The sequence below is a fragment of the Rahnella selenatireducens genome (assembly GCF_046449555.1).
Taxonomy (GTDB): domain Bacteria; phylum Pseudomonadota; class Gammaproteobacteria; order Enterobacterales; family Enterobacteriaceae; genus Rahnella; species Rahnella selenatireducens.
Map to the genome: position 1 here is coordinate 1 of NZ_JBKEZJ010000021.1, position 54,716 is coordinate 54,716.

The 54,716-nt window shown below is 53.2% G+C and carries 44 protein-coding genes and 4 tRNA genes; 41 read left to right on the top strand and 7 right to left on the bottom strand.

What is annotated here, in order from left to right:
- The 3 genes from ACLBVC_RS22490 to garD all read right to left on the bottom strand — a co-directional run.
- Nucleotides 1–491, bottom strand: a 491-nt coding sequence (locus ACLBVC_RS22490; RefSeq protein ID WP_410151480.1) for a DUF6531 domain-containing protein, incomplete at its 3' end; no start/stop codon positions are given.
- 19 nt (nucleotides 492–510) lie between these two features.
- Nucleotides 511–2,676, bottom strand: coding sequence for a type VI secretion system Vgr family protein (gene tssI, locus ACLBVC_RS22495; protein WP_410151481.1), 2,166 nt, complete (start codon nucleotides 2,674–2,676; stop codon nucleotides 511–513).
- 247 nt (nucleotides 2,677–2,923) lie between these two features.
- Complete coding sequence (gene garD, locus ACLBVC_RS22500) at nucleotides 2,924–4,495, bottom strand: galactarate dehydratase (protein WP_195816428.1); 1,572 nt, start codon at nucleotides 4,493–4,495, stop codon at nucleotides 2,924–2,926.
- 651 nt (nucleotides 4,496–5,146) lie between these two features.
- On the opposite strand from garD, the gene garL reads away from it, so the two are divergent.
- The 4 genes from garL to ACLBVC_RS22520 all read left to right on the top strand — a co-directional run bounded on the left by garL (nucleotide 5,147) and on the right by ACLBVC_RS22520 (nucleotide 9,524).
- Nucleotides 5,147–5,917, top strand: coding sequence for a 2-dehydro-3-deoxyglucarate aldolase (garL, locus tag ACLBVC_RS22505; protein ID WP_410151482.1), 771 nt, complete (start codon nucleotides 5,147–5,149; stop codon nucleotides 5,915–5,917).
- A 37-nt stretch (nucleotides 5,918–5,954) separates the two neighbouring features.
- Nucleotides 5,955–6,839, top strand: a complete 885-nt coding sequence (garR, locus tag ACLBVC_RS22510; protein ID WP_410151483.1) for a 2-hydroxy-3-oxopropionate reductase — start codon at nucleotides 5,955–5,957, stop codon at nucleotides 6,837–6,839.
- Nucleotides 6,840–6,959: 120 nt separating this feature from the next.
- Nucleotides 6,960–8,099 (top strand): glycerate kinase, encoded by a 1,140-nt coding sequence (locus ACLBVC_RS22515; protein WP_410151484.1) that lies wholly within the window; start codon nucleotides 6,960–6,962, stop codon nucleotides 8,097–8,099.
- Between the two features lie 117 nt (nucleotides 8,100–8,216).
- Nucleotides 8,217–9,524 carry an amino acid deaminase gene (locus ACLBVC_RS22520; protein WP_410151485.1) on the top strand — a complete coding sequence of 436 codons (1,308 nt, stop codon included), beginning with the start codon at nucleotides 8,217–8,219 and terminating at the stop codon, nucleotides 9,522–9,524.
- A 57-nt stretch (nucleotides 9,525–9,581) separates the two neighbouring features.
- Here ACLBVC_RS22520 and barA read toward each other — a convergent pair whose 3' ends face one another.
- Entirely contained in the window at nucleotides 9,582–12,332 is a 2,751-nt protein-coding gene (barA, locus tag ACLBVC_RS22525) for a two-component sensor histidine kinase BarA (RefSeq protein ID WP_410151486.1), read from the bottom strand.
- 63 nt (nucleotides 12,333–12,395) lie between these two features.
- Here barA and rlmD point away from each other — a divergent pair, with 63 nt between their 5' ends.
- The 6 genes from rlmD (at nucleotide 12,396) to queE (ending at nucleotide 21,100) form a co-directional block, all read left to right on the top strand.
- Nucleotides 12,396–13,766, top strand: coding sequence for a 23S rRNA (uracil(1939)-C(5))-methyltransferase RlmD (gene rlmD, locus ACLBVC_RS22530; protein ID WP_410151487.1), 1,371 nt, complete (start codon nucleotides 12,396–12,398; stop codon nucleotides 13,764–13,766).
- Nucleotides 13,767–13,775: 9 nt separating this feature from the next.
- Nucleotides 13,776–16,013 (top strand): GTP diphosphokinase, encoded by a 2,238-nt coding sequence (gene relA / locus ACLBVC_RS22535; protein ID WP_410151488.1) that lies wholly within the window; start codon nucleotides 13,776–13,778, stop codon nucleotides 16,011–16,013.
- Nucleotides 16,014–16,093: 80 nt separating this feature from the next.
- Nucleotides 16,094–16,897: a nucleoside triphosphate pyrophosphohydrolase gene (gene mazG / locus ACLBVC_RS22540; RefSeq protein ID WP_410151489.1), complete on the top strand. Its 804-nt coding sequence runs from the start codon at nucleotides 16,094–16,096 to the stop codon at nucleotides 16,895–16,897.
- A gap of 348 nt (nucleotides 16,898–17,245) precedes the next feature.
- On the top strand, nucleotides 17,246–18,883 hold the full coding sequence (gene pyrG, locus ACLBVC_RS22545; protein ID WP_152324024.1) for a glutamine hydrolyzing CTP synthase: 1,638 nt from the start codon (nucleotides 17,246–17,248) through the stop codon (nucleotides 18,881–18,883).
- Nucleotides 18,884–18,958: 75 nt separating this feature from the next.
- On the top strand, nucleotides 18,959–20,263 hold the full coding sequence (gene eno, locus ACLBVC_RS22550; protein WP_101078452.1) for a phosphopyruvate hydratase: 1,305 nt from the start codon (nucleotides 18,959–18,961) through the stop codon (nucleotides 20,261–20,263).
- A 165-nt stretch (nucleotides 20,264–20,428) separates the two neighbouring features.
- The gene (gene queE, locus ACLBVC_RS22555) at nucleotides 20,429–21,100 is read left to right on the top strand and encodes a 7-carboxy-7-deazaguanine synthase QueE (RefSeq protein WP_410151511.1); all 672 of its coding nucleotides are present in this window, start codon (nucleotides 20,429–20,431) and stop codon (nucleotides 21,098–21,100) included.
- 18 nt (nucleotides 21,101–21,118) lie between these two features.
- Here queE and queD read toward each other — a convergent pair whose 3' ends face one another.
- Nucleotides 21,119–21,478: a 6-carboxytetrahydropterin synthase QueD gene (queD, locus tag ACLBVC_RS22560; RefSeq protein WP_120134241.1), complete on the bottom strand. Its 360-nt coding sequence runs from the start codon at nucleotides 21,476–21,478 to the stop codon at nucleotides 21,119–21,121.
- A 168-nt stretch (nucleotides 21,479–21,646) separates the two neighbouring features.
- Here queD and ACLBVC_RS22565 point away from each other — a divergent pair, with 168 nt between their 5' ends.
- The 4 genes from ACLBVC_RS22565 to ACLBVC_RS22580 all read left to right on the top strand — a co-directional run bounded on the left by ACLBVC_RS22565 (nucleotide 21,647) and on the right by ACLBVC_RS22580 (nucleotide 27,443).
- Nucleotides 21,647–22,651 (top strand): hypothetical protein, encoded by a 1,005-nt coding sequence (locus ACLBVC_RS22565; RefSeq protein ID WP_410151490.1) that lies wholly within the window; start codon nucleotides 21,647–21,649, stop codon nucleotides 22,649–22,651.
- A gap of 345 nt (nucleotides 22,652–22,996) precedes the next feature.
- On the top strand, nucleotides 22,997–24,799 hold the full coding sequence (gene cysJ / locus ACLBVC_RS22570; RefSeq protein WP_410151512.1) for an NADPH-dependent assimilatory sulfite reductase flavoprotein subunit: 1,803 nt from the start codon (nucleotides 22,997–22,999) through the stop codon (nucleotides 24,797–24,799).
- Nucleotides 24,800–24,944: 145 nt separating this feature from the next.
- Nucleotides 24,945–26,681 carry an assimilatory sulfite reductase (NADPH) hemoprotein subunit gene (gene cysI, locus ACLBVC_RS22575; protein ID WP_410151491.1) on the top strand — a complete coding sequence of 579 codons (1,737 nt, stop codon included), beginning with the start codon at nucleotides 24,945–24,947 and terminating at the stop codon, nucleotides 26,679–26,681.
- A 24-nt stretch (nucleotides 26,682–26,705) separates the two neighbouring features.
- Nucleotides 26,706–27,443, top strand: coding sequence for a phosphoadenylyl-sulfate reductase (locus ACLBVC_RS22580; RefSeq protein ID WP_410151492.1), 738 nt, complete (start codon nucleotides 26,706–26,708; stop codon nucleotides 27,441–27,443).
- A 106-nt stretch (nucleotides 27,444–27,549) separates the two neighbouring features.
- On the opposite strand, the gene ACLBVC_RS22585 is transcribed toward ACLBVC_RS22580, so the two are convergent.
- Nucleotides 27,550–28,587 (bottom strand): aminopeptidase, encoded by a 1,038-nt coding sequence (locus ACLBVC_RS22585; RefSeq protein ID WP_410151493.1) that lies wholly within the window; start codon nucleotides 28,585–28,587, stop codon nucleotides 27,550–27,552.
- 329 nt (nucleotides 28,588–28,916) lie between these two features.
- Here ACLBVC_RS22585 and cysG point away from each other — a divergent pair, with 329 nt between their 5' ends.
- The 13 genes from cysG (at nucleotide 28,917) to rpoS (ending at nucleotide 40,211) form a co-directional block, all read left to right on the top strand.
- A complete protein-coding gene (gene cysG, locus ACLBVC_RS22590; protein WP_410151494.1) occupies nucleotides 28,917–30,341 on the top strand; it encodes a siroheme synthase CysG in 1,425 nt (474 codons plus the stop codon).
- Nucleotides 30,342–30,351: 10 nt separating this feature from the next.
- Nucleotides 30,352–31,260, top strand: coding sequence for a sulfate adenylyltransferase subunit CysD (gene cysD / locus ACLBVC_RS22595; RefSeq protein ID WP_410151495.1), 909 nt, complete (start codon nucleotides 30,352–30,354; stop codon nucleotides 31,258–31,260).
- Between the two features lie 13 nt (nucleotides 31,261–31,273).
- Entirely contained in the window at nucleotides 31,274–32,701 is a 1,428-nt protein-coding gene (gene cysN / locus ACLBVC_RS22600) for a sulfate adenylyltransferase subunit CysN (RefSeq protein ID WP_410151496.1), read from the top strand.
- Between the two features lies 1 nt (nucleotide 32,702).
- The gene (gene cysC, locus ACLBVC_RS22605) at nucleotides 32,703–33,326 is read left to right on the top strand and encodes an adenylyl-sulfate kinase (RefSeq protein WP_410151497.1); all 624 of its coding nucleotides are present in this window, start codon (nucleotides 32,703–32,705) and stop codon (nucleotides 33,324–33,326) included.
- A gap of 59 nt (nucleotides 33,327–33,385) precedes the next feature.
- Entirely contained in the window at nucleotides 33,386–33,751 is a 366-nt protein-coding gene (locus tag ACLBVC_RS22610; RefSeq protein ID WP_410151498.1) for a DUF3561 family protein, read from the top strand.
- Nucleotides 33,752–33,975: 224 nt separating this feature from the next.
- On the top strand, nucleotides 33,976–34,296 hold the full coding sequence (gene ftsB, locus ACLBVC_RS22615) for a cell division protein FtsB (RefSeq protein WP_410151499.1): 321 nt from the start codon (nucleotides 33,976–33,978) through the stop codon (nucleotides 34,294–34,296).
- A 2-nt stretch (nucleotides 34,297–34,298) separates the two neighbouring features.
- Nucleotides 34,299–35,018 carry a 2-C-methyl-D-erythritol 4-phosphate cytidylyltransferase gene (ispD, locus tag ACLBVC_RS22620; RefSeq protein ID WP_410151500.1) on the top strand — a complete coding sequence of 240 codons (720 nt, stop codon included), beginning with the start codon at nucleotides 34,299–34,301 and terminating at the stop codon, nucleotides 35,016–35,018.
- Nucleotides 35,018–35,491, top strand: coding sequence for a 2-C-methyl-D-erythritol 2,4-cyclodiphosphate synthase (gene ispF, locus ACLBVC_RS22625; protein WP_101078465.1), 474 nt, complete (start codon nucleotides 35,018–35,020; stop codon nucleotides 35,489–35,491). Before ispD ends, ispF begins: the two co-directional genes overlap by 1 nt.
- Before the next feature lie 22 nt (nucleotides 35,492–35,513).
- Nucleotides 35,514–36,560 carry a tRNA pseudouridine(13) synthase TruD gene (gene truD, locus ACLBVC_RS22630; protein WP_410151513.1) on the top strand — a complete coding sequence of 349 codons (1,047 nt, stop codon included), beginning with the start codon at nucleotides 35,514–35,516 and terminating at the stop codon, nucleotides 36,558–36,560.
- Nucleotides 36,541–37,305 (top strand): 5'/3'-nucleotidase SurE, encoded by a 765-nt coding sequence (gene surE, locus ACLBVC_RS22635; protein ID WP_410151501.1) that lies wholly within the window; start codon nucleotides 36,541–36,543, stop codon nucleotides 37,303–37,305. Before truD ends, surE begins: the two co-directional genes overlap by 20 nt.
- The gene (locus ACLBVC_RS22640; RefSeq protein WP_410151502.1) at nucleotides 37,295–37,921 is read left to right on the top strand and encodes a protein-L-isoaspartate(D-aspartate) O-methyltransferase; all 627 of its coding nucleotides are present in this window, start codon (nucleotides 37,295–37,297) and stop codon (nucleotides 37,919–37,921) included. Before surE ends, ACLBVC_RS22640 begins: the two co-directional genes overlap by 11 nt.
- Nucleotides 37,922–38,153: 232 nt before the next feature.
- Nucleotides 38,154–39,173 carry a murein hydrolase activator NlpD gene (nlpD, locus tag ACLBVC_RS22645; RefSeq protein ID WP_410151503.1) on the top strand — a complete coding sequence of 340 codons (1,020 nt, stop codon included), beginning with the start codon at nucleotides 38,154–38,156 and terminating at the stop codon, nucleotides 39,171–39,173.
- A 51-nt stretch (nucleotides 39,174–39,224) separates the two neighbouring features.
- Complete coding sequence (gene rpoS, locus ACLBVC_RS22650) at nucleotides 39,225–40,211, top strand: RNA polymerase sigma factor RpoS (protein ID WP_410151504.1); 987 nt, start codon at nucleotides 39,225–39,227, stop codon at nucleotides 40,209–40,211.
- Nucleotides 40,212–40,313: 102 nt separating this feature from the next.
- Here rpoS and mutS read toward each other — a convergent pair whose 3' ends face one another.
- On the bottom strand, nucleotides 40,314–42,860 hold the full coding sequence (mutS, locus tag ACLBVC_RS22655; protein ID WP_410151505.1) for a DNA mismatch repair protein MutS: 2,547 nt from the start codon (nucleotides 42,858–42,860) through the stop codon (nucleotides 40,314–40,316).
- 262 nt (nucleotides 42,861–43,122) lie between these two features.
- Here mutS and mltB point away from each other — a divergent pair, with 262 nt between their 5' ends.
- The 14 genes from mltB (at nucleotide 43,123) to luxS (ending at nucleotide 54,660) form a co-directional block, all read left to right on the top strand.
- Nucleotides 43,123–44,226, top strand: coding sequence for a lytic murein transglycosylase B (mltB, locus tag ACLBVC_RS22660; RefSeq protein ID WP_410151506.1), 1,104 nt, complete (start codon nucleotides 43,123–43,125; stop codon nucleotides 44,224–44,226).
- A 162-nt stretch (nucleotides 44,227–44,388) separates the two neighbouring features.
- Nucleotides 44,389–44,883, top strand: a complete 495-nt coding sequence (gene pncC / locus ACLBVC_RS22665) for a nicotinamide-nucleotide amidase (RefSeq protein WP_410151507.1) — start codon at nucleotides 44,389–44,391, stop codon at nucleotides 44,881–44,883.
- A gap of 107 nt (nucleotides 44,884–44,990) precedes the next feature.
- Nucleotides 44,991–46,055: a recombinase RecA gene (gene recA / locus ACLBVC_RS22670; RefSeq protein WP_152324006.1), complete on the top strand. Its 1,065-nt coding sequence runs from the start codon at nucleotides 44,991–44,993 to the stop codon at nucleotides 46,053–46,055.
- Nucleotides 46,056–46,258: 203 nt separating this feature from the next.
- A complete protein-coding gene (recX, locus tag ACLBVC_RS22675) occupies nucleotides 46,259–46,825 on the top strand; it encodes a recombination regulator RecX (RefSeq protein WP_410151514.1) in 567 nt (188 codons plus the stop codon).
- Between the two features lie 138 nt (nucleotides 46,826–46,963).
- Nucleotides 46,964–49,591 (top strand): alanine--tRNA ligase, encoded by a 2,628-nt coding sequence (alaS, locus tag ACLBVC_RS22680; protein WP_410151508.1) that lies wholly within the window; start codon nucleotides 46,964–46,966, stop codon nucleotides 49,589–49,591.
- 254 nt (nucleotides 49,592–49,845) lie between these two features.
- Nucleotides 49,846–50,031, top strand: a complete 186-nt coding sequence (csrA, locus tag ACLBVC_RS22685; protein WP_013574027.1) for a carbon storage regulator CsrA — start codon at nucleotides 49,846–49,848, stop codon at nucleotides 50,029–50,031.
- Nucleotides 50,032–50,357: 326 nt separating this feature from the next.
- Nucleotides 50,358–50,450, top strand: a tRNA-Ser gene (locus ACLBVC_RS22690).
- Nucleotides 50,451–50,458: 8 nt separating this feature from the next.
- Nucleotides 50,459–50,535, top strand: a tRNA-Arg gene (locus ACLBVC_RS22695).
- Between the two features lie 110 nt (nucleotides 50,536–50,645).
- A tRNA-Arg gene (locus tag ACLBVC_RS22700) sits at nucleotides 50,646–50,722 on the top strand.
- Nucleotides 50,723–50,902: 180 nt separating this feature from the next.
- Nucleotides 50,903–50,979 (top strand) — tRNA-Arg (locus ACLBVC_RS22705).
- Between the two features lie 356 nt (nucleotides 50,980–51,335).
- Entirely contained in the window at nucleotides 51,336–51,902 is a 567-nt protein-coding gene (yqaB, locus tag ACLBVC_RS22710) for a fructose-1-phosphate/6-phosphogluconate phosphatase (protein WP_152324002.1), read from the top strand.
- Nucleotides 51,899–52,327: a YqaA family protein gene (locus tag ACLBVC_RS22715; RefSeq protein ID WP_410151509.1), complete on the top strand. Its 429-nt coding sequence runs from the start codon at nucleotides 51,899–51,901 to the stop codon at nucleotides 52,325–52,327. The genes yqaB and ACLBVC_RS22715 overlap by 4 nt, the downstream gene beginning before the upstream one ends.
- A gap of 85 nt (nucleotides 52,328–52,412) precedes the next feature.
- A complete protein-coding gene (gene gshA / locus ACLBVC_RS22720; protein ID WP_410151510.1) occupies nucleotides 52,413–53,987 on the top strand; it encodes a glutamate--cysteine ligase in 1,575 nt (524 codons plus the stop codon).
- 157 nt (nucleotides 53,988–54,144) lie between these two features.
- Complete coding sequence (luxS, locus tag ACLBVC_RS22725; protein ID WP_152323999.1) at nucleotides 54,145–54,660, top strand: S-ribosylhomocysteine lyase; 516 nt, start codon at nucleotides 54,145–54,147, stop codon at nucleotides 54,658–54,660.
- The last annotated feature ends 56 nt before the right edge of the window (nucleotides 54,661–54,716 follow it).

Below are 54,716 nucleotides of genomic sequence, written 5' to 3' on the forward strand. Positions count from 1 at the left end.
TCCGGCAGCGCCTGCCAGAGCTTGCTGAGCGGATGAGCCTCGATTTGTTTATCGACGCCGCCGCGCGCCAGCCAGAGTTTTTCGCTGTGGCTGAAGGCAATCTGGCCGGGAGGCAGATGATGGAAATGAATGCTGCGCCCGGCGTTGTCGTTAAGGATAAGTTCGTCAGCACGGATTTGCAGGCGGATATCCGCCGCCGCCGACCAGCCGGGGCCAAACATCCCGACCGGCGCGGGCGTATCCGTTTTATAGCTGCTGTAAGAACGCGATAGCACAAAGGGCAGCGGCGCGGCAAGCGCGATATCGGTCTCGCCGGGCAGGACTTTGGCGCCGAGCGATGGGTTCACGGGGCTGCCTTCCACCACGCCGCCGGGGCAGACGGAACACGCCACGCCGGTGGGCGCACCAATCATTACGCCCAGCGAGCCCTGCACAATCGGGCCGCCAATGGCGGTGTTATCGAACTGCCGGGCAGCGGGAAATCCGGTCATGAGTAAGTCCTTTTAGGTGTTAAAAATCCATAGCTAATGGAGAAAGCGAGCCTTTTTGATTAGTGTCACTGTCGGTATCTGTGTCAGCCGGGGGTGTCGGCGCAGGTGCTGATGCACCGCAGTTGAGGTTTATCAGCAGAGAATCCGCGTTGACAAACTTTGTGCCCTGAAGATTAATTTCCAGACCGGAGATAAACACTTTTCCCTCTTTGGTCAGTACGATTTTTGCCCCCCCACAGCCCAGCTCAAGATGATCACCGGCGGAATAAAGCGAGACGCTGCCCACGCTTTCGGTTTTCCTTTTGCCTACATTCACTGTCATTTTCTTTCCAGCAGTAACGCTGTAATTCGAACCTACCAGCAATGTTTTAGCGACGCCGATTTGAGAGGTTTGCGTGACCCCTACAGTGGTGTTCATGGCGCCAGTCACGCTGACCTGATAGGCCATGCCAACCGTTAAGGCACTGATAAGCCCTACGTTTTCTGTTTTAAAAAATTTAATGGTTTCGGACTGGTTTTTATCAATCTTCACAATCTGATTAGCGGTGATGGTTTCAATCTGGTTTGCTCCGATACTTTGGATCTGGTTTTTCGTAATAGTCACCATCTGATTGCCGCCAACGTTTTCTGTATGGTTTGCCACCACTTCAGTTTTACGGTTGTTCAGCACTTTGGTTTTCATATCCTTCTGTGCGTGCATCGACAACAATTCGTTACCTGTGGCATCCTCAAACATCAGCTCATTGTAGCCACTGCCCTTGTAGGTCTGGGAGCGGATCGCCATCTGCGTTTTGGTGCCCGGTAAGCTACCCGGTGAACGGTTGCTGGCATGGTAGGTGCGGCCGGTAATGATGGGTTGATCCGGATCGCCGTTGAGGAAGTCGACAATGACCTCCTGCCCGATTCGGGGGATGGCGATATTGCCAAATCCGGTGCCTGCCCATGCCTGTGAAACACGTATCCAGCATGAGCTGCCATCATCAGCTTTGTTATAGCGATCCCAGGCAAATTTCACCCGTACGCGGCCATGTTCATCGCAAAAAATTTCTTCTCCCGGCGGACCGGTAACGATGGCGATTTGCGGACCATCGATGCGGGGTTTCGGGAGTGGGGCGGGTCGCCATGTTGTTGAGGCGGGGATCACTTCGAATTGATTACTCAGGGTCGTCCCCTGGCCCTCGCTGCCAATAAGCGCCTGCGGCTGGTGACCTTGCATTTCAGTGGTAACGACCTGCCATTTGGCGTTCAGATCTTCGCGGGGATGATCGGTCAGGGAGAAGCAAACGCCCGGTTGTAATTGCGGCGTGTTACTGTTGCCCACGACCACATCAGCATTGTTACGCCAGCCTTCAATCTGATAACGGGAAAAATCCTCGCCGTGCTGCTCATCTTTGAAGCGTCCCGGATAATCAAAAATTTCATACATGCCGCGCTGATATTTTAGCGTTGAAGGCTCTTCCTGATAACGTGCAGCCCAACTGGGGGCGGTGAACGTGTAATCCTGAGTGGTGACCTGCGAAGGCCTGATTTGCGCGCTACGGCGGAAATTGTTGATGCAATAGGTTTCAGCCTCGGAGGCCGCATTGGGGTTATAAGGTAATTTCCCCACACTACTCAGCACGCTGCAGCTATCTGAAAAGGTGAGTTTTTGAACGCCAGATTGAAGAGATTCTTCTTCGTAAAAAAATATCCCTTCCTCTGCGACCAGACGGGAAATGAAATCGAAATCACTCTCCATAAACTGAACGCAAAATTCGCGACGGCCATGGGCTGATCCAAAAAGAGTGTCGTGCTTATGGATACCCATTTCTTCAAGCAACGGCCTGATAATGGTCGCGATATCTTCATTCTGAAAACTCCGGCAGTTACGACGATGCGTGCTGCGCCAGAATTCGGGGCGAAGGATCATTCGATAAAGTGTCTGATGTTTGCCGGTATCGCCTTGTTCGCAGAACACAACAATTCCGCGTACCCGGCGTTTTATTTCCTCACCTTGCCAGATAGTGAGCGTCGCTTTCTCGTCCAGCACCTTTTCGAATCCGATAGCCGGATCGGTACTGGCCAGTGTGACACGCAAGGTAAAAAGCGCTGAGTAAGATTGAGAAAGCTCAAAGTTCACCACGGCGAAAGTATTCTCAGGCGTACTGCCCGCAGTGAAGGTAAAACGAGTGCCATTGACCGGCATGATGTTAGTCCTTTAACTGATGGAATCATTGATAGAATGATAGAGTTTTTAAATACTCATAATTGTAATAAATACAATTAAATCAATTGATTATTAAAATTCAGGCAAAGGTAAACTTATCTGGAAGAAGTAAGCGAGAGGGAGATCACAAAGGGATAAAGAGTTAAGAGGAATTGATGTTTTTAAAGATAATAAAATTTTACCCACCAGAAAACTGATGGGTAAAATCTTCCTGAAATCTTAGAACTCAGGTCACCGGTGCCGGGTTGAATACGGCGAGGGCATTGTGGATACCCCAGGTGTCTGACCAGGTTTTCTTACGGCCGCTGGCGATATCCAGAATAAAGCGGAACAACTCCCAGCCGACGTCTTCGATGGTGGCATCGCCGGTGGCAATCGTGCCTGCGTTGATGTCCATCAGGTCATGCCAGCGGTTTGCCAGCGTGGTGCGCGTTGCCATCTTAATGACCGGAACCGCCAGCAGGCCGTAGGGCGTACCGCGACCGGTGGTGAACACCTGCACGGTAATACCTGACGCCAGTTGCTGCGTACCGCAGACAAAATCGCTGGCAGGCGTGGCGGCGTAGATCAGGCCTTTTTTCGTCGGACGCTGTCCGGGGGACAGAACTTCCGAGATAGCGCTGGTGCCGGATTTGGCAATCGAGCCGAGCGCTTTTTCGACCACGTTCGCCAGACCGCCTTTTTTGTTGCCCGGCGACGGGTTGGCGCTGCGATCGGTCTGGCCCATCGACAGGTAATTATCGTACCAGGCCATTTCTTCCAGCAGGCGTTTCCCGACATCCACGTCAGCCGCGCGTGGTGTCAGCAGATGGATGGCGTCGCGCACTTCGGTGACTTCGGAGAACATCACGGTCGCGCCGCAGCGTACCAGCAGGTCAGATGCAAAGCCGACTGCCGGATTCGCCGTAACGCCGGAGAATGCGTCGCTGCCGCCACATTGTGTGCCGACGACCAAATCCGACGCCGGACAGGTTTCGCGCTGACGGCGGTTCAGGCGTTCCAGATGGAACTGCGCGACGGTAAGAATATCGTCCACCATCGACTGGAAGCCGACGTGCTGTTCATCCTGCAAGCGTACGATGTGGGTGTCATCGAGCGAAATCGCCTGCACGTCCGGCGTGCCTTCCAGCAGGCGTTCCGGCTGCAATTTCTCGCAACCCAGCCCGACGACCATCACTTCTCCGCCAAAATTCGGGTTCAGCGCCAGATTGTGGATAGTGCGGATCGGCACAATGGCCGCGGGCGCGTTGATTGCCACGCCGCAGCCGTAAAGGTGATTGAGCGCGACAACGCCGTCAACATTGGGGAATTTGGGCAATAAATCACGCTCGATGATTTTCACCACGTAATCCACCACGCCCGCCACGCAGTGAACGCTGGTGGTGATCCCCAGAAGGTTCTTTGTGCCAACGCTGCCGTCGGCATTGCGATAACCTTCAAAGGTGTAACCTTCCAGCGGCGGCAACGGTTGCGGGACGCGTGTCGCCAGTGGCAGGCTGTTGAGTTCCGGCGCAACCGGCAGCTCTACCAGGGATTCATCAATCCAGCCGCCCTGCGCAATATCCCGAACGGCGTAACCAATGACTTCACCATAACGAATTATATCGCCGCCTTTCGCAATAGGGGTTAAAGCCACCTTATGGCCTTGCGGGATATGCTCAATTAATTCCAGACCGTTAGAAAATCGGGTGCCGGCCTTTAAACCATTGTCATTAACAATAATAGCAACGTTATCGCTTTCGTGAACCTTTATAAAAAGCGCTTCGGTAGCATGTTCTTTATCTTTATTACGTGACATAACTGTCTCCGCTTTATTAAATATCCCGAAAGAAGGCTTCAGGTAATTCTCTGAACGTTACGCTGACACTCTGGCTGTCCGTACGGAAGAGGGAGTTCATTATAAAGGACTGATGGCGGAAGCTCATTGTGCAACTGACTAGCTTTTTGCCCGCAGAGCGTCATTCTGTGGGGCAGGTGACAGATTAAATGTGATGAATATCACCCTTTGTTTTGCGGGGATATCAGGTCTTCACAATCTGTGATTCTCCTCCCATGCGGATGTGTGGATGCAAAAGAATAGTCACAATTACATCGTTCATTCTTGTGCGATTGCACAGTGTTATTTTGAGCCCTGTTTTTTATACTGTATTGGCTCTCCGGAGGCGGTGTGGAATACCCTGTGAGTTAATTTAAGGGAAGGATAAATGCACAGAATATGGGTGATATATAAGTATTTTTCGCAGGGAATAATAGATGATATAAAAATAAAATGGTATTCCAAAACTGATTTTTTCCTGCGAAGAATTCTGCATAAATAGTGTGATGTACAACATGAGAGTTCAGCTCCGGCCCGATGCTGCTGAACCTAAACGTCTGAAACTCGAAAACAGTAAATTGCGATGGCGGGTTTTCCGGACACTCCGGCTCCCGCTCCATAACGAGGTTAGAGATGAGTAATCAAATGATTCCAAACCGGTTCCGCCAGGACTTATTACAAGGGAAAACCCTGATTGGCTGCTGGTCAGCGCTGTGCAACCCGATCTCCACAGAAGTGCTCGGTGTGGCGGGTTTTGACTGGCTGCTGCTTGATGGCGAACACGCGCCGAATGATGTGACGACGTTTGTTCCGCAGCTGATGGCGCTGAAAGGCAGCCGCAGTGCGCCGGTTGTGCGCCCGCAATTTAATGATCCGGTCGTCATCAAACGCCTGCTGGATATCGGTTTCTACAACTTCCTGATCCCGTTCGTTGAAACGCGGGAACAGGCTGAACGCGCCGTGGCTTCTACCCGTTATCCGCCAGCGGGGATCCGCGGCGTTTCGGTTTCTCACCGCAGCAATATGTTCGGCACCGTGCCGGATTATTTCACCAGTATTAACGACAACATCGCGGTGATGGTGCAGATCGAAAGTCAGCAAGGCGTCGACAACCTTGATGCGATTGCGGCCGTTGACGGCATCGACGGCATCTTTGTCGGCCCGAGCGATCTGGCCGCGGCCATGGGGCATCTCGGTAATGCCGGGCACCCGGAAGTTCAGGCGGCAATCCGTCACATTTTTGAACGTGCAAAAGCACACGGCAAGGCCAGCGGCATTCTGGCACCGGTTGAAGCGGACGCACGTCGCTATCTGGACTGGGGCGCAACCTTTGTTGCCGTTGGCAGTGATTTAGGCGTTTTCCGCGCTGGTACGCAGGCGCTGTGCGATCGCTTCACCAAGTGAACCGGTCTCATCACATTAATATAAAGAGGATACCCGAATGAAAATTGGCTTTATTGGTTTAGGCATCATGGGCAAACCTATGAGCAAAAACTTGCTGAAAGCAGGTTATGAGGTTGTCGTGATGGACCGTAATCAGGACGCGGTCGGCGAAGTGGTGAAACTGGGCGCAACGTCCGCGGAAACACCGAAAGCCGTTGCGGCGCTGTCTGACGTCATCATCACCATGCTGCCGAATTCACCGCAGGTTAAAGAAGTGGCGCTGGGTGAACATGGTCTGATTGAAGGCGCGCGTCCGGGCACGATTTTCATCGACATGAGTTCTATCGCACCGCTGGCGAGCCGTGAAATCAGCCAGGCGCTGGCCGCGAAAGAAATCGCGATGCTCGACGCGCCGGTTTCCGGCGGCGAACCGAAAGCCATCGATGGCACCATGTCTGTTATGGTCGGCGGCGACAAAGCGGTCTTCGAAAAATGTTATGAAATCATGAAATCCATGGCCGGTTCCGTGGTGCATACCGGTGATATCGGCGCGGGTAACGTCACCAAACTGGCTAATCAGGTCATTGTGGCGCTGAACATTGCGGCGATGTCCGAAGCGCTGGTTCTGGCGACCAAAGCAGGCGTAGATCCTGATTTAGTTTTCCAGGCGATTCGCGGGGGTCTGGCGGGAAGTACGGTTCTGGAAGCAAAAGCGCCGATGGTGATGGATCGCAACTTCAAACCGGGGTTCCGCATCGATCTGCATATCAAAGACTTAGCCAATGCGCTGGACACTTCTCATGGCGTCGGCGCGCAGCTGCCTCTGACCTCGCTGGTCATGGAAATGATGCAGGCACTGAAAGCGGATGGTCACGGGCAATCTGACCATAGCGCCATTGCACGCTATTATGAAACCTTAGCGAAGGTTGAAGTTACCCGTTAGTCTGCGGTGGCAACGTGGCCGAAAATCGTCAAACAGGCCGCGTTTCCCTTCAGGCAGGATGCAAAACTGACAGGACGCTTTTCCACATCGGCGCGTGCAGTTTATGAAGGTAATGACTTTATGAAAATAGTGATCGCACCGGATTCATACAAAGAAAGTTTGTCGGCTTTGGATGTGGCAAAAGCCATCGAGAGTGGCTTCCGTGAGATTTTCCCCGAAGCGGAGTACGTCAAGCTGCCGGTTGCTGACGGCGGCGAAGGCACCGTCGAAGCGATGGTGGCGGCGACCGGAGGCCGCGTGGTTAAGGTGACTGTCACCGGGCCGCTGGGCACGCCGCTTGAGGCTTTCTTCGGGCTATCCGGGGATGAAAAAATCGCTTTCATTGAAATGGCGGCTGCCAGCGGGCTGGAAAGTGTGCCTGCCGCGCAGCGCAATCCCCTGAAGACCACCTCTTTCGGCACGGGCGAGCTTATCCATTCTGCGCTCGACCATGGCGTGAAGCATTGCATTATTGGCATCGGCGGCAGCGCCACCAATGATGGCGGGGCAGGCATGATGCAGGCGCTGGGCGCAAAACTGCTGACCAAAGAAGGCAAGCAAATTGGTCAGGGTGGGGGCGAGCTGGAAAAACTGCATCGTATCGATATCAGCGAACTGGATCCCAGAATTAAAAAATGCCGCTTCGAAGTGGCCTGTGACGTCACCAATCCGCTGACCGGAAAAGACGGCGCCTCTGCGATCTTCGGGCCGCAAAAAGGCGCGACGCCGGAAATGATCGAACAGCTCGACGGCTATCTGCATCATTATGCGCGGGTGATCAAAAAGGATCTGGGCATCGACGTTGAGCATGTGCCGGGTGCTGGTGCAGCAGGCGGAATGGGCGCGGCGTTGTTCGGATTTTGCCATGCTGAACTTCGTCAGGGCATTGAGATTGTCACCGACGCGCTGGGTCTTGATGCGCTGGTGAAAGACGCCACGCTGGTGATCACCGGCGAAGGGCGTATCGACAGCCAGAGCATCAACGGTAAAGTGCCGATTGGTGTCGCGCGGGTCGCCAAGCGTTATAACAAACCTGTCATTGGTATCGCAGGCAGCCTGACCAAAGATGTGGATGTTGTTTACAGCCACGGACTGGACGCCGTTTTCAGCGTGCTTTACAGCGTGTGTACGCTGGAAGAGGCCCTGAAAAATGCCGCAGACAATCTGCGCAAGTCGGCACGCAATATTGCCGCCACCATTAAGTTATCGCAAAAACTCTGAGCTGAAACAGTCAGTATAAAAAACCGGTGTTCAGGCCCAGCCTGCGCCGGTTTTTGTATTTTATTTGCGGCGATTTTACGTTAGGTTTTAGAAACATTCGCCAATGAGAAAACACGCATGTCAGAGACTGATTTTTCGAAGCAGCCGGTAGAAACTCAAACCAAGGGATTAGGAACGCTGAAAGCCGGTGCGCTGACGGGCGATATCCGTGCGCAGGGCTGGAATATTCTGCGTGAAGACGTCAGCCTGCCGGTCGCCGTTCTGCTTGAAGAAAGAATCGAACACAATCTTTCCTGGATGCGTGAATTTATCCAGCGCTACCGCCTGAGACTGGCGCCGCACGGCAAAACGACCATGAGCCCCGAGCTGTATCAGTTGCAAATGGAATACGGCGCGTGGGGCATCACGCTGGCAACTGCGCCGCAAGTGAACGCGGCATTTCAGCATGGCGTCCGCAAAGTGATTATGGCGAATCAGTTGGTCGGCAAAGGCAATATGGCGATGATCGCCGGACTGCTGCGCGAGGATCCTGATTTTGATTTCACCTGCATTGTGGATTCTGCCGAAAACGTGGACGCGCTCGGGCACTATTTTGCGGGTCAGCAGCTCAGATTGCGGATTATGTTTGAATACGGGATTGTTGGCGGCCGCACCGGGATCCGTACAGATCAGCAGGAGGCTGGCGTACTCGCCGCCGTGAAGCGCTGGCCGCAATCGCTGGCGCTGGTGGGCGTCGAACTTTATGAAGGAGTCAGCAACGACGAAGCGATCATCCGCACTTTTCTGCGTCATGTTCTGGCACGCACCGAAGCGCTGGCCCAGGCCGGGGAGTTCGCTGAACCGACGGTGATTCTGACCGGTGCCGGTTCGGCCTGGTTTGACGTAGTGGCGGAAGAACTCACGCGGGAAGATCCGCATTTGGATGCGCAAAAGCGTTATACGCTGGATATCATTTTGCGTTCGGGTTGTTACGTCACGCACGACGTAGGCGCGTATCAGGCTGCGCTGGAACGTATGCAAACCAGCAATCCGGTGGCGCGTGAAATGAACAGCAGTTTACAGCCCGCGTTGCAGGTCTGGGCGGCGGTGCAGTCTTTGCCGGAACCGGGCAGGGCGATTATCGCCTTAGGTAAACGCGATGCGGGTTATGACGCCGGTTATCCGAAGGCCACCGGGCATTTCCGTCCGCGCAGTGTTACGCAGGCCGGTTACACCACGGTGGTGCCTGCACCTGACGACTGGAAGGTTTACGCGATGATGGATCAGCATGCGTTTATGTCGATCCCGGAAAATGCGGATCTGAAAGTCGGCGATATGCTGGTATTTGATATCTGCCATCCGTGCCTGACGTTCGACAAATGGCGTCAGTTATTGCTGGTCAATGAGCAATGGGATGTCACCGGCGCGGTGAAAACCTGGTTCTGATGCGCTGATTGCGGAAACCAAAACGCCCGGCATGATCGGGCGTTTTCTTTTGCGGTTTTACCTCGGCAAATATGCCACCGCAGCCTGTTTCACATTTTCGATTTCGTCGAGCAGCTCGAACCATTCCGGCTCCAGAGCATCGACGCTCACGCCCTGACGCAGTTGTTGTTCGATGTAGAAACACAACTGTTTCAGGCGCGGCACGCCGCTGTAGCTGCAACTGCCGTGCAGTTTATGGATAAGCGCCAGAATGTCGTTATCCGGCTCGTTACGCGTAACGGCTTCCACCCGTTCGGCCACCTGCGGCAGGAACTCCACCAGCATTTGCAGTAAATCCTGTGCCAGCGCGACTTTATTGGCGGACTGGCTCAGCGCCAGCTGCCAGTCGAGCGTGCTGATCGGCGCGAGTTTTTCTTCGGTTTGTAACGGCGAATTCAGCTGAGTCTGATGAGAATGATGACGCGACAGCACATTTTTCAGCATGCTTTCGTCGATGGGTTTCGCCAGATAATCATCCATGCCGAGTTTCAGCAACTGTTCGCGTTCGCCGCTCAGCGAGTGCGCGGTGACCGCAACGACCGGAGTATTAGCGTGGCGCGCCATCTGGTGAATGATTTCGCTGGCGCGGATACCGTCGATATCCGGCATCTGAATATCCATCAAAATAATATCCAGATCGGTATGACGCGCGACGTCAATCGCTTCCTCACCGCTGTGGCACAGCACGGTGGTTTCCACCAGTTCTTCGAGCAATGCGCCAATCAGTTTGAGGTTCGCCGGGTTATCGTCCACAGCCATCGCGGTCAGCGGCAGGCGCGAGGTCCGGCCTTCTTCGTTGTTAATCACCCTGACCGAGGTCTGTTGTTCTTTAAGCAACAAAGGCAGCAGGCGGATGCTGGACATCGGTTTGATCAGGCAAGCCTGCACGCCGCGTCGTTTCAACTCTTCGGCATCGACCTGAAACTGGCTCGGCAACGCCAGCAGAAGGTGACGCGTCATGCTCAGTACCTTTTTCAATTTGCCGTCGTAATCGGACAGTGCCTGGTCAGGCTTGACCGGAATGCTGCACAACATCATGTCGTAATACGCATCAGGCAGCGCCGCCAGCGTGGTGCGGTGGGTGATATCAAGCGGTGTGGCTTGCAGGATTTCCATCGTGGCTTTCGCCGCCGCCGGGTTGGCTTCGACGTAGGCCAGACGTTTGCCTTCAAGGCCGCTCATGGAAACCGGCGTCACGTGGCGGTTTTCATTGAGTTCCAGCGTGACGTGGAACCAGAACGTCGAACCGCGGTTGATCTGGCTGTAGAAGCTGATGTCGCCACCCATTTCTTTGACCAGACGCTGAGTGATGACCAGACCCAGACCGGTGCCGCCGTGACGGCGTGAAATGCTGGCATCTGCCTGGCGGAAGGCCTGGAAAAGCTGCGACTGCTGGCGCTCGGAAATCCCGATGCCGGTATCGTGGATCTGCACTTCCAGTTCCACCTGTAAATTATTCTGCGAGCGCAATTCCACATTGATATCAATGTTGCCGCTTTCGGTGAATTTAATCGCATTTCCCAGCAGGTTGGTGACCACTTGCTGCATGCGCATCGGGTCGCCGAGAACGTTTTCCGGCACGTTATTGTGGACGTTCAGTGTCAGTTCCAGCCCTTTATCATGCGCGGTGTGGGCGAGCAAAATCACCACTTCGTCGAGCATTTCGCGCAGGGCGAAGGGAATATGTTCGAGCACCAGCTTGCCGGCTTCCAGCTTCGAGAAGTCCAGAACGTCATTAATGATGGTCAGCAGGTGGTTCGCGGAACGCTCGATGGTTTGCAGGTAATCCGCCTGCGTTGGCGAGAGCGGCGTTTTCAGCGTCTGACGGGTGAAGCCAATCACGCCGTTCAGCGGCGTACGCAGCTCGTGGGACATATTGGCCAGAAATTCAGATTTAATACGCGCGGCTTCCTGCGCACGTTTTTTGGCGAGGTCGAGCTCGACGTTCTGGATTTCCATCTGCTCAAGCGTTTCACGCAAATCTGACGTGGCCTGATCGATATTCTGCTGCACTTCTTCGTGATACGCCGTCAGCGACATCGCCATTGAGTTGATGCCGTTTTTCAGCATGCTCAGCTCGCCCGGCATATTGCCTTCCACGCGGCTGTCGAGCTGGCCGCGGCGGATGCGGTCAACGGTATTGACCATATTGCGGATGGGACCGGTGACGTCGCGCATCAGGCGGTAAGCAAACAGGGTAGCGATCCCCAGACACAGCAACAGCAGCATGGTGGAAACAAACGCTTCCTGATATTGCGCGAGCCGGACGGAACGCAAATCCAGCTCAATGGCGATATAGCCCAGCATGTGTTCCTGCGACATCCTGAATGCTTCATCATCCGTTTCTGTGTGGTTTTCGGCCTGAATCGGCGTGCGCAGAATTAACATATCGCCGGCGCGGGCTTTGGTCAGGTTGCGCGGAATATCGTCGACACTTTTCACCTGCAACGGGCTGCCTTCGCGCAGCGAGTTGGAGGTGGCGAACAGTTTGTTGTCGCCGTCATAGACGCTGATGCTGCGGACAATATCGGAATGATTGCGGTGAAGTCGGCTGATCAAGCGCTTAACCGGTTCGCGCTCGCGGAACGTCATGCCGTATTCGCTCGCGACCGCCAGAGGTTCGATAATGCTGGCTCCGGCGTCTGTCAGCTGGTTCTGCAACTCGTTGTAGCGGTGCACCACAAAGAAGGTGCTGAGCAGCAAACCGATCATTAACGTCGGTGCCAGAATCAAGATCATCATCCGTGCGCGAAGGCTATATTTGGTCATGAGGTTCCAATGTGGGAGAATTACCTAAAGTAAGCTTAATAAACCAGCGTGCAATCGACAATAATGGCTCAATTCTACTCTCCGAACCGCCGCGTGACGACCCGGCAAACGATAACTGTGACCGCCACCGACCTTGATGCTTTCGGGCAAGGTGTTGCGCGCCACAACGGCAAGGCCGTGTTTGTCAGTGGTTTACTGCCTGACGAACAGGCGGAAGTCACTTTAACAGAAGATAAAAGCAAGTACGCCAAAGGGCGTCTGAAACGTTTGCTGAATAGCAGTGCTGAGCGCGTAAAACCGCAGTGCCCGCATTATTCGACGTGCGGAGGTTGCCAGCAGCAGCACGCCAGCGAGGCGCTGCAACAGCGCAGTAAAGCCGCGTCATTGTTACGGCTTATTTTCCGAGAAACCGGCGTGCAGGCGCAGGAACAGCCGGTGATTGCCGGTCCGCAATATGGCTACCGCCGTCGTGCGCGTCTGGGATTACAAATCGCGGGCGTTAAACCGGGCCGTAAACCGGGTTCTGCAAACGGCCCGCTGGTGATGGGATTCCGTCAGGAAGGATCAAACGATCTGGTGGCCATTACGCATTGCCCGGTTCTGCGCCCGGAGCTGGAAACGCTGCTGGTGCCGTTGCAGGAATGCCTGGCATCGCTGTCGGCGGTAAAACGTTTAGGGCATCTGGAACTGGTGCTGGCTGATAACGGCGCGGTGCTGGTGCTGCGTCATCTGGATCCGCTCAGCGAGGCCGATCGTGCGCGCCTGATGGCTTTCGCTGCCGGACATCAGTTAACCCTTTTTCTGGCGGCGGACAGCGAGTCGCTGGAATTATTGTGCGGCGAAACGCCGTATTATCACATCGATGACCTGAATCTGAAATTCGGCCCGCGCGACTTTATTCAGGTTAACGATGCCGTTAATCAGCAAATGGTGGCGCAGGCACTGGAATGGCTGGCGCTGACACCTGAAGATCGCGTGCTGGATTTGTTTTGCGGGATGGGAAATTTCACCCTGCCGCTGGCAAAAAGAGCTAAGCAGGTTGTCGGCGTCGAAGGTGTTGCTACACTGGTGGCGAATGGGCAAGATAATGCCCGGAATAATGGATTAGATAATGTGTCGTTTTTCCATGAAAATCTGGAAGACGATGTCAGTAAACAACCCTGGGCGGCGCAAGGCTTCACGAAAGTCCTGCTGGATCCGGCCCGGGGCGGCGCTGCTGGCGTAATGACGCAGATTATTAAGCTTGCCCCGAGGCGCGTGGTGTACGTGTCCTGTAATCCCACGACTTTGGCCCGGGACAGTAAAATTTTGTTGGAGGCGGGTTATCGCTTAGCTCAGGTTCGTATGCTGGATATGTTTCCGCACACCGGGCACCTTGAATCGATGGCTCTGTTTATCAACCCGTCTGATACAGGCGTTGTATCAGAAACGTAGGGAGAGGGTATGGTTGCGGTAAGAAGTGCACATCTGAATACGGCTGGCGAGTTTGCGCTCGACGACTGGATCAACAGTTTAGGGCTGTCCAGCCAGCAATCATGTGAGCGTTTAGCCGAAACCTGGCGCTACTGCGAACAACAAACGCAGGGCCATCCTGACGCGTCGCTTCTGCTGTGGCGCGGTCTGGAAATGGTTGAAATCCTCTCGACCCTCAGCATGGATAACGACAGTATGCGCGCCGCGCTGCTGTTCCCGCTGGTCGATGATGGCATCATCGACGAAGAAACCCTCACGCAGCATTTCGGCAAAGGCATCACGGATCTGGTTCACGGTGTCCGTGATATGGATGCCATCCGCCAGCTGAAAGCCACACAAAACGATTCTATGGGTTCCGAGCAGGTGGATAACGTCCGCCGCATGTTGCTGGCGATGGTGGAAGATTTCCGCTGCGTGGTGCTTAAGCTCGCCGAACGTATTGCGCATCTGCGTGAAGTCAAAGACGCGCCGGAAGAAGAGCGCGTTCTGGCAGCGAAAGAATGTACCAATATCTATGCGCCGCTGGCGAACCGCCTGGGTATCGGCCAGCTCAAATGGGAACTGGAAGATTTCTGCTTCCGCTATCTGCATCCCGACGAATATAAACGCATTGCCAAGCTGCTGCATGAGCGCCGTATCGACCGCGAACAGTACATCGACGATTTCGTGTCGACGGTGAAAAACGCCATGCTGGAAGAGGGCATCAAAGTTGATGTCTATGGCCGTCCGAAACATATCTACAGCATCTGGCGCAAGATGCAGAAAAAATCCCTGTCCTTTGATGAGCTTTTCGACGTGCGCGCCGTGCGTATCGTGGTGGAACGCTTGCAGGATTGTTACGCCGCATTAGGGATTGTGCACACGCATTTCCGCCATCTGCCGGACGAGTTTGACGACTACGTGGCCAACCCGAAACCCAACGGTTATCAGTCGATCCATACCGTGGTGTTGGGTCCGCGCGGTAAAACCCTGGAAGTGCAGATCCGTACCCGCCAGATGCACGAAGACGCCGAGCTGGGCGTCGCCGCGCACTGGAAATACAAAGAAGGCACCGCCGTGGTCGGTGGTCGCAGCGGGGGTTACGAAGGCCGTATCGCATGGCTGCGTAAACTTATCGCGTGGCAGGAAGAAATGGCCGATTCGGGCGAAATGCTCGACGAAGTTCGCAGCCAGGTCTTCGACGATCGCGTTTACGTATTTACGCCAAAAGGCGACGTTATCGACCTGCCGATGGGCTCAACGCCGCTCGATTTTGCTTACCACATCCACAGCGATGTCGGTCACCGTTGTATCGGTGCCAAAATCGGCGGGCGCATCGTGCCGTTCACCTATCAGTTGCAGATGGGGGATCAGATTGAAATTATCACCCAGAAGCATGCGAACCCAAGCCGCGACTGGCTGAACCCGAGCCTCGGTTATGTCACCACCAGCCGCGGGCGTTCTAAAATCCAGAACTGGTTCCGTAAGCAGGATCGCGACAAGAATATTATTGCCGGTAAGCAGATCCTCGACGATGAACTGGACCGGCTGGATATTAGCATCAAAGATGCCGAGAAACTGTTGCTGCCGCGCTACAACGTGAACTCGCTCGACGAGGTTCTGGCCGCGATCGGTAACGGCGATATCCGCATCAACCAGATGGTTAACTTCCTGCAATCGCAACTGAAAAAGCCGAGTGCAGAAGAACTGGATAAAGAAGCGCTGCGCCAGCTGACACAGAAAACCACACCGCCGCCGGCGCGGAGCAAAGACAATGGTCGCGTCGTCGTCGAAGGCGTGGGTAATCTGATGCACCACATTGCGCGTTGTTGCCAGCCAATTCCGGGCGATGAAATCGTCGGCTACATCACGCAGGGGCGCGGGATTTCCATCCACCGCGCCGATTGTGATCAGCTGGAAGATTTGCGCTCAAATGCGCCGGAACGCGTGGTAGACGCCGTGTGGGGCGAAAGCTATTCCAGCGGCTATTCACTGGTGGTGCGTGTTGTCGCGAACGACCGCAGCGGGCTGCTGCGAGATATCACGACCATTCTGGCCAACGAAAAAGTGAACGTGCTGGGGGTTGCCAGCCGCAGTGATACCAAGCAGCAACTGGCTACCATCGATATGGATATCGAAATCTATAACCCTCAGGTTCTGGGGCGAGTGATTGCCAAACTGAATCAGCTTCCGGACGTTATAGAAGCTAAGCGACTGCACGGCAGTTGATTATCTTTATCTGAAGGCCCGCCAGTCGGGCCTTTTCTATTTTTATTCCGCCAGAAAAAATTTTAAAACGGACCGACCTCATGACCGAATCATCTCTCCAACGTTTGCTCACCATCATGAAAACTCTGCGCGACCCGCAAGCCGGTTGCCCCTGGGACAAAGAGCAGACTTTTGAGACTATCGCGCCGTATACGCTGGAAGAAACCTACGAAGTGCTGGACGCGATTGCCCGCAAAGATTACGCCGATGTGCGTGACGAACTTGGCGACCTGTTATTTCAGGTGGTGTTCTATGCCCAGATGGGCAGCGAGCAGGGATTGTTTGAATTCGACGATATCTGCAATGCGATTTCCGACAAGCTGGAACGACGCCATCCGCAAATTTTTGGTGGTGAAGCTGCGTGGCCGGCAGACGCCAGCAGCAAAGACGTGCTGGTGAAGTGGGAAGCCCGCAAGGCGCTGGAACGTGCAGATAAGTCGCTTCATTCCGCGCTGGATGATATTCCTTCTGCGCTGCCCGCGCTGATGAAGGCGCATAAAATTCAGAAACGTTGCTCGAACGTGGGTTTTGACTGGACGACGCTCGGGCCGGTGCTCGACAAAGTCTACGAAGAAATTGACGAAGTGATGTTCGAAGCGCGTCAGGCGGTCATCGACGAAGATAAACTCGGTGAGGAAATTGGCGATCTGCTGTTCGCGACCGTTAATCTTTCCCGTCATCTGGGCCATAAAGCGGAAGATGCATTGCAGGCTGCCAACCGCAAGTTTGAGCGCCGCTTCCGGCAGGTTGAGGAGATTATTCGCAGCAAAGGGTTAAATATGGAAGATGCCACGCTCGAACAGATGGAAGCCGCCTGGCAGCAGGTGAAAAAGCAGGAAGGCTGAGATCGGCGAATGCGACTTTGATCGGCGACAAGATCTGAAGGTGCTGAAACGGTTAAGCTCAGTGTCATTCAGGGGCTAAAACGCTGATCTGCGGCATTAAAGTCCAACAAATTGAAATCTAAGATGTTTTAGTGTGTCATGCGAACAGTAATGCACGTTTTACCGGCTAACTGTTTGTTTTTGAAAGACTGAGAAGGAAGGGCTGAAAGGCAAAACCCTTCTGAACTGACGGCAAGGAAACGATGATGGACAGCAAAACGATTATTTGTGGCGCACACAAGGTTCCGGTATACTGTTTTCCCGTCTTGGTTACTCCATCATCTTTAAACCTAACCTCTCAGGTTCAGCATGACAACTAATTATATTTTTGTGACCGGCGGGGTCGTATCCTCTCTGGGTAAAGGCATTGCCGCAGCCTCTCTGGCGGCTATTCTTGAAGCCCGTGGCCTCAACGTAACCATCATGAAACTGGACCCGTATATCAACGTGGATCCGGGTACGATGAGCCCAACTCAACACGGCGAAGTCTTCGTTACCGAAGATGGCGCTGAAACCGATCTCGATCTGGGTCACTATGAGCGTTTCATCCGCACCAAGATGACCCGCCGCAATAACTTCACCACTGGCCGTATCTATTCTGACGTGCTGCGCAAAGAGCGCCGCGGCGATTATCTCGGCGCGACCATTCAGGTTATTCCGCACATCACCAACAACATCAAAGAACGCATCATTGAAGGCGGCGAAGGCCACGATGTCGTGCTGGTTGAAATTGGCGGTACTGTCGGTGATATCGAATCTCTGCCGTTCCTGGAAGCGATTCGCCAAATGGCGGTTGAAGTGGGCCGTGAACATACGTTGTACATGCACCTGACCCTGGTGCCGTACATGGCCGCTGCCGGTGAAGTAAAAACAAAACCGACTCAGCATTCTGTTAAAGAACTGCTGTCTATCGGTATCCAGCCAGACGTGCTGATCTGCCGTTCTGACCGCGCTGTTCCTGCCAACGAACGTGCAAAAATTGCGCTGTTCTGTAACGTGCCGGAAAAAGCGGTTATCTCCCTTAAAGATGTTGATTCCATTTATAAAATCCCGGCCCTATTGAAATCTCAGGGTCTGGACGACTATATTTGTAAACGTTTCAGCATCAACGCGCCGGAAGCCAATCTGTCCGAGTGGGAACAGGTTGTTTACGAAGAAGCTAATCCGGGCGGTGAAGTCACCATCGGTATGGTCGGTAAGTACATTGAGCTGCCAGACGCCTATAAGTCAGTGATTGAAGCGCTCAAACACGGTGGCCTGAAAAATCGCCTGACCGTGAACATTAAACTTATCGATTCACAGGATGTCGAAACCCGTGGCGTCGAAGTGCTGAAAGGTCTGGACGCAATCCTTATCCCGGGTGGCTTCGGTTACCGTGGTGTGGAAGGGAAAGTCGCGACAGCCCGTTATGCGCGTGAAAACAACATTCCTTATCTGGGTATTTGTCTGGGTATGCAGGTCGCGTTGATTGAGTTTGCCCGTAACGTTGCGGGTATGGATAACGCCAACTCAACGGAATTTGTGCCAGACTGTAAGTTCCCGGTCGTCGCCCTCATCACTGAATGGCGCGATGAAGAAGGTAACGTCGAAGTACGTTCCGAAGACAGTGATTTAGGTGGAACCATGCGTGTAGGTGGTCAGCAATGTCACCTGAACGAGGGTAGCCTGGTTCGCGAGATGTACGGCGAGCCGACAATAGTTGAACGCCATCGTCACCGTTACGAAGTGAACAATATGCTGCTGAAACAAATCGAAGCCGCAGGTTTACGCGTAGCCGGTCGCTCTGGCGATAAGCAACTGGTGGAAATTATCGAGTTGCCAAACCATCCGTGGTTTGTTGCTTGCCAGTTCCATCCAGAATTTACGTCTACGCCGCGTGATGGTCATCCGTTGTTTGCAGGCTTCGTGAAGGCTGCCGGTGAGTATCAGAAGCGTCAGGTAAAATAAAATACAGGGGAAACGACGTGTCGCAGATACGTCGTTTGTCTGAAGCTTTAGTTAACTTGTACTGAGGAAATCCTAATGTCCAAAATCGTTAAAGTCATCGGTCGCGAAATCATCGATTCACGTGGTAACCCGACTGTAGAAGCTGAAGTTCATCTGGAAGGTGGTTTTGTTGGTCTGGCTGCTGCGCCATCAGGTGCTTCTACCGGTTCCCGCGAAGCGCTGGAACTGCGTGACGGTGACAAATCCCGTTTCCTGGGCAAAGGCGTTCTGAAAGCCGTTGCTGCTGTTAACGGTCCAATTGCTCAGGCTGTATTGGGCAAAGACGCGAAAGACCAGGCTAACATCGATAAAATCATGATCGACCTGGACGGTACCGAAAACAAATCTAACTTCGGTGCTAACGCGATTCTGGCTGTTTCCCTGGCTGCTGCTAAAGCGGCTGCTGCTTCTAAAGGTCTGCCACTGTACGCTCACATCGCAGAACTGAACGGCACCCCAGGCAAATACTCTATGCCACTGCCTATGATGAACATCATCAACGGCGGCGAACATGCTGATAACAACGTTGATATTCAAGAGTTCATGATTCAGCCTGTTGGCGCGAAAACACTGAAAGAAGCCATCCGTATGGGTTCTGAAGTTTTCCACACCCTGGCTAAAGTTCTGAAATCTAAAGGCATGGGTACTGCTGTGGGTGACGAAGGTGGCTACGCGCCAAACCTGGGTTCTAACGCAGAAGCTCTGGCTGTTATCGCAGAAGCTGTGAAAGCAGCAGGCTACGAACTGGGTAAAGACATCACCCTGGCGATGGACTGTGCAGCATCTGAATTCTACAAAGACGGTAAATACGTTCTGGCTGGCGAAGGTAACAAAGCTTTCACTTCTGAAGAGTTCACTCACTTCCTGGAAGACCTGACCAAACAGTACCCAATCGTTTCTATCGAAGACGGTCTGGACGAATCTGACTGGGCTGGCTTCGCTTACCAGACTAAAGTTCTGGGCGACAAAATCCAGCTGGTGGGTGACGATCTGTTCGTAACCAACACCAAGATCCTGAAAGAAGGTATCGACAAAGGCATCGTTAACTCCATCCTGATCAAATTCAACCAGATCGGTTCACTGACCGAAACTCTGGCTGCGATCAAAATGGCTAAAGATGCTGGCTACACTGCCGTTATCTCTCACCGTTCAGGCGAAACTGAAGATGCAACCATCGCTGACCTGGCGGTCGGTACTGCTGCAGGCCAGATCAAAACCGGTTCAATGAGCCGTTCTGACCGTGTTGCTAAATACAACCAGCTGATCCGTATCGAAGAAGCGCTGGCGGCACAGGGTACTCCTGCTCCGTTCAACGGTCTGAAAGAAGTTAAAGGTCAGTAATTACTGCCCCGTAACGCTTTCTTAAAAACCCGCTCCGGCGGGTTTTTTTATGCCTGAAAAATGGCGACGGGCAAATCTGCCATACTCATTTACAGCACAAGTTTGGCCTCACCCGTCTTATCTGTGATAATGCGCGCTGATTTTTTAGAGATGACTGAGAAAACGATGCAGTACCCGATTAATGAGATGTTCGAAACCCTGCAAGGGGAAGGTTATTTTACCGGCGTGCCGGCGATTTTTGTGCGCCTGCAAGGCTGCCCGGTGGGTTGCAGCTGGTGCGACACCAAACACACCTGGGATAAAATTGCCGATCGGGAAGTCGATATGCAGCGCATTCTGGTCAAAACCGAAGAGAGCGATGCCTGGGGTAACGCGACGTCAGAACAGTTGCTGGATGTGATTGCACAACAGGGTTACACCGCCCGTCACGTGGTGATTACCGGCGGCGAGCCGTGTATTTATGACCTGACCGAGCTGACTTCTTTGCTTGAGAAAAACGGCTTCAGTTGTCAGATTGAAACCAGCGGCACGCATGAAGTGCGTTGTTCAGTGAATACCTGGGTCACCGTTTCACCTAAAGTGAATATGCGTGGCGGTTACGACATTCTGCCGCAGGCGCTGAAACGTGCTGATGAAGTGAAACATCCGGTGGCGCGTCAGCGTGATATCGACGCACTGGAAGCGTTGCTGGCAACGCTGACCGACAGCAAATCACGGATTATCGCGTTGCAGCCTATTAGCCAAAAAGAAGAAGCCACCAAACTTTGCATCGCGACCTGTATTGCAAAGAACTGGCGGCTGTCGATGCAGACCCATAAATACTTAAATATCGCCTAAATAGCGATATCGGATGGATTAGCCTTTATAGACGCAACCCGCTGTGCAAGTTTCTTTCACGCGCACGGCGGAAAGCAAAGGCAGCTTCGGCTTCATCTCATTCCAGATCCATTCCGCCAGCACTTCGCTGGTTGGGTTTTCCAGGCCCGGAATATCATTCAGATTATAATGATCGAGGCGGTCCAGCGTCGGGTTGAATGCAGCTTTCAGATCGGCGAAATCCATTACCCAGCCTGTGTGCGGATCCACTTCACCGGTGATTTCTATACGAACGGTAAAAGAGTGGCCATGCAACCGGCCACATTTGTGCCCGGCAGGGACGTGCGGTAAATGGTGTGCGGCTTCGAACTGAAAATCTTTAAATAATGTGGTGGTCATGAGGCTGTCTCGTTGCTCGAAAAAACGCGGCATAGTACCGGAATACCGGCTTACGTGCCATGACTTAACTGCGCTTTTCTTCACCAAATCCTGACTTTTACTCTCTTTACTCCGCCCGCATTGCTGGCTTACAGTGAGCCGGTAGAAACTAACCTGTTGAGATAGTGAATGATTACTGTGCTTCGTAGCGCTGTTCTGGCGCTGTTGTTCTCTGCCAGCGTGCAGGCAGAAACCACGGCTCCCGCACAGGAAGGCGCGCCCGCCGCGGCTAAAACCGTTCAGCCTGCGGTAAAAGTGCCATCGGTCCCCAAAACGGCAATCCCCAAAGCTCCGCTGATATTCCCGCCGGGTGCCGGGGTCATGCATATTCCTCTGGCTCAGAGTAAAAAGACGCTGGAAGTTTTCACCTACCAGCCAGCCGGGGCCGATGAAAATACGCCGGTGGTGATGGTCATGACCGGCGTTGACCGCAACGCGGCAACCTACCGTAATGACTGGATAACCGTCGCAGATCAGTACCATTTGCGCGTCATCGTGCCGCATTTCAGCGAACAGGAATTCCCGGGCGCGGCGGGGTATAACCTCGGAAATCTGGTGGACAGCAAAACGCACCGACGTCTGCCTAAATCTCAGTGGGCGTTCAGCATGGTCGATAATCTGTTTACGACGTTGCAAAAGCAGGGCGTAACTGGCCAGAAGCAATACTATTTGTTCGGGAACAGTGCGGGCTGCCAGTTTGTTCACCGCATGCTGACGTTATTGCCTGAGCCGAATGTCAAAGCTGCCGTCTGCGCGGCGGCAGGCTGGTGGACATTGCCGGACACCGATCAGCGCTGGCCGTATGGTTTGCGTGAAGCGCCGGTGGCGGTGAACCAGCAACAGCTCAATGATTACTTTGCCAAACCGGTACTGATTGCCGTGGGCGCTGAAGATGATGATCCGGAAAATCATCTGCTGCGTAAATCCAAACAGGCGATGGCGCAGGGGACTAACCGGCTGGAACGTGCAGAAAGCTATTTCACCACATCCCAGCAGCGTGCTGAACAAAACAACACGCCGTTTAACTGGCACTTTATGGATCTGTCTGACATTGGTCACAGCGGCAGTAAAATGTCGGTCTTTGCAGCCGGTCAGTTTGCGTGGTTCGAGCAGCATAACGCCTTCCATCTCTGAGACTTGAGCGTAAAAGTCGTGTCCTGAAAAAAATTCATCACCCCGCTTCGGCGGGGTTTTTCTTTTAATTTCCGTCACTTTGAAAATGCCCGCGAAGTGTGTGGGAAATTTCATAGCGATTTCAGTACGATAAAAAACTTCCTTTACCACTTTTTCAGATAGAACTTACCGCTAAATCCTCTTAGTCATTTTGGTTATTTATTATTTCCATCACTTCTTTAATTGTTATTATCCGGCTCGTTAACCTTACACTTTCTGAAGGTCTTTTCCGCGCGAAGGTATCCCCTGAAAGCCGCTGAAGGCCGGATTGATGACTGGCTTATGCATAAGGGAATTCGTACTGCGATGACGACTCAGGCTCCTCCAATTTCACTGCTCCCGCTGACCCCCGAGCAACTGGCACGACTTCAATCGGCAACGAGTGATTATTCACCGACTCAAATGGCCTGGCTTTCCGGTTATTTCTGGGGGATGGTTAACCAGCAACCGGGTGCTGTCGCCGCGCCTGCACCGGTGCAGGCAGTCGCCTCGATTACCCTGATTTCTGCCTCGCAAACCGGCAATGCCCGCCGCGTGGCCGAACAGTTACGTGATGACCTGATTGCCGCAAAACTGAATGTGAATCTGGTGAATGCCGGTGATTACAAATTCAAGCAAATCGCGCAGGAAAAACTGCTGCTGATTGTGGCATCGACGCAGGGCGAAGGCGAGCAGGCGGAAGAAGCCGTCGCGTTGCATAAATTCCTGCAATCCAAAAAAGCCCCGAAATTGACGGACACGGCCTTTGCGGTGTTCGCGCTTGGCGATACCTCTTATGAGTTCTTTTGCCAGGCCGGTAAAGACTTCGATAAACGTCTGGGCGAACTGGGCGCGGAGCGTCTGACAGACCGCGTGGATGCGGACGTTGAATATAAAGAGGCTGCAGCCGAATGGCGCAAGCGCATTGTTGACGTGCTGAAACAACGCGTGCCAGCTGACACTTCCGCGCAAGCCGCGCCGACGCTGGCGGGCAGTGTGAATCAGATCGACAGCAGCCCGTATACGAAAGAAGCACCGCTAACGGCGACGCTGGCGGTGAACCAGAAAATCACTGGCCGCGACTCGGATAAAGATGTGCGTCATCTGGAAATCGATCTCGGTGATTCCGGCCTGCGTTACCAGCCGGGCGATGCGCTGGGGATCTGGTTTGAAAACGATCCGCAGCTGGTGCAGGAAGTCGTGGAACTGCTGTGGCTGAAAGGCGATGAGACGGTCGACATCAATGGCAAATCACTGCCGCTGTCAGAAGCCCTTCAGCATTATATCGAGCTGACGCAAAACACCACGCCAATCATTGAGAAATACGCCGCGCTTTGTCGCGACGAACATCTGACTGGATTGCTGGCCGACAAACCTGCGCTTCAACAATACGCGCAAACCGTGCCGTTCGTGGACATGGTGCGCCGCGCACCGACTGAACTCGACGCGCAGCAACTGGTGGATTTACTGCGTCCGCTGACGCCGCGCCTGTATTCGATTGCCTCGTCGCAGGCCGAAACCGAATCCGAAGTGCATATCACCGTCGGCGTTGTGCGTTATGACATTGATGGCCGCCCGCGTTCCGGTGGCGCGTCAGGTTATCTGGCCGACCGCTTGGAAGAAGACGGCGAAGTGAAAGTCTTCATCGAGCATAACGATAACTTCCGTCTGCCGGCTAACCCTGAAACGCCGGTCATTATGATCGGGCCGGGCACCGGGATTGCGCCGTTCCGCGCGTTCATCCAGCAGCGTGATAACGACGGGGCTAGCGGCAAAAACTGGCTGTTCTTCGGCAATCCGCACTTCACCGACGATTTCCTTTATCAGGTGGAATGGCAGCGATACGTGAAAGACGGCCTGCTGACCCACATCAGCCTGGCGTGGTCGCGTGATCAGGCGGAAAAAGTTTACGTACAGGACAAGCTGCGCGAGAGCGGCTCTGAAGTCTGGCAATGGTTGCAGGAAGGCGCGCATGTCTATGTTTGTGGCGACGCCAACCGTATGGCGAAAGACGTAGAGCAGGCGTTGCTGGAGATCATTGCCGAATATGGCGTGATGGATCTGGAAACCGCCGACGAATATCTCAGCGAATTACGCCTGGATCGCCGCTATCAGCGTGACGTCTACTAATGCCCTGCATCCTTCAAATTGCAGGGGTGTTGGCTTCTTTCAGTCACCCGAATCACTGACTTGAGTCAGCTCATCGGGATTCCTTCATTTGCCGCCTACCTGCAAATCGAATGATTTTGGGCATAAAGTTATGAGTGAAAAAATAATGAGCAAAAAGTTGTGGAGTGAACTCAATCCCGGCCCCGGTCCGCTGATTGTCGATGCGCCTCTGGCCGACGCCGAACGCCTCAAAAAGGAAAGTCATTTCCTGCGCGGAACCATTGCCGATGATTTAAAAGACGGCCTGACCGGCGGTTTCAACGGTGACAATTTTCTGTTGATCCGTTTTCACGGCATGTACCAGCAGGACGACCGCGATATTCGTGCTGAACGTGCTGAGCAAAAGCTCGAGCCGCGTCACGCCATGATGCTGCGTTGCCGTCTGCCGGGTGGAGTGATGACGCCTGCGCAATGGCTTGGCATCGACAAATTTGCCGAAGACAGCACGCTCTACGGCAGCATCCGCATTACTAACCGTCAGACATTCCAGTTCCACGGCATTCTGAAACCGAACGTAAAACCGGTGCATCAGTTGCTGAATAAACTCGGTCTGGATGCGCTGGCGACCGCCAACGACGTTAACCGCAACGTGTTGTGTACTTCGAATCCGGTGGAGTCTGAGCTGCATCGCGAAGCCTATGAATGGGCGAAAAAGCTCTCCGAACATCTGCTGCCGCGCACCCGTGCTTACGCCGAAGTCTGGCTGGATCAGGAAAAAGTTGAAACCACTGACGAAGAGCCGATTCTGGGCGCGACTTATCTGCCACGCAAATTCAAAACCACCGTAGTGATCCCGCCGCAGAACGATGTCGATCTTCATGCGAACGACCTTAACTTCGTGGCGATTGCGGATAACGGCAAATTGATTGGTTTTAACGTACTGGTCGGCGGCGGTCTCTCTATCGCACACGGCGATAAAGCGACTTATGCCCGTACCGCCAGCGAGCTGGGCTTTATCCCGCTGGAGAAAACGCTAGCCGTGGCCGAAGCCGTGGTGACCACGCAGCGGGACTGGGGTAACCGTACCAACCGTAAAAACGCTAAAACGAAATACACGCTGGAACGCGTCGGGGTGCCGGTATTTAAAGCCGAAGTGGAAAAGCGTGCGGGAATTCAGTTCGCTGAAATCCGTCCTTACGAATTCACCGGCCGCGGCGATCGTATCGGCTGGGTGAAAGGCATCGACAAACAGTGGCACCTGACCCTGTTTATCGAAAATGGCCGTATTTTGGATTATCCGGGTAAGCCGCTGAAAACCGGTCTGGCAGAAATTGCTAAGATCCACAAAGGCGATTTCAGGCTAACTGCTAACCAGAACCTGATCGTCGCCGGTGTCGCCGAAAAAGACAAAGACGCGATCGAAACGCTGGCACGCAATCACGGCCTGATCGACGACGGCGTGACCGAGCAACGTAAAAACTCAATGGCCTGCGTGTCTTACCCGACGTGTCCGTTGGCGATGGCGGAAGCCGAACGTTTCCTGCCGGAGTTTGTGACCAAAGTGGAAGGCATCATGCACGGTCATGGCGTGGGTGATGAACACATCGTTCTGCGCGTGACCGGCTGCCCGAACGGCTGTGGCCGCGCGCTGTTGGCGGAAATTGGCCTGGTGGGCAAAGCCCTTAACCGTTACAACCTGCATCTCGGCGGTAACCGTGCCGGGACGCGCATTCCGCGGATGTATCGCGAAAATATTTCAGACGCAGAGATTTTGACGATCATCGACGAACTGGTAGCGCGCTGGGCAAAAGAGCGCGAAACCGGCGAAGGTTTTGGTGATTTCGTGATCCGCGCGGGGATCATTCGACCGGTACTTGATCCGGCCCGTGATTTCTACGATTAACCGTTACGACTGACTGGAGGCACCATGAGTTCATTGAATCTGACTCTGGCCGAACTGAACGACATGCCGAAGTCCGGACAGGCCATGGCGCTGGCGGAAATTAACGTCAGCCTTGAAAAGCTGTCTGCGCAGGAGCGTGTGCAGTGGGCGCTGGAGAATATGCCCGGTGAATTTGCGCTGTCCTCCAGCTTTGGTATTCAGGCGGCAGTGAGCCTGCATCTGGTGACGCAGCAGAAACCGGACATTCCGGTGATCCTCACGGATACCGGTTATCTGTTTCCGGAAACCTATCAGTTCATTGATTCGTTAACCGAACAGCTTAGCCTGAATTTGCAGATCTTCCGCGCGGAACAATCGCCTGCCTGGCAGGAAGCGCGTTACGGCAAACTTTGGGAGCAGGGCGTCGAAGGCATTGAGAAGTACAACCACATCAATAAAGTTGAGCCGATGAATCGTGCGATTCAAACGCTCGGCGTGCAGACCTGGTTCGCCGGTCTGCGGCGCGAACAGTCCGGCAGCCGTGCGCATCTGCCGGTGCTGGCGGTTCAGCGTGGTGTGTTTAAAATCCTGCCGATCATTGACTGGGATAACCGTCAGGTCTTCCAGTACCTGAAAGAACATAGTCTCAGCTACCATCCGCTTTGGGACCAGGGCTATCTTTCCGTCGGCGATACCCACACCACGAAAAAGTGGGAAGAAGGGATGAAGGAAGAAGAAACGCGCTTTTTCGGACTGAAACGAGAGTGCGGCCTGCACGAATAAATCCCCGTCATACTTCGGGTTGCAGATGCGTTTACTTGCCGCCTTCCTGCAACCCGAATTATTTAAGGGATTCCTGTTATTAGCGTCTCTACGACTCTTATTTAAATCAGGCGTGTTTCGCCGGTTTCGCCAGATCCCTGAGCAGCGGGAACAACACTTTCACGGTATCCCGCGAGCGTTTTTCAATGCGGCCCGGCAGCGCGGTATCGAGATATTGCAGGTTATCGAACTGGCTCTGATAGCGTGTTGTGCCCAGCGGGAAGTGGCTGCTGATGGCGCGTTGTTGCTCGCCATCTTTCTTGCCTAAAGCATAATTCGTGGCCGTCACGTTCAGCAGCGGTAATCGCGCTTCATCCAGCGCGCCGATGCCGTCGCAGCAATGCGTATTATCATGGCTTTCCGCCGGGATCCCCAGACTGTGCGCAATCTTTATGGCGCGGACGCGGGTTAGTTTTGCCACCGCCGCCGACGTATTCACGCCGCTGTTGAAATACAGCCGGTCGCCTGTAATCAGTGAATTCAGATTGATCACCAGCAACGTATTTTTCTTCTCTTCGGCGCTCATGCGCTTCACAAAATCTTCCGCCCCTTTCGCACCGGTTTCTTCGGCACTCAGCGCCACAAATCGCAGGCTGTAATGCGTGGGAATGGCCTGCATACGTTCGGCCAGCTCAAGCATTACACCGACGCCTGACGCGTTATCATCCACGCCCTGCAACGTCAGACCACCGAGATTATGGTTGGTATCGCTGTCGCTTTGCGGCACATAAGTATCAAAGTGCGCCATCACAATAATCTGCTGCGGCACGTCGCCGGTGCGCGCGGCAATGACGGAGGTGGCGTGAATATTCTGCCAGTTCTTTTTGCCGTCGTTGCTGGTGTACAAATAGCGGGTATCGAATCCGCGCAGGTCGGTCTTGTAGCCTAATTTACTGAACTGCTGATTTAGGTAATCTGCGGCGATAAGTTCTGCCGGGCTGCCTGCCATGCGGCCGGGGAAATAGGTCGCGATATGACGAATTTGCTGACTGGCGATCTCACCCATCGCCGGAAGTGGCGACGAGGCAGCCACCGCATGACCCATTAAGACGCCGCTCAGCCCGATGGCGAGCAGCGTCCGCTTCATGCGTAAAAAAGAAAACATAGCCAAAAATCCTTGTTTGCGGGTCAAAATGACCGGAAAGGGCACTACACCTGACAGGCCGCGTGTGGCGGTCTTTGTGGGCGATATAGTATGCGATTGTACGCGCCATTAGACAATTTCCCGTTATCTCAAACCGCTCTTTTTGTCATTCGTAAGCGGCAGGAGATGTCATGAAAAATATTCAGGCTGGAAGGATTATAAAAAATCTGCGCCTCTGATGGCGGGCTATATTCCATTTAGTAACTAATCATTCCTTTTCGTCATTTCAGATCAATTATTGCCTGCACGTATAGTTTGACGATTAATCCTGACAATCAATAAAGGCCTTTGTGGACTATCTACCAATATTTGCCGACCTCAAACAACGCCCTGTGTTGGTTGTTGGTGGTGGCGAAGTCGCTGCCCGCAAAATAGATCTTCTCCTGCGGGCGGGCGCACAAGTTCGGATAGTTGCACAGGCACTTTCCCCCGAGCTGGAACAACGTGAACACGCCAACGAAGTTAGCTGGCTGGCGCAGGCATTTCTGCCAGAGCAGCTTGATGATGTGTTTCTGGTGATTGCAGCGACCGACGACGCCGCACTCAACGCAGAGGTGTTTGCGCAGGCTAATCAGCGCTTCGTTATGGCTAACGTGGTCGACGACCAACCCAAGTGTTCTTTTATCTTTCCTTCCATTGTCGACCGCTCGCCGATTGTGGTGGCGATTTCTTCCAGCGGCAAAGCGCCGGTGCTGGCCAGAATGTTGCGTGAGAAACTCGAAACGTTGCTGCCGACCAGTCTGGGGCAAATGGCGGATATCGCCGGGCGCTGGCGAGAAAGGGTAAAAACGCAGTTCAGTTCCATGCGTTCACGCCGTCGTTTTTGGGAACAGGCGTTTTCCGGGCGCTTCGCCAGCCTGGCTTCTGCGGGGAAACTCGCACAGGCGGAGCAAGCGTTGCAGGAACAGTTAGAAAGTGCGGAGGGCATCGCAAAAAACGGTAATGTCACGCTGGTCGGCGCAGGGCCGGGTGATGCAGGATTGCTCACCTTACGCGCTTTGCAGGTCATGCAGCAGGCTGATGTGGTGTTGTATGACTACCTGGTTAGCGACGACGTGCTGGATTTAGTCCGCCGTGACGCGGACAGAATCTGTGTCGGCAAACGGGCGGGCAGCCACTCTGTGTCGCAGGAAGAAACCAACCGTCTGCTGGTCGAACTGGCGCAGCAGGGGAAAAAAGTCGTGCGCCTGAAAGGCGGTGACCCGTTCATCTTCGGACGTGGCGGTGAAGAGTTACAGGCGGTGAAAGCGGCCGGAATTCCTTTCCAGGTCGTTCCGGGCATTACCGCTGCCGCGGGCGCAACGGCGTATGCAGGCATCCCGCTGACGCACCGTGATTACGCGCAGAGCGTGATGTTTGTGACGGGGCATTGTCGCTCTGACGATAACGGCGTGCAGTGGGAAACGCTCGCCAAAGGAAAACAAACGCTGGCGATTTACATGGGCACGCTCAAAGCGGCGGAAATCAGCCAGCAGCTGATTGCTCACGGGCGGGCAGCAACGACATCTGTCGCGGTCATCGGACGGGGAACGCGAGCCGATCAGCAAGTGCTGACCGGCACGCTTGATAATCTTGAACATCTGGCTCAACAGGCGCCTGCACCGGCGCTGCTGGTGATTGGTGAAGTGGTGGCACTTCATCAGCAACTGGCGTGGTTTGGGCATCATCCTGAGACTGACGGGACTCAACGTCCGTCGGTTGTGAATTTGGCTTAAAGGATCTGTTATGGACGAAAAACGACTGACTCATTTGCGGCAACTGGAGGCGGAGAGTATCCATATCATCCGTGAAGTGGCTGCTGAATTCGCCAACCCGGTGATGATGTATTCCATTGGGAAAGACTCCTCAGTGATGCTGCATCTGGCTCGCAAAGCTTTCTTCCCGGGCACGCTACCGTTCCCACTGTTGCATGTGGACACTGGCTGGAAATTCCGCGAAATGTACGAATTCCGTGACCGCACGGCGAAAAACTACGGTTTCGAGCTGCTGGTGCATAAAAACCCGGAAGGCGTGGCGATGGGTATCAACCCGTTCGTTCACGGCAGTGCCAAACACACTGACATCATGAAAACCGAAGGGCTGAAACAGGCGCTGAACAAATACGGTTTTGATGCGGCTTTCGGTGGTGCGCGCCGTGACGAAGAAAAATCCCGTGCCAAAGAGCGTATTTACTCGTTCCGCGACCGCTTCCACCGCTGGGATCCAAAAAATCAGCGTCCGGAGCTGTGGCACAACTATAACGGCCAGATTAACAAAGGCGAAAGCATCCGCGTTTTCCCGCTCTCCAACTGGACTGAGCTGGATATCTGGCAGTACATCTATCTGGAAAATATTGAAATCGTTCCGCTCTATCTGGCCGCGCCGCGTGCGGTTCTCGAGCGAGACGGCATGCTGCTGATGGTGGATGACGATCGTATTGATCTCCAGCCGGGCGAAGTGATTGAGAAGAAAATGGTGCGCTTCCGTACGCTGGGTTGCTGGCCGCTGACCGGCGCCGTGGAATCCGAAGCGCAAACGCTGCCGGAAATCATCGAAGAGATGTTGGTTTCCACGACCAGTGAGCGTCAGGGACGGGCGATCGACCGCGATCAGGCCGGTTCGATGGAACTGAAAAAGCGTCAAGGGTATTTCTGAGGAGCCGCAGCTAATGAATAACGCAATTGCACAACAAATCGCGGAACAGGGCGGCGTCGAAGCTTACCTGCACGCTCAGCAACACAAAAGCCTGCTGCGCTTCCTGACCTGCGGCAGCGTCGATGACGGCAAAAGTACGCTGATCGGGCGTCTGCTTCACGACACCCGTCAAATTTACGAAGACCAGCTGTCCTCGTTGCACAATGACAGTAAACGTCACGGCACGCAGGGCGAAAAACTGGATCTGGCTTTGCTGGTTGATGGCCTGCAAGCGGAACGCGAACAGGGTATTACCATCGATGTGGCTTACCGTTATTTCTCCACTGAAAAGCGTAAGTTCATCATCGCGGACACGCCGGGACACGAACAATACACCCGTAATATGGCGACCGGTGCATCGACCTGCGATCTGGCGATCCTGCTGATCGACGCCCGTAAAGGCGTGCTGGATCAAACCCGTCGCCACAGCTTTATCGCCACTCTGCTGGGGATCCGCCATCTGGTTGTTGCGGTGAACAAAATGGATCTGGTGGATTTCAGCGAGTCTGTGTACGAGCAGTTTAAACAGGATTATCTGGATTTCGCTCAGCAACTGCCGACCGATCTGGACATCAAATTCGTTCCGCTTTCCGCGCTGGAAGGCGATAACGTGGCGACGCCAAGCGAGAAAATGGGCTGGTATACCGGCCCGACGCTGCTCGACGTGCTGGAAACGGTCAACATTATCAACATCCGTGAACAGCAACCGATGCGTTTCCCGGTGCAGTATGTGAACCGTCCAAACCTCGATTTCCGTGGTTATGCCGGAACTCTGGCGTCCGGTTCTGTCCGCGTCGGCCAGAAAGTGAAAGTTCTGCCGTCAGGTGTGGAATCTACCGTGGCACGCATCGTGACCTTTGACGGTGATTTGCAGGAAGCCTGGGCAGGCGAAGCGATCACGCTGGTGCTGGCCGACGAACGTGATATCAGCCGCGGCGATACGCTGGTGGACGCAGATGAAACCGTAAAACCGGTGCAGAATGCGAAAGTGGACGTGGTGTGGATGGCGGAGCAACCGCTGAGCGTCGGCCAGAGTTATGACATCAAAGTCGGTGGCAAGAAAGCCCGTGCGCGCGTGGAAAACATCGAGTATCAGGTCGAGATCAACTCACTGACTCAGCGCGTGGTGGAAAACCTGCCGCTCAACGGTATCGGCCTGGTCGAACTTACCTTTGACGAACCGCTGGTGCTGGATAATTACCAGAGTAACGCGGTGACCGGCGGGATGATCTTTATCGATCGCCTGACGAACGTGACTGTGGGCGCGGGTCTGGTTCGCGAGGCGCTGGAAGAGGTTTATCAGGAATCCGATAAATACAGTGCGTTTGAGCTGGAACTCAACAGCCTGGTTCGCCGTCACTTCCCGCACTGGGGCGCGCGCGATTTGCTGGGGGGCAAATAAGATGGCGTTGCAGGACGGCTCTTTCTTAAAAGACGACAATGTTGTCTGGCATCCGCACGCGGTGACGCGCGCGGATCGCGAGAAACAACATGACCATCGCGGCGCAGTTCTGTGGTTTACCGGGCTTTCAGGCTCGGGAAAATCCACGGTGGCGGGTGGGCTTGAGCAGGCGCTGCATGCGCAGGGTATCAGCACGTATCTGCTTGACGGTGATAACGTCCGTCACGGGCTTTGCCGTGATTTAGGATTTACGGATGACAACCGTCGCGAAAACATCCGTCGCGTCGGTGAAGTGGCGAAACTGATGGTGGATGCCGGTTTGGTCGTGCTGACCGCCTTCATTTCTCCTCATCGCGCTGAACGGGACATGGTGCGTAATTTGCTCGGAGAAGGTCAGTTCATCGAAGTGTTCGTTGATACGCCGCTGGCTATTTGCGAGGCGCGTGATCCTAAAGGTTTATACAAGAAAGCGCGCGCGGGTGAACTCAAGAATTTCACTGGAATTGACTCTGAATATCAGCCGCCGGAAGCGCCGGATGTGCATCTTAATGGTGAACAATTGGTAACACATTTGGTTCCCCAATTATTAGATGTGATGCGTCAGCGCGCTATTATCAATCCCTGAATGTTTGCCGGCCAAACGCCAGAGAGCGTGCCGGTTTACACTGAATACAGGGATCATCTATGCAAGCTTTACTCAGCAGACTTGTCAGCCGAATCCGGGTCGAAAATACCCGCTATCAGAGGCTGGCGCAGGTCACGGACAGTTCAGACAACGACGAGCCGTCCTACTCTATGCAGGGCGGGTTCATTGGCTTCGTCTTTTACTGGCTGGCCTTTGCGATCCCTTTTCTGGTCTACGGATCCAACACCCTGTTTTTCCTGCTCTACACCTGGCCTTTCTTTCTGGCGCTCATGCCTGTATCCGTTCTGATTGGCATTGCGCTCAGCATGTTCTTTCGCGGCGGCTGGTTTAAAACGTCGGTGACCAGCGCAATCTGCGTCATCAGCATGTTCTGGACGGTCTTCTCATTTCTATCGGGCTGGTGAGTCAGGTTGACTCTTTTCTGGTTCGTTTTTTTCGGGGATGTCGTCCGGTGGCTCTGCGTTTTTCCGGCGGTTTTCCCTGCAATTCTCCTTCACGATGTAACCCATTGTGTCATTCTCACCCATAATTGAGTGCGTAAGTCTGATTCTCGCAGGCATTTACCCTGCCACAGTGGAGTCAGAGGGAAAGTTGTGGGATGATTGTCCGGCTTTTTTAGGGGGCGGGGATGGGCAAACTAACACTGCTTTTACTGATTTTACTTGGCTGGTTACAGTATTCGCTGTGGCTGGGCAAGAATGGTATTCACGACTATGTTCGTGTAAACGATGACGTTCAGGTGCAACAAGTCAATAACGGCAAACTGAAGTCACGTAATGATCAACTTTTCGCAGAAATCGACGATTTGAACGGCGGTCAGGAAGCGATCGAAGAACGGGCACGCAACGAACTGAGCATGATCAAGCCCGGTGAGACTTTCTATCGCCTGGTGCCTGACAACAAACGTGCGCCGGGCAGCACCGTATCGCAAAGCAACACGAATCAATAGCCATGAGCCATACTGCAGTTTCCCTTCCAGAGGTCATTGCCGTGTTACCGGCTGCCGGAATCGGCAGCCGTATGCAGGCAGAATGTCCCAAGCAATATCTGACTATCGGTGGTAAGACTCTGATAGAACACTCGATCTGCGCCTTGTTGCACAGCAGCAACGTCACAAAAGTTATCGTGGCGCTGAGCCCGCATGACACTCAGTTTCGGCAGTTGCCCGTCGCCAGTGATCCACGGATCCAGCTGGTTACCGGCGGAAATGAGCGCGCCGAATCTGTGATGGCAGGCCTTGAGGCCGCGGGCGATCATGGCTGGGTGTTGGTGCATGATGCGGCGCGTCCTTGTCTGCATCCCGATGATCTGACAAAACTTCTGGCCATTTCTGCGACCAGTAAAATTGGTGGGATCCTCGCCGCGCCGGTTCGTGACACCATGAAACGCGGTGAGCCCGGTGCGCATGCGATCGCCCATACGGTAGATCGTCAGGAACTCTGGCATGCGCTCACGCCGCAATTCTTCCCTCTCGAATTATTGAAAACCTGCCTGCGTCGCGCACTCAATGAAGGCGCTGTGGTCACTGATGAAGCTTCCGCAATGGAATATTGTGGTTTTCATCCTATGCTGATCCCGGCGAGGGCCGATAATATTAAAGTCACCAGACCAGAAGATCTGGCGCTGGCTGAATTCTACTTAACCCGCTTGTATCAGGAGGAGAACGCATAATGCGTATCGGTCACGGTTTTGATGTACATAAGTTTGGCGGCGAAGGCCCGCTGGTGATCGGTGGTGTGCGTATTCCTTATCCGCAGGGGTTACTGGCGCACTCCGACGGCGACGTTGCGCTGCATGCAGCCACTGACGCACTGCTGGGTGCGGCGGCGCTCGGTGATATCGGCAAACTTTTCCCGGACACCGACCCTGCATACAAAGGTGCAGACAGCCGGGAACTGCTGCGCGAAGCCTATCGTCGCATTCGTGCAAAAGGCTACAAGCTGGGCAATCTCGATATCACGATTATCGCTCAGGCACCGAAAATGGCACCGCATATCCCGCAAATGCGCGTATTCCTGGCCGAAGATTTGCAGTGCCATATGGACGACGTCAACGTCAAGGCGACCACAACGGAACAGCTGGGCTTCACCGGCCGCGGCGAAGGTATCGCCTGCGAAGCCGTTGCACTGCTGATTAAGGAATGATGGTGTGGAAGATTACCGCATGATAGATATGTCGCGTCTCACCTGGTTGCTGGGTGAACCCACCGCCACCGGCCTGCTGAAAGCCAATCCGGAAGACTTTATCGTCGAAGAGGATTTGGGGTTTGAACCGGATGGCGAAGGTGAACATCTGTTAGTGCGGATCCGCAAAAATGGCTGCAATACCCAGTTTGTTGCCGAGCAGCTGGCGCGTTTTGCCAAAGTGCATCCGCGCGACGTCAGCTACGCAGGTTTAAAAGACCGGCACGCGGTGACAGAACAGTGGTTTTGCCTGCATCTGCCCGGCAAGGCAGATCCTGATTTGAGCCAGTTCAGTCTCGAAGGCTGCGAAGTGATCCGCGCTTCGCGCCATCGCAAAAAAATGCGCATCGGAACCCTGAAAGGCAATGAATTTACGCTCGTTCTGCGTCAGATAAATGATATCGATAATGTCGAAGAACGTCTGGCGAAAATTGTTGGGCAGGGCGTACCGAACTACTTCGGCACGCAGCGTTTTGGTCGTGGCGGCAATAATCTGGTGCAGGCGAAACGCTGGGCAACCAATGAAGCCCGTCCAAAAGAGCGCGCCAAACGCAGTTTCTATTTATCCGCCAGCCGCAGCGCGATGTTTAACATTGTCGCCAGTCAGCGTCTGGCAGAAGGCACTGCCCGTCAGGCAATACTGGGCGATGCGTTACAACTCAGTGGCCGCGGCAGCTGGTTCGTGGCGAAGCCGGAAGAGTTTGAATCGCTGCAACCGCGTGTGGAAAGCGGCGAACTGCTGGTAACTGCGCCGTTGCCAGGTGACGGACCGTTAGGCACGTCAGAAGAAGCGGAAGCCTTTGAGCTGGCTTGTCTGACCGGGCAGGAAGATTTACTTTCACTGCTGAAACGCGAGCGTGTAGAACCTGCGCGCCGCGCCATTATGCTCCAGCCGTTGCAGATGAAGTGGCAGCGCTGGGATGACGTCACTCTGGAACTTAAATTCTGGCTACCGGCGGGCAGTTATGCCACCAGCGTAGTGCGTGAACTGATGCATCTGGATGAAATGAATGCGGATATTACTGAGTAACGACGACGGCGTACTGGCTCCCGGCATTCAGGCACTGGCCTGCGCGCTACGTGAATTTGCGGATGTAAAGCTGGTCGCCCCTGACCGTAACCGCAGCGGCGCCTCAAACGCGCTGACGCTGGACGGTCCGTTACGTATTCAGTCCTATCCGAACGGCGATACCGCGGTCATCAACGGTACGCCGACGGATTGTGTGTATCTCGGCGTCAATTCGCTGATGCGCCCGAAGCCGGATATTGTCGTTTCCGGCATCAATACAGGCCCGAATCTGGGCGACGATGTGATTTATTCCGGCACTGTCGCGGCGGCCATGGAAGGGCGTCATCTGGGCTTTCCTGCGCTGGCGGTTTCACTCGACGGTCATCAGCATTATGACACAGCAGCGATTATCACCTGCCGGCTTCTCAGGGCGCTTACGCGCGAACCTCTTCGTACTGGCAAAATTCTGAATATTAACGTTCCGGATCTGCCTCTGTCTGAGATCAAAGGGATCCGGGTGACGCGTTGCGGTAGCCGCCATCCTGCCGAGCAGGTATTTTGTCAGCAGGATCCGCGCGGGCAAGACTTGTACTGGATTGGCCCGCCGGGCGATAAGTTTGACGTCGCACCTGACACCGATTTTGCGGCGGTCGCGCAAGGTTATGTTTCCGTGACGCCATTGCAGGTGGATTTGACCGCCTACGCGGCTCAGGATGTCGTGGTCTCATGGTTGGAAAAGGCCGGGGTGAGCGCGAATGGTGAATAAGCCGATGTATAACCTGCTGGAGCAACTCCGCCTGCAGGGTATTCATGATGAAAAACTGCTGCATGCCATCGAGTCCGTACCGCGTGAGCGCTTTGTGGATGAGGCGTTTCAGCATAAAGCTTATGAAAATACCGCGTTGCCGATTGGCTCAGGCCAGACCATTTCTCAGCCTTATACCGTGGCGAGAATGACGGAACTACTTCGCCTGAAACCGACATCCCGCGTGCTGGAAATCGGCACCGGGTCAGGTTATCAGACGGCTATTCTGGCGCATCTGGTTGAACATGTTTTCTCGGTTGAGCGTATTAAAGGGTTGCAGTGGCAGGCCAAAAGGCGTCTCAAGCAGCTCGATTTGCATAACGTCTCCACGCGCCACGGCGATGGCTGGCAGGGCTGGCCATCGCGCGGTCCGTTTGATGCGATTATTGTCACCGCCGCTCCCCCTGAAATACCTCAAGATTTATTGCAACAGCTCGAAGATGGCGGCGTGATGGTTCTGCCCGTCGGCGAAGAAAACCAGACTCTTCAGCGCATCCTCCGTCGGGGTGATGAATTCGTTGCGGAGACGGTCGAAGCTGTCCGTTTTGTGCCGCTGGTGAAAGGCGAACTAGCCTGAACCCCGACGCGCTCAGGACTAACCCCTTAAAATTTAAATACAACTGTTATATGGTGCTGTACTGGCGATGTTGATAGCATCCACTACAGTTTTTTATGGCACGGTCTGTTCCGGGAGAAAACCCGAACGGGCATGTTGCCTGCGCGTACAGTGTCAGATGACACGAAAGCGCCAGTTGGCGCGGTGTGCGCGGATAAAGAGATATTCTGAGATTGCCGTAACGGGGGAAAATATGAGCACGGGAAGCCCAATAAAAACACTAAGCCGCATTGCAGTGTGTACATTTATCAGTGCCTGGATGGCGGGATGTTCGAACAATTCCAACACATCCGCGCCGATCAGCAGCGTTAATGGCGGCGGAAACAGCGGCAGCAGCAGTCAGAATACTCTGAATTCCCCTCCACAAATGGCGCCTGCCGTGGGGCCTGGTGGACACATTGTGTACAACCGCAGCTATAACTCGATCCCTAAGGGAAGTTACAGCGGCAGCACCTATCAGGTGAAGCGCGGAGACACCTTATTCTACATCGCGTGGATCACCGGCAATGACTTCCGGGACCTTGCTGCGCGCAATAATATCCCTGCTCCGTACAGCCTCGAAGTGGGGCAGACAGTCCAGATAAATAACGTTTCCTCTGCCGCCAGCACGAGCAGTACGACGACCGTCACAGACGCTACAAATAGCGGTGTTCCGAAAGTTCCAACTGGGGGAATGCTCACAGGTTCTGTGGTTGCATCTCAACCAACTACCACGTATTCTGAATCTTCTGGTAAACAGAATGTAGGTAAGATGTTGCCTACATCAGGTGCAGTCACCACCACAACACCTGTTGCTGTAGCCAGCGCTCCCGTCGCCACCTCAACGAATAATGGCGGTCCGGTTTCCACATGGAAATGGCCGACTGACGGGAAGATTATCGATAATTTCTCTGCTGCTGAAGGGGGAAATAAGGGGATCGATATCGCTGGTTCGCGTGGACAAGCTGTCGTAGCAACGGCCTCGGGGCGCGTTGTTTATGCCGGTAATGCTCTCCGCGGTTACGGTAATCTAATCATCATCAAACACAATGATGATTACCTGAGCGCCTACGCACATAACGATACAATGCTGGTCCGGGAACAACAAGAAGTGCAGGCGGGACAAAAAATAGCGACGATGGGTAGCACCGGAACCAGTTCAGTAAGATTGCATTTTGAAATTCGTTACAAGGGGAAATCCGTAAACCCGCTGCGTTATCTTCCGCAGCGATAAATCCGGGCAGAGCATCGATTCTGCCCTCGGGACCACGGGTAGGAGCAGCTTATGAGTCAGAATACGCTGAAAGTTAACGAGTTACATGATGATGTAGATTTCGATGAGAACAGCGCTGAAGCCTTTGACGAGAAAGCAATAGTCGAAGAGACTGCCGACAACGATTCTGAAGAAGAATTGTTGTCGCAGGCTGTAAGCCAACGAGTGCTGGACGCCACTCAACTGTACCTCGGTGAAATCGGTTATTCCCCTCTGCTGACCGCAGAAGAGGAAGTTTATTTTGCACGACGCGCGTTGCGGGGAGATGTTCCTTCCCGCCGCCGTATGATTGAAAGTAACCTGCGTTTGGTGGTTAAAATTGCCCGCCGCTACAGTAATCGCGGTCTGGCACTGCTTGATTTGATCGAGGAAGGCAACCTGGGTCTGATCCGTGCGGTTGAAAAATTTGACCCTGAGCGCGGCTTCCGTTTCTCTACCTATGCAACATGGTGGATCCGTCAGACGATTGAACGGGCGATCATGAATCAAACCCGTACAATTCGTTTGCCTATTCACATCGTTAAAGAACTGAACGTTTATCTGCGTACCGCACGCGAACTTGCACACAAACTGGATCATGAACCGAGTGCCGAAGAGATTGCTGAGCAACTCGACAAACCGGTGCATGATGTCAGCCGTATGTTGCGCCTGAATGAGCGTATTACCTCTGTAGACACCCCGTTGGGCGGTGACTCAGAGAAAGCGCTGTTAGATATTCTGGCGGATGAAAAAGACAACGGCCCGGAAGACACCACGCAAGACGACGATATGAAACAGAGTATCGTGAAGTGGTTATTCGAGTTGAATGCAAAACAGCGTGAAGTTCTGGCGCGTCGTTTCGGCCTGTTAGGTTATGAAGCTGCGACGCTGGAAGATGTGGGTCGTGAGATTGGCCTGACACGTGAACGTGTTCGTCAGATTCAGGTAGAAGGTCTGCGTCGCCTGCGTGAAATCCTGCAGGGGCAAGGGCTGAGCATCGAAGCACTGTTCCGCGAATAACTTTTCGTTAAGAAAACTGTTCGTCGGAAACACAGTTCGATATCAAAAAAACGGTGGGTTAATCCCCACCGTTTTTCATTTCTGCCGCCAGCGGCCACAGTTTTACACCATGTCTTTCAGACGATAAATCCATTCCAGCGCCTGACGTGGAGAGAGAGAATCCGCGTCCAGAGATTCCAGCGCTTCTACCGCAGGCGACACTTCTTCTGCCAGCAGCGTCAGTTGCGGGCCATCTACTTTGCTGGCGGCGGCGTTGTTGGACAATGTTTCCAGTTCTTTCAGTTTCTGGCGAGCACGTTTAATAACATCACGTGGGACACCTGCCAGCGCTGCGACGGCCAGACCGTAACTTTTGCTTGCTGCGCCATCCTGCACACTGTGCATAAACGCAATCGTGTCGCCGTGTTCAATGGCATCAAGGTGAACGTTGACCGTGCCTTCCATTTTTTCCGGCAACGTCGTCAGCTCGAAATAATGGGTTGCGAACAGCGTCATGGCCTTAATGCGGCTGGCCAGATTCTCGGCACACGCCCACGCAAGTGATAAACCGTCGTAGGTCGATGTGCCGCGCCCGATTTCATCCATCAGCACCAGGCTGTTTTCCGTGGCGTTATGCAGGATGTTCGCGGTTTCGGTCATTTCCACCATGAAGGTTGAACGGCCAGAAGCCAGATCATCTGCCGCGCCGACGCGGGTGAATATCCGGTCTACGGGGCCGATAACAGCGGCATCCGTAGGAACGTAGCTGCCAATATGCGCCATCAGGACAATCAGTGCCGCCTGACGCATATAGGTACTTTTACCGCCCATATTCGGGCCGGTGATGATCAGCATCCGGCGCACCGGAGACATGTTAAGCGGGTTGGAAATAAACGGTTCTTTCAGTACCTGTTCCACCACCGGATGGCGGCCACCGGTAATGTTGATTCCGGGTTTCTCGCTCATCGTCGGGCAGGTGTAACTGAGCGTGTAGGCACGTTCTGCCAGATTACTCAAAACATCCAGCTCGGCCAGCGCGCTGGCGCTTTGCTGCAAAGCTGACAGATGCGGCATCAGCAAATCAAACAGCTCTTCGTACAACGCTTTTTCCAGCGACAGGGCTTTGCCTTTGGACGTCAGAACCTTATCTTCATACTCTTTCAGTTCCGGAATGATGTAACGCTCGGCGTTTTTTAGCGTCTGACGGCGGACATAATGAATAGGAACAAGATGGCTCTGACGGCGGCTCACTTCGATGTAATAACCATGTACACCGTTAAATCCGACCTTCAGTGTTTCCAGCCCCAGCTTTTCGCGTTCGCGAATTTCTAAGCGGTCAAGATAGTCTGTTGCACCATCAGCCAGTGCGCGCCATTCGTCCAGCTCAGCATTATAGCCTGGCGAAATCACACCGCCGTCACGCACCAGAACCGGCGGGGCTTCAACAACCGCACGTTCAAGCAGTTCGACCAATTCTGTAAATTCACCGGTCTGCTCCACCAGCGTAGCGACATGCGCGGCGTCAGCATCCTGTAAAATCCCACGAATTTCCGGAAGTTGCTGTAATGCATGACGCATGCGGGCAAGGTCGCGTGGCCGGGCGCTGCGCAGGGCAAGGCGCGCCAGAATACGTTCGAGATCGCCAACCTGACGTAGCACGGGCTGCAAGTCTGCGGTCAGATCCTGTAATGCCCCGATTGCCTGCTGACGATGGGTCAGCATTTTGATGTCACGGCTTGGCATGTGGATCCAACGTTTGAGCATACGACTGCCCATTGGTGTGACGGCCTGATCCAGGACTGCCGCCAGCGTATTTTCCACGCCACCGGCCAGATTTTGTGTCAGTTCCAGATTACGGCGCGTCGCCGCATCCATAATGATGCCATCCTGCAGGCGCTCCATGGTCACGCCACGAATATGCGGCAGGGCGGTGCGCTGGGTATCTTTCACATATTGCAGCAGGCAACCGGCGGCGCGCAGAGCCTGAGTGGCCTGTTCCACGCCAAACCCGGTTAGATCGCGGGTGCCGAACTGAAGGTTCAGCTGTTGCTTTGCGGTTTCGAGCTCAAATTCCCACATCGGACGACGGCGCAGGCCGCGGCGGGAAGCGATAAGCGGCATGGCTTCAAAACTTTCCGGATACAGGAGTTCTGCAGGATTTGTCCGCTGTAATTCAGCGGCCATGGTTTCCAGATCGTCTGGCTGGGCGACACGAAAGCGACCGGAGCTGATATCCAGCGTCGCATAGCCAAAGCCACGTCCGTCCTGCCAGATGGCCGCCAGCAGGTTGTCATGACGCTCGCTCAGTAGAGCTTCATCACTGACCGTGCCGGGCGTCACGATACGCACGACTTTGCGTTCAACCGGCCCTTTGCTCAGCGCCGGATCGCCAATCTGTTCCGCGATGGCGACAGATTCGCCCAGTTGTACCAGCTTGGCCAGATAACCTTCAACGGCATGATAAGGCACGCCAGCCATCGGAATGGGTTCGCCTGCCGATGCACCGCGTTTGGTCAGGGAAATATCCATCAGCTGAGACGCACGTTTTGCGTCGTCATAAAACAGTTCGTAGAAGTCCCCCATACGATAGAACAGCAGAACTTCCGGGTTCTCCGCCTTGAGACGCAGGTACTGCTGCATCATTGGGGTGTGAGCATCCAGCCCGCTCATATCACTACCTTTATTCTTGATTTCATTCAATTTTAAATCATCCTGTTGGCTCGTACCGCCCGGGGCAACGACTTTACAGCGGATCCTAACGTGAGTAGAGGTAAAAAACCACGATGCGTTTTGAAGTTGCGTAATGCCCCGCAATTAAACCGGTATCAGGATCTTCGTGCATCGTTGTAAAGACGTTGATTTTCAGTTTTTTCGGCCCTGATAATGCTCTACCATATCCCCACCTCTTTTATTGCATGGTTACGGATATCCGATGCGCCTCCTGGCAGTCATTCTTCCCCTGGTTTTAACACTTTCTGCTTGTAGCAGTAATAAGCCTCCGGCTCAGCCTGAAGGCCCGCGCAATCCTTTCTCTGACGGAAGAAATGCCAGCGGCAATTCGGTTCCCAGCGGGGGCTTTCTGTTACAGCCCGAACACACTGGCGCAGTGCAAACCGGAGACTTTGCTTACGATCCGGCCATGAATCAGTTTGTCGATAAAATGGTTCGCGAACACGGTTTCGACCGACAGCAGTTGCACGATGTGCTTGCTCAAACCAAACGACTGGGCTTTGTTTTACGTCTGATGGATCAGCAGGCGCCGTCCGGCCCGCCGTCAACTGTGCCAAATGGTGCATGGAACCGCTATCGCAGCAAATTTATTACGCCGGATAACGTCCAGAATGGTGTCGTGTTCTGGAATCAGTATCAGGATGCGTTGCAGCGTGCGGAGCAGGTTTACGGGGTTCCGCCGGAAATCATTGTCGGTATTATCGGCGTTGAAACCCGCTGGGGCCGCGTAATGGGTAAAACCCGCATTATTGATGCGCTGGCGACCTTATCCTTTGCCTATCCGCGCCGTGCGGATTATTTCTCAGGCGAGCTGGAAACCTTCCTGCTGATGTCTCGTCGTGAAGGGGATGATCCGCTGAGCCTGCGCGGTTCGTTTGCGGGCGCGATGGGTTACGGTCAGTTCATGCCGTCTTCTTATAAAGATTATGCCGTGGACTTTAACGGCGACGGCCATGCCAATCTGTGGGATCCGATTGATGCTATCGGCAGTGTAGCCAACTACTTCAAGGCGCACGGATGGACGAAAGGCGCACCGATTGCGGTGCCAGCGGCCGGACAGGCACCGTTGCTGGATAACGGCTTCAAGACAAAATATCCACTTTATACGCTGACGTCGGCGGGTCTTAGCCCGCTGGGCTCTCTGGGCGGTTATCAGGAAGCCAGCCTGTTGCGGCTCGATATGGGCACCAGTTATCAGTACTGGTACGGGCTGCCAAACTTCTACACCATCACCCGTTACAACCACAGCGTGCATTATGCGATGGCGGTCTGGCAGTTGGGGGAGGCGGTAAAAGCGGCGCGCTGAACCTGATTTTCTGCTTTATCACTCAGGGCCGCTTATTGTGGCTCTTCTTTTTGCCTTTTATTCCAATTCTGAATACATCGCGCAAAACGCACCGACAGGACTCACACAGCGGAAGAGAAATGCTAACATCAGGTTGAATTCAGCTGACCGTCAGGATGGAATATGGACGAAAAACGTTTACGTGAATTGAGTGCAGAAATCGGCACTGAGCTTAAATCTCAGGGATTGTGGATCACCTGCGCGGAATCTTGTACCGGCGGCTTAATTGCCAAGGCTATCACGGACATCGCCGGAAGCTCGGCCTGGTTTGATCGCGGTTTTGTCACCTACAGCAACGCCTCCAAGCATGAATTGCTGGGTGTTTCAGAGGTGACATTGGAACAGTATGGCGCGGTAAGCGAGCAGGTCGTTCATGAAATGGCGCAGGGTGTTTTACATGCGGCGGGTGCAGATATTGCGGTGTCCGTCAGCGGTATTGCCGGGCCTGACGGGGGTTCTGAAGAAAAACCCGTGGGAACCGTCTGGTTTGGTTTCGCCGATAAAGACGGGCGTGTACTGACGGCAAAACAACAATTTTCTGGCGATCGTGAAGCAGTGCGTTTGCAAGCTGCTGTTTTTTCGCTACAAACTGCGTTATCTGAGTTTCTGCAAAATTAGGCTTGATACTGTATGAGCATACAGTATAATTACTGCCAATTACCTGTACATAAATTATATTCAGTGATGCAGGTTGGATGTTCCCCTGTATCAGACGAGGAGTAAAAATGGCTATTGATGAGAACAAGCAAAAGGCGTTAGCTGCAGCACTGGGCCAGATTGAAAAGCAATTCGGTAAAGGCTCCATCATGCGTCTGGGTGAAGATCGCTCTATGGACGTGGAAACGATCTCTACCGGCTCTTTGTCTTTGGATATCGCGTTAGGCGCTGGCGGTTTGCCAATGGGCCGTATCGTGGAAATCTACGGACCGGAATCTTCCGGTAAAACGACGCTGACCTTGCAGGTTATCGCTGCTGCACAACGTGAAGGCAAAACCTGTGCGTTCATCGATGCGGAACATGCACTGGATCCTATCTACGCTAAGAAATTGGGCGTAGATATCGATAACCTGCTGTGTTCTCAGCCGGATACTGGTGAGCAGGCGCTGGAAATTTGTGATGCGCTGACCCGTTCAGGTGCGGTTGACGTTATCATCGTTGACTCCGTCGCGGCTCTGACACCGAAAGCTGAAATCGAAGGCGAAATCGGCGACTCTCACATGGGCCTCGCGGCACGTATGATGAGCCAGGCAATGCGTAAACTTGCGGGTAACCTGAAAAACGCCAACACCTTGCTGATCTTCATCAACCAGATCCGTATGAAAATCGGTGTGATGTTCGGTAACCCGGAAACCACAACCGGCGGTAACGCACTGAAATTCTATGCTTCTGTTCGTCTGGATATCCGTCGTATCGGTGCTATCAAAGAAGGCGATGTGGTTGTCGGTAGCGAAACGCGCGTGAAAGTGGTGAAGAACAAAATTGCTGCACCATTCAAACAGGCTGAATTCCAGATCATGTACGGCGAAGGCATCAACATTAACGGCGAGCTGATCGACCTTGGCGTTAAGCACAAGATGATCGAGAAAGCTGGCGCATGGTACAGCTACAACGGTGAGAAGATTGGTCAGGGTAAAGCAAACTCCTGCAACTTCCTGAAAGAAAACCCGAAAGTAGCCGCTGAGCTGGATAAAAAACTGCGCGACCTGTTGCTGAGCGGTACCGGTGAACTGAGCGTTGCCACGACAGCTGAAGACGCTGACGACAACATGGAAACCAGCGAAGAGTTTTAATTTCGCGGTTGTCTGACGTAACAGTCGATAAAATGCCAGCCTGGCTTCAGGCTGGCATTTTGCATATCTGAGGGACTCCGATGTCCACTGAAAAAGCACCGAATCAAAATGTCATCGATCTGAAACGACTTCTTGAAGAGGTTGAACAAAACAGTGAATCCACACTGTTTGCGCCTCAGGAAAAAGACGCGAATGCGGCAAAGATTAATACACTGATCAGCCGCGCGATGCGTCTGCTGTCTCAGCGTGATCACGGTGTAGCTGAACTGCGCCGTAAACTGCTTATCCCGCCCGCCCCCTTTGTAAAACCCCAGAATAAGCAAAGTCGCTGGTCTTCACGTAAACGGCCAGAAGAAAATGCCTTTGATGAAGATAATGCGGTAAAAGTGCGCCCGGAACCACGCCCTGTGCCGGAAGAGATCCCGGAGGAACATGTACAGGCAGTTATCGACTATTGCTACCAGCACCACTGGCTTGATGATGCCAAATTTGCGAGTCGCTATATTTCCGGTCGCAGCAACAAAGGCTACGGAGCACAACGAATTCGTTCGGAATTACTGCAAAAAGGTGTCGATAAAGAAATCATATCGACAGCACTGGAGGAAACGGAGGTTGACTGGTGTGTACTGGCGCGGGATATTGCCGTCAGAAAGTTTGGAGAAGATTTACCGAAAGACTGGAAAGAAAAATCGAAAGTTCTGCGTTATTTGCTTTACAGAGGCTTCTTTCAGGAAGAAATACAGTCGATTTATCGCGATTTTGACGATTGACCGCATACGGTATTTTACTTCCCTGCGCAGAAATTTTATCTTATCCGCACTTTTTCGTTCGTGAGCTGTACAGATTGCTGCCATATGCAGCGTTATCCGGCTCAAGAGCCGTTCTTCCAGCATGATTCCGGGATATTTATGAGCAAGAGCACCGCTGAGATCCGTCAAGCGTTTCTCGATTTCTTCCATAGTAAGGGACACAACGTTGTTTCAAGCAGTTCGCTTGTCCCGACAAACGATCCGACACTTTTGTTTACCAATGCCGGGATGAACCAATTTAAAGACGTTTTCCTCGGTCTGGATAAACGCGACTACAGCCGTGCCACCACATCTCAACGTTGTGTGCGTGCAGGTGGTAAACACAACGACCTCGAAAACGTTGGTTATACCGCCCGTCACCACACCTTCTTCGAAATGCTGGGTAACTTCAGCTTCGGCGATTACTTCAAGCACGACGCAATCAACTACGCCTGGGAATTACTGACCGGCGAAAACTGGTTTAATCTGCCGAAAGAAAAGCTTTGGGTTACTGTCTATGAGACGGATGACGAAGCGTTTGAAATCTGGGAAAAAGAAGTCGGCGTTCCAAAAGAACGTATTATCCGCATTGGCGATAATAAAGGCGGTGCTTACGCATCTGACAACTTCTGGCAGATGGGCGATACCGGTCCTTGCGGTCCTTGCACCGAAATTTTTTACGATCATGGCGACCATATCTGGGGCGGCCCTCCGGGATCAGCTGAAGAAGATGGCGACCGTTACATCGAAATCTGGAACATCGTGTTCATGCAGTTTAACCGTCAGTCTGACGGCACTATGCTGCCACTGCCTAAACCTTCCGTTGATACCGGGATGGGGCTTGAGCGTATCACCGCTGTTATGCAGCATGTGAACTCAAACTATGATATCGACCTGTTCAAGAAACTGATTGCTGCCGTTGCTGACGTGACGGGCGCGACCGATCTGACCAGCAAGTCTCTGCGCGTTATCGCAGACCATATCCGTTCTTGCGCATTCCTGATTGCAGACGGCGTGATCCCTTCGAATGAAAACCGTGGCTACGTGCTGCGTCGTATCATTCGTCGTGCGATCCGTCACGGCAACATGCTGGGCGCGAAAGAGACTTTCTTCTACAAACTGGTTGCTCCGTTAATTGACGTGATGGGCCCGGCGGCGGCTGAGTTGAAAGAACAGCAAGCCATGGTTGAGCAGTTGCTGAAAACTGAAGAAGAGCAGTTTGCCCGTACTCTGGAGCGCGGTCTGGCGCTGCTGGATGACGAATTATCTTCTCTGAAAGGCGATACGCTGGACGGTGAGATTGCTTTTCGCCTGTACGACACCTTCGGTTTCCCGCTGGATCTGACTGCGGACGTGTGCCGCGAGCGTAATCTGAAAGTTGACGAAGTCGGTTTCGAGAAAGCGATGGAAGTTCAGCGTCGTCGTGCGCGTGAGTCCAGTGGTTTCAGCGCGGACTACAACAGCATGGTGCGCGTTGACGGTGTTACGCAGTTCTCCGGTTATGAGCATCTGCAACGTCATTCCAAAGTTGTGGCGCTGTTCATCAATGGTCAGCCAGTAAATGAAATTCAGGCGGGCGATAACGCTATCGTCGTTCTGGATGACACGCCATTCTATGGCGAGTCTGGTGGTCAGGTTGGCGATAAAGGCATCCTGAAAACCGCTGCCGGTACTTTCACCGTTTCTGATACCCAAAAATACGGCAAAGCCATTGGTCATCAGGGCGCGCTGAGCGCAGGCAAACTGAGCGTTGGCGACAGCGTTGAAGCCGAAGTTGACGTTGAGCGTCGCGAGCGTATTCGTCTGAATCACTCCGCGACTCACTTGCTGCACGCTGCACTACGACAGGTACTGGGCAAGCACGTTGCTCAGAAAGGTTCGCTGGTTAACGACAACTATCTGCGTTTCGACTTCTCGCATTTCGAAGCGATGAAACCGGAAGAGATTCGTCAGGTCGAAGATCTGGTGAATGCGCAAATCCGTCGTAACCTGCCAATTCAGACCACCATCATGGATCTGGATAAAGCGAAAGAAAAAGGTGCGATGGCGCTCTTTGGTGAAAAATACGAAGACAGCGTGCGTGTGCTGACTATGGGGGATTTTTCCACCGAGCTGTGCGGTGGTACTCACGCCAGTCGTACGGGGGATATCGGCCTGTTCCGTATTCAGAGCGAGTCGGGCACAGCAGCAGGTGTTCGCCGTATCGAAGCCATTACCGGTGAAAACGCCATTAACGCTCTACATCAGCAAAGTGATTTGCTGCAAGATGTTGCGCATATGGTGAAGGGTGATGTGAACAGCATAACGGATAAAATCCGTACCCTGATTGAACGTTCACGCGTGCTGGAAAAAGAACTTCAGCAGGTGAAAGGGCAACAAGCCGCGCAGGAGAGTGCTTCACTTTCCAGCCAGGCCAAAGAAGTGAAAGGCATTAAGCTGTTGGTTCGTCAGCTGGATAATGTAGAGCCTAAAATTCTGCGTACGATGGTTGATGACCTGAAAAATCAGTTGGGTTCAGTGATTATTGTTCTGGCAACCATCGCTGACGATAAAGTCAGCTTGATTGCGGGTGTCACGAAAGATCTGACTGATCGCGTAAAAGCAGGGGATCTGATTGCTTCTGTAGCCCGGCAGGTTGGCGGTAAAGGCGGCGGTCGTCCTGATATGGCGCAGGCAGGGGGAAGTGACGTTCAGGCATTACCGGCTGCACTGGCAACAGTAGAGGCCTGGGTTGAATCCCGGCTGTAATAAGAAATAAATAGCTAACCAGGAAGCGCCATAATGTGTTGTGCAATATGGCGTTTTCGGTCTTAATGGCAGGGTGGGCCTCGCGATAAAAGTCGCGACAATGATGATATCGGCTAAACTTAAAGTACTATGGCTTGAGTTGCGGGCCGCTTACAGTTTACGTAGGGGTCATGGCTTACGTTTTACCTGCTTATGATAGATAATGGCCGGGAAACTGAGAGACCCGACTCTTTTAATTATTCAAGGAGCAAAGAATGCTTATTCTAACTCGCCGAGTTGGTGAAACCCTCATGATTGGCGATGAGGTTACTGTTACCGTTTTAGGTGTTAAAGGTAATCAGGTGCGTATTGGTGTGAATGCGCCAAAAGAGGTTTCTGTTCACCGAGAAGAGATTTATCAGCGTATCCAGGCTGAAAAGTCTCAACAGACGAGTTACTGATTTACGAAGCGTCTCGTCGATGACGAGGCGCTGAACTTCCTTTCTGTCCGTTTTTTGATTTTTCTCCCCTTAATTTACTGCCTCTCCGGTTTTTATTTTCGTCCTGCGACTTCTTCCAAAACTACCTTTCTTTAAAAGCTAAGCCTTTTTTCTGACCTTTGAGGCCTGTTATTGCCTTCAAACTGCTCAGGTTGCGCGTGAAATGTCCAAACGGGTGATTGTTAGGAAAAAAGGGTTTGACTTATAAGGGCCAGAAAGTAATATGTGCGCCACGCAGTGCCGATGAGCTTAAACAAAGTTAGTCAGCACACTCGCAAGAGGCGTATGGTGAGGTGGCCGAGAGGCTGAAGGCGCTCCCCTGCTAAGGGAGTATGCGGTCAAAAGCTGCATCCGGGGTTCGAATCCCCGCCTCACCGCCATTTAAAATGCACCCATAGCTCAGCTGGATAGAGTACTCGGCTACGAACCGAGCGGTCGGAAGTTCGAATCTTCCTGGGTGCACCATACTTTCCAGAACGTATGTTGATTTGCAATCAAATTAGCGTGATGGGCAAAGGCGAAAGCTGATGCAGTGCGGAAAAATGGTCAGGTAAATCTGCAGTAAGAATCAAAATGCACCCATAGCTCAGCTGGATAGAGTACTCGGCTACGAACCGAGCGGTCGGAAGTTCGAATCTTCCTGGGTGCACCATATTTTGTGTATGTTGAAGCGACGAGAATCAAATTAAATCGTACTTAACATGCAGTAGCACGAAGGATGATAACGTTGCCTCAGCAACGGCTCGCTGGGCGAGGCGAAAGCCGAGTAATCTTCCTGGGTGCACCATTCTTCCTCTTAGTATTTTCCGAAAAAACTCAGCACGCCCCCAATGCACCCATAGCTCAGCTGGATAGAGTACTCGGCTACGAACCGAGCGGTCGGAAGTTCGAATCTTCCTGGGTGCACCATATTCAAAACATGTTGCAGCGATTCTGGTCTTATTAGAGTTCTGCTACATACAGGTAGCACAAAGGAAGATAACGTTGCTTTAGCAACGGCCCGCAGGGGGAGGCTCTGCCGAGTAATCTTCCTGGGTACACCATATTCAAGATGCCGAAATGATTTAACTCATACGGTATGAGAAAAACCCGCTGCGGCGGGTTTTTTGCTTTCTGCTATTCCTCTCTGATTTCTCTCCCTTCTTTTTCATTTGCCTAATTTTTCTGACGTGTTCGGATGTGCTGTAGGTGTGGACAAAATGCGACTTTCGCCAGACTTTGCGATAAAGTAGTTTTCCTGTTTTTTCGTGATCATGGAGCATTCGATGTACGATCGATACGAAGGGCTAATATTTGATATGGATGGCACCATATTGGATACCGAACCTACGCACCGTAAGGCATGGCATCAGGTATTGACCAAATACAGTATGCATTATGATGTTGAATCCATGGTCGCTCTGAATGGTTCTCCAACCTGGCATATTGCCCGGTTTGTTATCGACAGCAATAACGTCGAAATGGACCCCCATCTTCTTGCCGCAGAAAAAACCGCTGCTGTGCAGGAAATGTTGCTTGATACCGTGCGTCCTTTGCCATTAATTGATGTCGTGAAGGCTTATCATGGCCGCCGGCCAATGGCGGTAGGGACGGGCAGTGAGCACTGGATGGCGGATGCGTTGCTGCGTCACCTTGGGCTGCGCGATTGCTTTGATGCGATCGTGGGTGCAAATGATGTGCAAAACCACAAACCGGCACCCGACACTTTTTTACGCTGCGCTGAGTTAATCGGCGTGCCTCCTGAAAAATGCGTTGTGTTTGAAGACGCAGATTTTGGTATTGAGGCGGCCCGGCGCGCCAATATGGATTTTGTGGACGTGCGTACGCTGTGAGCAGTGCTGTGGCACTGGCTTCGTTATTTGGCAGTAGTTTTCTCAGCGCGACATTATTGCCCGGAAATTCAGAAGTCTTATTAGTTGCTTTATTGTCAGCTGGCAGCGCAATGCCAGCGGCACTGGTTTTGTCTGCAACTGTTGGCAATACCTTAGGTGGCATAACCAACGTCATCATCGGACGCTTTGTGCCGCAGCTCAAACCGCAACGTGGACTTGATGTTGCACAGAACTGGCTGAAGCGTTTTGGACCGGCGGCATTGTTGCTGAGCTGGTTGCCGGTGATTGGCGATGTGTTGTGCGTGTTAGCAGGTTGGCTGCGAATGCCATGGGGTCCGGTGGTCTTTTTCATGTTGATTGGAAAAGCAGTGCGTTACACCGTTTTGGCTGTTGTGACGTTACAGGGACTTTCATGGTTCGGTTAGATTGGCATCAGTTATCAATTATGGTCACATCTATGCAGATTCAGTATGCTTGCAAATTAATGGTTTCACCGAACGGGAGGTCAATTTGATCCCGGATGTATCTCAGGCGCTTTCCTGGCTGGAAGCCCATCCTCAGGCTTTAAAAGGTATTCGTCGCGGTATCGAGCGTGAAACGCTTCGTGTTAACGCGGATGGTTCACTGGCGACAACGGGACATCCTGAGTCCCTGGGTGCGGCTTTGACGCACCGCTGGATCACGACCGATTTTGCTGAAGCCTTATTAGAGTTTATTACTCCCGTCGATGACAATATTGAGCATCTGATGGCGTTTCTGCGTGACATTCACCGTCACGTTGCCCGTGAACTGGGTGATGAACGCATGTGGCCGTTCAGCATGCCGTGCTTCATCGAATCCGGGCAGGATATTGAGCTGGCGCAGTACGGTTCGTCTAATGTCGGTCGTTTCAAAACCTTGTATCGAGAAGGTTTGAAAAATCGTTACGGCGCGCTGATGCAGGTGATTTCCGGCATCCACTATAATTTCTCGCTGCCGCTATCTTTCTGGCAGGAACGTCTGGGTGTTACGGATGTTGAAAGCGGTAAGGAAGCGATTTCAGCGGGCTATTTTAAGCTGATCCGCAATTATTACCGCTTTGGCTGGGTGATCCCGTATCTGTTTGGTGCGTCACCTGCGATCTGTAAATCCTTCCTGAAAGGGCGTGAAACAGATCTGCCATTTGAATATACCGATTCCGGGTTGTGTTATCTGCCGTACGCCACCTCGCTGCGTCTGAGTGATTTGGGCTATACCAACAAATCACAGAGTAATCTGGGGATCACGTTTAACAATCTGGAAACGTACGTTCAAGGCGTGAAGAAAGCGATTCGTACCCCTTCTGCGGAATACGCGGAAATGGGGGTGAAGAAAGACGGTAAATACCTGCAACTGAACACCAATGTGTTACAGATTGAGAACGAACTTTATGCGCCAATCCGTCCTAAGCGGGTCACCAAATCAGGTGAAACCCCTTCTGACGCGCTGATGCGCAGCGGGATCGAATACATTGAAGTCCGTTCGCTGGACGTCAATCCGTTCTCTCCTGTGGGCATCGATGCGACCCAGGCGCGTTTCCTCGATCTGTTTTTGGTATGGTGTGCCTTGGCGGACGCACCGGAAATGAGCAGTGATGAACTGCTTTGCACGCGCAAAAACTGGAACCGTGTGATCCTCGAGGGGCGTAAACCGGGTCAGACGATTGGTATTGGCTGTAACGATGAGCGTAAGCCGCTGGTCAGTGTCGGGAATGCGTTGTTTGCTGATTTGAGCCGTGTGGCGCAGGTTATGGACGAGCAGAACGGCGATCACCTTTATCAGGATGTCTGCAAAGAACTGGTTGCTGCGTTCGATGATCCTGAACTGACGTATTCTGCGCGGATCCTTAAAGATCTGAAACAGCAGGGTGGCGTGGGTAGTCTTGGGTTGGAACTGGCAGAAAAGTATCGTCAGATGCTGGTGAGTGAACCGCTGGAAGTTTTAGATGCCAGTGCATTAATGGCTGAGCAGGATGGTTCATGGCAGCGTCAGCGCAAACTGGAAGCGGGTGATACGCTAAGCTTTGAAGAATATCTGGCTGCGAACGCAGGCAGTGCCGAAGAGTAGAAAAGAAAAAGGCCACAATCAATGTGGCCAAATAAACATCTCTGTTTACAGGGATGATGATAACAAATGCGCGTCTTTCACTAATTAAGACCCGCATGCTGGGAAAAGGTTTCCTGAGTTCGTAAAAAAAATTAATTTATTTAGGAGAGGTGACGATATGCCACTGTTGGATAGCTTTACCGTAGACCATACCCGTATGGCAGCACCTGCTGTTCGCGTCGCAAAAACCATGAAAACCCCGCACGGGGATACCATCACTGTGTTCGATCTGCGCTTCTGCCGCCCGAATATTGAAGTGATGCCTGAACGCGGTATTCATACGCTGGAGCACCTGTTCGCAGGTTTCATGCGTAACCACCTGAACGGCAATGGCGTAGAGATCATTGATATTTCTCCGATGGGTTGCCGTACGGGTTTCTACATGAGCCTGATCGGTGTACCGGAAGAGCAATTTGTTGCTGATGCCTGGAAAGCGGCGATGGCAGATGTTCTGAAGGTGAAAGAACAGCGTCAAATCCCTGAGCTGAATGAATATCAGTGCGGTACTTACGAGATGCATTCCCTGAAAGAAGCTCAGGAAATCGCGCAACACATTCTCGATCACGACGTTGTTGTGAACCGTAATGACGATCTGGCTTTGCCAAAAGAAAAACTGTCCGAACTGCACATCTAATTTTAGCGTGTTGTAGGTAAAAAAAAGACGCGTTTACCGCGTCTTTTTTATGCCTG

Bases quoted from the DNA above. Each gene is read 5' to 3' on its own strand.
- tssI (WP_410151481.1), bottom strand. From the start codon at position 2,676: ATGCCGGTCAATGGCACTCGTTTTACCTTCACTGCGGGCAGTACGCCT.
- garD (WP_195816428.1), bottom strand. From the start codon at position 4,495: ATGTCACGTAATAAAGATAAAGAACATGCTACCGAAGCGCTTTTTATA.
- garL (WP_410151482.1), top strand. From the start codon at position 5,147: ATGAGTAATCAAATGATTCCAAACCGGTTCCGCCAGGACTTATTACAA.
- garR (WP_410151483.1), top strand. From the start codon at position 5,955: ATGAAAATTGGCTTTATTGGTTTAGGCATCATGGGCAAACCTATGAGC.
- ACLBVC_RS22515 (WP_410151484.1), top strand. From the start codon at position 6,960: ATGAAAATAGTGATCGCACCGGATTCATACAAAGAAAGTTTGTCGGCT.
- ACLBVC_RS22520 (WP_410151485.1), top strand. From the start codon at position 8,217: ATGTCAGAGACTGATTTTTCGAAGCAGCCGGTAGAAACTCAAACCAAG.
- barA (WP_410151486.1), bottom strand. From the start codon at position 12,332: ATGACCAAATATAGCCTTCGCGCACGGATGATGATCTTGATTCTGGCA.
- rlmD (WP_410151487.1), top strand. From the start codon at position 12,396: ATGGCTCAATTCTACTCTCCGAACCGCCGCGTGACGACCCGGCAAACG.
- relA (WP_410151488.1), top strand. From the start codon at position 13,776: ATGGTTGCGGTAAGAAGTGCACATCTGAATACGGCTGGCGAGTTTGCG.
- mazG (WP_410151489.1), top strand. From the start codon at position 16,094: ATGACCGAATCATCTCTCCAACGTTTGCTCACCATCATGAAAACTCTG.
- pyrG (WP_152324024.1), top strand. From the start codon at position 17,246: ATGACAACTAATTATATTTTTGTGACCGGCGGGGTCGTATCCTCTCTG.
- eno (WP_101078452.1), top strand. From the start codon at position 18,959: ATGTCCAAAATCGTTAAAGTCATCGGTCGCGAAATCATCGATTCACGT.
- queE (WP_410151511.1), top strand. From the start codon at position 20,429: ATGCAGTACCCGATTAATGAGATGTTCGAAACCCTGCAAGGGGAAGGT.
- queD (WP_120134241.1), bottom strand. From the start codon at position 21,478: ATGACCACCACATTATTTAAAGATTTTCAGTTCGAAGCCGCACACCAT.
- ACLBVC_RS22565 (WP_410151490.1), top strand. From the start codon at position 21,647: ATGATTACTGTGCTTCGTAGCGCTGTTCTGGCGCTGTTGTTCTCTGCC.
- cysJ (WP_410151512.1), top strand. From the start codon at position 22,997: ATGACGACTCAGGCTCCTCCAATTTCACTGCTCCCGCTGACCCCCGAG.
- cysI (WP_410151491.1), top strand. From the start codon at position 24,945: ATGAGCAAAAAGTTGTGGAGTGAACTCAATCCCGGCCCCGGTCCGCTG.
- ACLBVC_RS22580 (WP_410151492.1), top strand. From the start codon at position 26,706: ATGAGTTCATTGAATCTGACTCTGGCCGAACTGAACGACATGCCGAAG.
- ACLBVC_RS22585 (WP_410151493.1), bottom strand. From the start codon at position 28,587: ATGTTTTCTTTTTTACGCATGAAGCGGACGCTGCTCGCCATCGGGCTG.
- cysD (WP_410151495.1), top strand. From the start codon at position 30,352: ATGGACGAAAAACGACTGACTCATTTGCGGCAACTGGAGGCGGAGAGT.
- cysN (WP_410151496.1), top strand. From the start codon at position 31,274: ATGAATAACGCAATTGCACAACAAATCGCGGAACAGGGCGGCGTCGAA.
- cysC (WP_410151497.1), top strand. From the start codon at position 32,703: ATGGCGTTGCAGGACGGCTCTTTCTTAAAAGACGACAATGTTGTCTGG.
- ACLBVC_RS22610 (WP_410151498.1), top strand. From the start codon at position 33,386: ATGCAAGCTTTACTCAGCAGACTTGTCAGCCGAATCCGGGTCGAAAAT.
- ftsB (WP_410151499.1), top strand. From the start codon at position 33,976: ATGGGCAAACTAACACTGCTTTTACTGATTTTACTTGGCTGGTTACAG.
- ispD (WP_410151500.1), top strand. From the start codon at position 34,299: ATGAGCCATACTGCAGTTTCCCTTCCAGAGGTCATTGCCGTGTTACCG.
- ispF (WP_101078465.1), top strand. From the start codon at position 35,018: ATGCGTATCGGTCACGGTTTTGATGTACATAAGTTTGGCGGCGAAGGC.
- surE (WP_410151501.1), top strand. From the start codon at position 36,541: ATGCGGATATTACTGAGTAACGACGACGGCGTACTGGCTCCCGGCATT.
- ACLBVC_RS22640 (WP_410151502.1), top strand. From the start codon at position 37,295: ATGGTGAATAAGCCGATGTATAACCTGCTGGAGCAACTCCGCCTGCAG.
- nlpD (WP_410151503.1), top strand. From the start codon at position 38,154: ATGAGCACGGGAAGCCCAATAAAAACACTAAGCCGCATTGCAGTGTGT.
- rpoS (WP_410151504.1), top strand. From the start codon at position 39,225: ATGAGTCAGAATACGCTGAAAGTTAACGAGTTACATGATGATGTAGAT.
- mutS (WP_410151505.1), bottom strand. From the start codon at position 42,860: ATGAGCGGGCTGGATGCTCACACCCCAATGATGCAGCAGTACCTGCGT.
- mltB (WP_410151506.1), top strand. From the start codon at position 43,123: ATGCGCCTCCTGGCAGTCATTCTTCCCCTGGTTTTAACACTTTCTGCT.
- pncC (WP_410151507.1), top strand. From the start codon at position 44,389: ATGGACGAAAAACGTTTACGTGAATTGAGTGCAGAAATCGGCACTGAG.
- recA (WP_152324006.1), top strand. From the start codon at position 44,991: ATGGCTATTGATGAGAACAAGCAAAAGGCGTTAGCTGCAGCACTGGGC.
- alaS (WP_410151508.1), top strand. From the start codon at position 46,964: ATGAGCAAGAGCACCGCTGAGATCCGTCAAGCGTTTCTCGATTTCTTC.
- csrA (WP_013574027.1), top strand. From the start codon at position 49,846: ATGCTTATTCTAACTCGCCGAGTTGGTGAAACCCTCATGATTGGCGAT.
- yqaB (WP_152324002.1), top strand. From the start codon at position 51,336: ATGTACGATCGATACGAAGGGCTAATATTTGATATGGATGGCACCATA.
- luxS (WP_152323999.1), top strand. From the start codon at position 54,145: ATGCCACTGTTGGATAGCTTTACCGTAGACCATACCCGTATGGCAGCA.